The organism is Nonomuraea sp. NPDC059007 (assembly GCF_042740555.1).
Lineage (GTDB): Bacteria > Actinomycetota > Actinomycetes > Streptosporangiales > Streptosporangiaceae > Nonomuraea.
On sequence record NZ_JBHYJD010000002.1, the window covers coordinates 1 to 54781 of the forward strand.

Here is a 54781-nt window from a genome sequence, read left to right on the forward strand (position 1 = left end):
ATCAGAAGGGCGTCTAAGTCTGTCTTCACACACCGACCATGGACGCCCTTCGTCATGCCCGCAGCCGATCACGGAATTTCACATCAGCGATCTAGCGCGCCAGCGGCTCCTGCGCAGGCGGCCGACAACACGCAGCCTCCCGGGACGCCTACCCCGGCCCACCCGTCCCCGGCGGTCTCTGGCCCCGACTCCGTGGCGGTCCCACACGCCTCAAGCGCTGACCCGCCACCCACCCCTGCGGCCGCACCCGACACGCAGCCTCCCGGGGCATCGAACCCCGTGGACAGGCCGGAGCCCGAGGGCAGGGCCGAGGGGTTCGCTGCCCGGCTGTTTCTCTACCGCTACCGGGACCTGGCCGGTCTGGTGGTCCTGGCCGCCGATGGGCACCCGGTCCACCACCTCCCAGGCCCCTGGTCACCCGAGCACGTCAACCTGTTCGCCGCCCGCCACAACCTCCCCCTGGAGATCCGCACCCTCACCCACGACGGATATCTGGCCCTGACCACGGAGTCCGCCGACGCCACCACGTAACCCGCTCACACCACCACAAGCACCAGGTCAGTGCACGATCGCCAGCATCACGTCAGACGCCGACGGCCGCTCATCGGGCTTCTTGTTCAGGCACGACCCGATGACCCCGCGCAACGCGGGCGGCAGCGGCGACAGATCCGGATGAACCGTGAGCACCCTGTTGAACACCGCCGGAACCGTGTCCTCGCCGAACGCCGGACGCCCCGTGGCGGCGAACACCATCGTCACCGCCCAGCTGAACACGTCGGAAGCCGGGCCCACCGCCTCACCCGTCAGCTGCTCGGGCGACATGTACGGCGGCGTACCGACCATCTTCCCCTGCGTCACCGTGACCTGATCCAGCGCCCTGGCGATGCCGAAGTCGATCACCCGGGGGCCGTCCGAGCCGATCAGGACGTTGCTCGGTTTGAAGTCCCTGTGGACGACGCCCGCCTTGTGGATGGCCGCCAATGCACCGGCTGTGGATAACGCGAGCCGTACCAGACTGTCCTGATCGCGCGGACCGTGCTTCTTGACCAGCTGTTCCAGGGACGGTCCCTCGACGTACTCACTCACGATGTAGGCGTGCTGGCCGGTGATGTTGACGTCGAGCAGTCTGGCTGTGGAGAAGGTCGCCACCCTGCGCGCCGAGTCGACCTCGCGGGCGAACCGCGCGCGGGCCGTCTCGTCCACCAGATCGTGCAGGACCTTGACCGCGACCCGGTTGCCGTTGGGCGCGGTCGCCAGATACACCGCGCCCTGGCCACCGCGGCCCAGCAGGTGGAGGACACGGTACGGCCCGATCCAGCCGGGATGTCCTGGCTGGCTCTGGAAGCCGGTGTGGCCGGGCGGCGGATGGTAGGTGGGGGTCGTGACCCGCTGGTGAAGGTCCATCGGGGGCTTGACGCGGGCCTTGGCCATGAAGGGGACCAGGATGCCGCTGTGGATCACGCCGCCCAGCCAGCTGATGCCGAAGCCGATGGTGATCAGTGAACGCATCGGGTCGGGTATCTGCTCGAACTCCTCGTATCCCACGATGGTGATCAGGAACGAACCCACGAACACCGTGTAGACGACGGCGGCGATCGCGTGGAAGGTGCTGCGCAGCCAGAAGGCGGCGAAGCCGATGGTGAGCGGAGTGGCCAGGCCGCAACTGATGAAGGGGAGGATCGCCCAACCCACGAAGGCAGCCCAGATCCCGGCGCTGGGGCGGGCGGGGTGGGGGTGTGGCATGCCGGAACACTATCGGTCGGGGGTGACAGGGCGAGGTGGGGCGGCTCTCCTGTGGATAACTCGGGGACAGCCTGTGGATGACTGTGGAAAAACTGGGGACAACAGTCTGGCTCATTCACCTCAGACGCATAGTGCGTCATGATGTTGAACCATGGTGCGGATACCGGGAGTAGGGCTGGCAAAAGGGCTGTCCATCACCCTGCGCCACATGCTGCGCAGATCCGTGACGCGGCAATACCCCGAGGTCAAACCCGCCCTCCCGCCCCGCAGCCGCGGCGTCATCGCGCTGGTCGAGGAAAACTGCACCTCCTGCATGCTGTGCGCCCGCGAATGTCCCGACTGGTGCATCTACATCGACTCCCACAAGGAGACGCTCCCCGCACCGGAAGGCGGCCGCCCCCGCCAGCGCAACGTCCTCGACCGATTCGCGATCGACTTCGCCCTCTGCATGTATTGCGGCATCTGCATTGAGGTGTGCCCGTTCGACGCGTTGTTCTGGTCACCCGAGTTCGAATACGCGGAGGGCGACATCCGCAACCTTCTCCACGAGAAGGAGCAGCTCGGGACATGGGTCGAGACCGTCCCGCCGCCGCCCGCCCACGACGCGGGCGCGGAGCCTCCCAAGGAACTGACCGCGGCTCCACGCCGCCCATCCGGTACGGCAGGCCCCTCCGCCAGACCGGCGCCCTCCGACACCCCCACACCCCGCCGGACCCGCGACACCCCAGCCGGAAAACCTCCCCCAGAGGCCGCCAGCGGAGAAACGCCCGCAGAAGGCTCGTCCACCGCGGAAAAGCCCGCTGAGCGGACACCCAAAGCCGCAACGCCCACAGTCGCAACGCCCACAGAGGGCCCGGCCCCAGAGGCAACGCCCGCAGAGGGTTCACTCCCCAAGGCAACGCCCACGGAGGCTTCGCCCACCGAGGCAACGTCCACAGACGCGAAGCCCACCGGGGAACCACCCGCAGGCACGCCCGAGCCACCTCCCGGCGGAGCGTCCACCGGCGCGAAGGCCAAAGACAAGACACCCGAGACACCTCCGGCCGATGCGTCCACAGGCGCCGCACCGGAGCCCGAGGGCGGGAAGTTGTCCACAGGCGAGCAATCCGGCGACGAGTTGTCCACAGGTTCGGGCGAGTCGTCGCGGCCGTCCGATTCGGGAGAGCAGACTTCTGCCGCGAGCCCGCGCAGGCGGCGGATGGCCGACCCACGGTCCATCCGTCCGCCTGGGCAGCTGCGACCCGACGAGACACAGGAGTCCGAGGAGGATTCGTGACCGAGGCGGCGCCCTTCCTGCCACCCACCACGCAAGAAGTCGTGTTCTTGCTCCTGGGCGCGGTGGCCGTCGGATCGGCGCTGCTCGTCGTCACCACCAAGCAGCTCGTCCACGCCGCCCTCTGGCTCGTGGTCTGCTTCGGCGCGCTGGCCGGCGGATATCTGGTGCTGACCGCGGAGTTCGTCGCCTGGGTGCAGGTGCTGATCTATGTGGGCGCCGTGGTGGTGCTGCTGCTGTTCGGCATCATGCTGACGCGCGCCCCCATCGGACGCTCGGCCGACCTCGACAGCGGCAACCGCGTCGTGGCCGCCGTCGTCGCGCTGGCGACGGCCGCGATCCTGGTCACGGTCGTGATCGACGGCTTCCGTACGGCCTACGCGCCGCTGAAGCCGGGTGAGGGCGCGGCGGGCGAGCTGGGCGCGAGCGTGTTCAGCACGTGGGTGCTGCCGTTCGAGGCGCTGTCCGTGCTCCTGCTCGCGGCGCTGATCGGCGCCATCGTCCTGTCCCGCACCGACATCCGCGGCGCCCCGCCGTCCGCGGGCGAGGCCGGCGGGGATCAGGCTCCGGCTGAAGGTCCCGGGGGGCCCTAGTGCACATCGTGTACCCCGCGGTCGTCTCCGCGTTGCTCTTCTCCATCGGCGTCTACGGCGTGCTGGCCAGACGCAACACGATCCTCGTGCTGATGTCGGTCGAGCTCATGCTCAACGCCGTCAACATCAACCTGGTCGCGTTCGACATGTGGCTGGCCGACGTGCTCCACAGCGGTCAGGTGCTCACGCTGTTCATCATCGTGATCGCGGCGGCCGAGCTGGGTCTCGGCCTGGCGATCGTGCTCGCGCTCTTCCGCAACCGCCAGAGCGTCGACCTCGACCGCCTGCGCGACCTCGCCGAACCCGCCGACCCGGCCACCACCGCCGACGGCGACAACGGCGCGGGCGGCGACAACGGCGGGCGCGCCGACGACCACCAGCCCGCCGAACTCGGCACCGTCACCTCACCCCAGCTCACCGCACGCGGCAACGGCGCCTCCGACCAGGGCGACGGCGCAGGCCGCCCCGGTCACCCCGCCAGGCGAGGAGGCAACGCATGAGCACGATGTCCTCGCCGTTCCCCCTGCTGATCGTGGCGCTGCCGTTCCTCGCGGCCTTCGCGGGCCTGCTCCTTTCCCGCTGGCCGGGAAGGCCGCAACCAGGCCGACCCGCCGAAGCGGGGCGGCCACACCGGGGCGGCAACCGGCGCGCGGCCTGGATCGCCGTCCTTCCCACCGCGGTCTCGGCCGCTCTGGCGCTCTGGCTCGCGGCCGCTCAGGGCTTCGCCTTCTTCGCCGAACGCGCGGCCGAACCCGTCGGCGCCGACTACGGCACGATCGTCACCGGTACGGTCCCCATCGAGCTGACCCTCCAGGTCGACGCCCTGTCCGGTGTCCTCGGCGTCCTGGTGACCCTGGTGGCGCTGGCCGTACAGGTCTATTCGGTGGGTTATCTCCACGACGACCGGCGCTACCCGTCCTACAGCGCCTTCATCAGCCTGTTCACCAGCGCCATGCTGCTCGTCGTCTACTCCGGCGACCTGCTGGTCCTGTACGTGGGCTGGGAGGTCATGGGCCTGTGCTCCTACCTGCTCATCGGCCACTGGTGGGAAGACCGGGCCAACTCCAGGGCCGCCGTGAAGGCCTTCCTGGTCACGCGCCTCGGCGACGTCGGCTTCCTGTTCGGCATCTTCGTGCTGGGCATCTCGGCGGACAGCTTCCGCATCGCCGTCGTGCTCGCCAAGGTGCCCGAGATGTCCACGGCCACGCTGGTCACGGCGACCATGCTGCTGCTGGCCGGGGTGGCGGGCAAGAGCGCCCAGGTGCCGCTGCACACCTGGCTGCCCGACGCCATGGCCGGTCCGACGCCGATCAGCGCGCTGATCCACGCCGCCACCATGGTCGCCGCCGGCATCTTCATCGTGGCCAGGCTCTTCCCCGCGTTCCTCGGGGCCAGGCCCACGCTCGACGTGCTGGCCGTCATCGCGGCGCTCGGCATGCTGGGCGCCGCCCTGGCCGCGCTGGCCCAGGACGACCTCAAACGCGTGCTCGCCTATTCGACGATCAGCCAGCTGTCCTACATGGCCGGCGGCCTGGCCGCGGGCTCCGACCACGCGGCCATCTTCCACCTGCTCACGCACGGCGCGTTCAAGGCGCTGCTGTTCCTGTGCGCGGGCGCGGTCATCCACCACGTCGGCTCCAACCTCATGAGCCGGATGGGCGGCCTGCGCCGTGAGCTACCGGTCACGTTCGCCGCGACCACGATCGGCTTCGCCGCCCTCATGGGCCTGCCGCCGGTCAGCGGATTCTTCAGCAAGGACAGCCTCCTGCTGGCCATGGACGGGGCGGTCGGCGGCGCCGCCCTCACCGACGCCGCCGCGCTCCTGCTCTACGCCTGCGCCCTGGCCACCGTCGTCGCCACCGGCGCCTATTCGGCCCGCGCCTGGCTGCGTACCTTCTTCGGGCCCGCGCGGACCGTCGCCCTGCCCGAGCCGCAACCCGGCACGGCGCACGTGGTCGACACCCGCGAGGCGCCGCCGACGATGCTGATCCCCATCGTCCTGCTCGCGGTCCCCGCCCTCCTGCTGGGCTTCGCCGGCGGCCTCCACCTCGACGCCGGCGTGGCCACCATCAGCGTGGTGCTCGCGCTGCTCGGCGCCGGCGTCGTCTACGCCTTCTGGCGCGGCGATCCGGTCGCCGACCCCGCGCGTATCCTCGGGCCGTTCCGCGTCCCGTGCGAGCGCGCCTTCTACGTCGACTCCGTCTACGCGGCCCTGTTCGTCCGCCCGATCCTCGCGCTGTCCCGGCTGGTGGTCAGCACCGACGACCGGGTCGTGGACGGCGCGGTGCGCGGCTCCGGCCGCACGGCCCGTGGCCTGTCGGGGGTCCTGCGCCTCGCGCAGAACGGCAACGTGCAACTCTACGTCAGCGGCGTACTCGCCGGTGTGCTCCTGATCGTCGTCGGGGCGGTGATGTTCGCATGAGCGGGCTCAGCTGGCTGCCTGTCGCACTGCTGGCCGTACCCCTGCTGGGTGCTCTTGTGCTGCTCGCACCCCCGCCCGCGCTGCGGCGGGCGCTGCGCCTCTACGGCCTCGCGGTCTCGGGCGCGGTCCTGGTGCTGGCCGCGATCATGGTCGCGACCTTCGAGTACGGCCAGGCCGCCCGCATGCAGTTCACCCTCGACCTGCCGTGGATCCCCGGCCTGGGACTCAGGTTCCACCTGGGAGTCGACGGGATCTCGCTGCCGCTGGTCGCGCTGACCGCCCTGCTGACGTTCCTGTGCTTCGTCTACCTGGGTGTCGGCGACGGCCGCGGCCAGGGCCAGTTGCTCCGCCCCAGAGCGGGCGGCAGCCGGCCGAGGGCGCTGGTGTTCACGCTGCTGGTGCTCGAAGTCGGCATGATCGGCACCTTCCTGGCCCTGGACCTGCTGCTGTTCTTCGTGTTCTTCGAGATCGTGCTGATCCCGATGTACTTCCTGATCGCCGTCTGGGGCGGCAAGGCCCGCCGGGCGGCGGCGATCAAGTTCATCCTGTACACCCTGCTCGGCTCCGTCGTCATGCTGCTGGGCCTGCTGCTCATCTGGGCGCAGGCGGGCACGCTCGACATGGTGGAGCTGGCCGCCGGGCACGGCGCGGGAATGTCCAGGGCGGTCCAGGTGGTCGCGTTCCTGGCGGTCGGCAGCGGCCTGGCGGTGAAGACCCCGATGTGGCCTTTGCACACCTGGCTGCCCGACGCCCACACCGAGGCGCCGACCGTCGGCTCGGTGCTGCTGGCCGGCGTACTACTCAAGATGGGCACCTACGGCTTCGCCAGAATCGCCATCCCGGTCCTGCCCGAGGGCGCCGCCGCCCTGGCGCCGTGGCTGGGCGCGCTGGCCGTGGTCGGCATCATCTACGGCTCCCTGGCCTGCCTGGCCCAGCGCGACCTGAAACGGATGATCGCCTACTCCTCCGTCGGCCACATGGGCTTCGTCCTGCTCGGCTTCGCCACGCTGACCACCGTGGGCATCAACGGCGCCCTGTTCGCCAACGTCGCCCACGGCCTCATCACCGGCCTGCTCTTCTTCCTGGCCGGAGCGATCAAGGAGCGCTACTCCACCGCCGACATGCCCTCGATCACCGGCATGCTGGCCACCCTCCCGCACCTGGGCTCGGTGCTGACGTTCGCGGCCATCGCCTCGCTCGGGCTGCCGGGCCTGGCCGGGTTCTGGGGCGAGATGCTCGCGCTGCTGGGCGCCTTCGATCCGGCCGAGGCGCTCTCCCGGCCGCTGTTCCTGACGTTCATGGTCATCGGCGGCCTCGGCGCGGTGCTGACCGCGGCGTACTTCCTGGTCATGCTCTCCCGCGTGACCCACGGACTGCCGGGCGGCAAGGCCACGCCCGCACCCGCACCCGGCCCGTCCGACGAGCTCGCGGACACGCGCCTGGAGAAGTCCGGTGAGCGGATCGGCCTCCTGTCCCGCATGCCCGACATCCGCGGCTACGAGATGGCCGCCTGGGCGCCGCTGATCGTGCTGGTCCTGCTGTTCGGCCTCTGGCCCGGCCTCCTGCTCTCGCTCACCACACCCGCCGTCGAGGCGCTGCTGGGGGTCGTGTCGTGATCCAGTCGATCGACTACTTCGCCATCGCCGCCCCGCTGATCCTGGCGCTGGTGGCGGGCCTGGTGCTGCTGCTCGACGCCTTCCTGCCCGCGACCCGCCGGGTACGCGCCGCGCTCGGCCTCATCACCATGACCGGCCTGCTCGCCGCCCTGGCGTTCGTGGTGGCCCAGGCCCCGGCGGCGGCCCAAGGCCTGTCCACGTTCTGCGTCCCGGAGGCCCTGAACACCGGCCCCACCCCCATGTGCTCCTTCGTCGTCGACCACTTCACCGTGGTCTTCGCCGGTCTGGCGCTGGTGGCCGGGGTCGTCGTGGTGCTGCTGTCGATGACCGAACTCGCGGGCGGTGGCATCCCGGTCGGCGAGTGGTACTTCCTGCTCCTCTGCACCCTCGTGGGCGCCGTCGCCCTCCCCGCCTCCCGCGACCTGATCATGCTCGTGGTCGCGCTCGAACTGGTCTCCCTGCCGGTCTTCGCCCTGACGGCGCTGAAACGCTACGACGGCCGCGGTTCGGAGGCGGCGGTGAAGCTGTTCGTGGTGTCCGTGGTCTCGACCGCCATCATGCTCTTCGGCGTCTCCCTGCTCTATGGCATCACCGGCACCGTCTACCTCAACCGCCTGGCCGCGACCCTGAGCGGCCAGCTCCCGGCCCCGGGCGCCCCCGGCGCGCTGCCCGCGGTCGTCGCGGTCGGCGTGGTCCTGGTGACGGCGGGCTTCGCGTTCAAGATCGCCGCCGTCCCGTTCCACTCCTGGGCGGCCGACGTCTACCAGGGCGCGCCCATCCCCGTCGCCGCCCTCCTGTCGGTCATCTCCAAGGCCGCCGGGTTCGCCGGCCTCATCCTCGTCCTCGTGGCCGCCCTGCGGGGCCAGGCGGCGACCTGGTCCCCGTTGATCGCGATCCTCTCCGCCCTGACCATGACCGCGGGCAACCTGCTGGCAATGCGCCAGCGCTCCGCCGTACGCCTGCTCGCCTGGTCCTCGGTGGCGCAGTCCGGCTACATCCTCGCCCCGCTGGCCATCGCCGCGGGGTCGGGCGCCGCCATCACCGCGTCGATGGCCTATCTGGTCCTGTACGCCGCCATGAACCTGGGCGCCTTCGCCGTGGTCATGCTCGTCTCCCGGAGCGCCCCGAGCAACGAACTGGACGACTACCGGGGCCTGGCCTTCCGTACCCCGGTCGCGGGCATCGCCCTGGCCTTCTGCCTGATCTGCCTGGCGGGCCTGCCGCCCGGCCTGGCGGGGCTGTTCGCCAAGGTCGTGGTCTTCCGCGAGATCGTCGAGGGCGGCCTGGGCTGGCTGGCGGTGGTCATGGCCGTCAACACGGTCATCGGCCTGTACTACTACGTGGCCTGGACGGCCCGCATCGTCACCCCGGCCTCCGCTCCCGCCCACAAGCTCGCCCGCACCCACCCGGCCACCTGGGTCGCCGTCGCCGCAACGCTGGCAATCGCGGTCCTGTTCTCCGCGGCCCCGCAACTGGTTCTCACCCTGACCACGCTGACGGGCTGACACGCGAGCACAGGGCCGAATGGCCGACCGAAACCAAGGATCGCCGCGTGACAGGCCGACCATGATGATCACTCCGCGGCCGCCACGTCACGCCTGCTCAACTCGGTCGGCACGGGACCGCTCCATCGTCCGCGGTCTCACATGATGAGAAAGCGCGCCACGCCGGAAGGTATTTTTGAACGCGCCTCCCTTTTTCGGCGGGGTTTGCAAATGTGGCCGAACGGTTAATGGAAGTTTCAATTTGAAGTGAATTTCCCGCGGCTCCGCCTTCGGCCTGAATTTTGTGTCTTTCCAGGTGCTTGCTCGCCTGTTAACTTCGCTGTGGAATCCACGATCGCGGAGGAGAGGCAATGCTCCACATCGAACTCGACGTCTTTTCTGGACGTCCGAATCCGCACTGGAAGCTCACGGCGCGCGAAGAACGCGAACTCATCGAACGCCTCAAGGCGAATCGTTCCGGGTTACGCTCGGTCAACGACGTCGAGTCCAAGCTGGGTTATCGCGGAATGGTCGTGACCGCCGATCGCTCAAGCCGGGAACGCCTCGCCGCATCCGGCCTGCCACCGAGCTTCCGCCTCAGAGAAGCCACCGGCCTGCGGGTGTCGGACGTCACGGAACGCTGGCTGTTACACACCCCCGGCGCACAGGCCACCATCTCGCCCGAGGTCGGCGACGTATCCGACCTCACCATAGGCACCCCGTCGGCACACCTGGAGTCGGGGGCCGCAGGCCAGATCGCGGCCTGCGCGACCTGGTCGTCCACCTGGGCGGACCTCAACACCTTCTGGAACGGCGCCCGCCGCCCCACCAACAACTGCTACAACTTCGCCTCCAGCCTCGCCACCGGCACCTTCGCGCAGCCCGGCCGCGGCACCGGCAGCGTCTTCACCTCGCTGACCATCGCCAACATCAAGGCGGCGGTGTTCCGCGACGGCTACACCAGCGCCTGCAACGACGACAGGTTCGTCAGCTATCTCTGCATCTGGCCGGGGGAGGACTTTCACTTCTACCACCGGATCGCCGATTACTCCGGCAGCCTCCAACGCTGGGCGCACAAACCAGGAAGCACACCGGCGACGAACGTCGACAATTCCGGGCTGGCCATTACCAATCCGGTGACATGCAACCGGGGTCCGTATACAGTGGACGGATCTCCGTACATCTATCCCCGGGTAAATCCGCGCTCCACTATCAACTAGTCAGGGAGTTCCAGTGGCTGTCCGGCTTGTTCTCGCGGTGCTCGGAGTTTCGCTGTCCATGTTCGCCTGCGGCAATTCCGGCGCCCAGGGCGGCTCGCCGAGCGTGGCGACAGTCGATATTTACTCCGGTCGGCCGAATCCAAGCTGGACCCTCGACAAGTCCGCACGCTCCGCAGTGGTGACGGCAGTGGACGGCCTGCGGGTCGACGAGGGACTCAAGCCACCGGACGAGGGCAGGCTCGGCTTCCGCTGGATCGAGGTGACCGGCCTGGACACCTCGCACGGCCGCGTAGCACGGGCCAAGGTGGCCCCGCGCGTCGTCGCGCTGGAAATGTCGGCCGATCGGCGTACGGTCCTGCTGGCCGACCCCGAATCGCGCACACTCCAGGAACTCCTGCGGCACGCCGCGGGCCATGTTGACGCCGACGTGCTCAATCTCATCCGTCAACAGATCCGCTAACGGAGGACACCCATGTCCGAATCAGTCTCACGTCGTACGATCATCGCCGGCATCCTCGTGGGCGGCGCCGCCGCGTTCGCCCTGCAGTCGGAGGCACTCGCGGGAGCCCCCGACGGCACCGTCGAGTCCTGGCTGCTGACCACGGCCAAATTCTGACCAACAAGCGACACCCAATGGATCCATGGCCAGGAGGGCGCCGCCCGGCAAGGCCATGACTCCGCCGAAAGCGAAGGGCCCCTGGTGCGCGTAGGCGCAGACCAGAGGCCCTTCGTACTGCGTGTGGCAGGTCCAGGGTTCGAACCTGGGTAGGCTAAGCCGACGGATTTACAGGGGACCGACGATTCAGTTCACCACAAGCGTCTGACCACGAGGGCCGGCCCCGAGCGCTCACCCGTTCAGAAAGATCATCCCGCGCATATCCCGGATCATGGGCGATGCAACTTCGAACAGCGTCCGGTAGCGTGCTGCGATGGCTTGTGCAGATGACGCCGTCACGCTCTGCCCCACATGTGCCCAGCCAATGACGGTTGGTGCCTTCTATCTGATGCACCGTGAGGACGATGGCAGGCGTACTTGCCGCGTTGGGTGGAGTTGTCCGACTGATCACCACTGGTGGCACTGGGCCGATCGACCTGACAGCCCTCTTGAAGCACTTCCTCGCGAAGTCTTGTAGAGCTTGAGGCCAGGCGCTGTCAGCTTGGGAATTGCAGGGATCTTGCCTTGTAGAGGTGTTGACCTGGTCTGAGGCCGGTCGTGAGTGACCGTGGTTGACCCCTCGCCACCGGGGTTAATGGCACGACGATCACCAGAAGCTCCTGCAATGGCGGCTGCGCAGGCGGTGCCCGGCGAATGCCTGGGGGTCCCACCGGGCGGGATGACCAGGCTTCCACCTCAGCTACCTACGAGCCTCAGGTCCCCGCAGTAATCATCCCGGAGCCGGAGATCCCCGCCGGAGGCTTATTCTCGCTTGGGCCTACCGCCCTGGTGCCAGAGGTGGTCCTTGTGTCGAAGGGCGTCAATCAGAGTCCGGCTGTAGCCGCTTGCTTGCACGACCTCGTCTATCTTCTCGGCGCGGGCCTGCGGGGGAAGAAGCTGCTGGATGAGGCTGGCAATCTGGGCGCGGGTCCGCTGGAGCTCGACCGTCATGTATCGCTCTTCTTCGCCCAGTGCGCGAAGCTCGGCATATCGGCCGTCGGACGGGATGCTCTCGGACATGTCGATACTTTAAGGCTTGGCGACCTTGCGGTCTCGGCGCGCGGTTCCCCGCGCGGGACCGGCCCCCAGGCCGCATGCCCGCGCGGGGAAGGCCGCGCGCGGCGGCGCAGCCGCCGCCTTGATTCCTATAGGGGCAATTCGGCAGTTGCGCCTATGGATTCGTGAGTCTGTTCAGCTCCTTGAGTGCCAAGGCCCATGGGTAGCTGTCGAGGATGCTTCCTCCTGTGCCGGCTGGATGGGGTTCGAACTGGCCGGGGCCGAGGAGGACGGGGATGCCTTCGGCGCGGAGTTGTTCAACACTCCGGAGCAGAGGTGCACGGCTGGCGAAGGCGCTGTTGATGAAGGGCAGGACGACCACGGGGATGCCGAGGCCGGGCGCTTCGGCGAGGACGTCCTGCTTCGGGTCTATGCGAAGTGCCTCGACGGCCACCAGAAGATCGCGAACAAGCGGATCGAGGACGCACTGGCAGCATGAGACGAACGAGAGCCCCGGCGGCGCACCGGGGCTCTTCGGCGTTCCTGGGGCCGATTTGATCCCGCAGAAGGGCCGAAATCCGGCCGCCGAGCAGGGAAAACGCGCCAAGATTCATCCCGCGCATATCCCGCGACCACCGACATTCGGCTGCTTCCGGTGGCCTGCGGCTGCCTGCCCCGGAAACGCAAAGAGGCCCCCGAAAGGGCCTCTGAGCTGCTTGTACTGCGTGTGGCAGGTCCAGGGTTCGAACCTGGGTAGGCTAAGCCGACGGATTTACAGTCCGCTCCCATTGGCCACTCGGGCAACCTGCCTTGTCAGACCCGCTTGCGCGGCGACAGGTAGAAGAATAGCGGACTTTCGAGGTGGACGTGACATCAGAATGTCCTGCTTGTGGTCGGGGGTCAGCGGCGCTTCGCGACGGTGAGGAGGACGGCTGAGTCCTCCACGGCCTCGACCGCGTGTACGGCCTGCGGAATGATCAGCAGGTCCCCGGTCATCCCGTCCCAGGAGACGCCGTCGGACAGGAGCCTGACCCGGCCGGACACGACGTACAGGGTGGCTTCGCCGGGATTGTTGTGGTCGTCCATGCGGGATCCGGCAGCCAGGGCGATCATGGTTTGGCGTAGGACCTGTTCGTGCCCGCCGTACAGGGTGGTGGCGGATCGGCCGCTTGAGGCGACACGCGCGGTTTCGAGCTGGTTGCGGGCTACCGCGGTCAATGACTGCTTGTTCAAAGGTTCCACCTCTCACCATCCTGGTCGTGGGTATTCCCGCAGCTCACCCCCATCTCCCCGGCCAAGGCTCGGGTAAACGACATTTGACCGGCAGAGCGCCGCGCGCGGATGCTGGCTAGGCTTGTCAGGCTTATCAAGGACTATCGGGCCGCGGCGCCCGTGCGGGCTATCGAGAGTGAAGAAGGCCGAGTCCGCCGTGACTTGGCCCGTCTGAGAGGTTTCGGGCATTGGCAGACTCGTCATTCGACATCGTCAGCAAGATCGACCATCAGGAGGTCGACAACGCGCTGAACCAGACAGTCAAGGAGATCGGGCACCGCTTCGACTTCAAGAACACCGGCGCTTCGATCAGCTGGTCCGGCCAGCAGAACATCGAGATCAAGGCGAACAGCGAGGAGCGCGCCAACGCCGCCCTCGACGTGTTCAAGGAGAAGATCATCAAGCGGGGTCTCTCCCTGAAGATCCTTGACTCCGGCGAGCCGAAGCTGTCGGGCAAGGAGTACCGCATGATGATCGCCCTCAAGGAGGGCATCGACCAGGAGAACGCCAAGAAGATCTCCAAGCTGATCCGCGACGAGGGCCCCAAGGGCATCAAGGCGCAGATCCAGGGCGAGGAGCTTCGGGTCAGCTCCAAGAAGAAGGACGACCTGCAGGACGTCATCACCCTGCTCAAGGGTAAGGACCTCGACGTCGCCCTGCAGTTCGTGAACTACCGCTAGCGACGCTCGGGGCACGCCGTGCCCCGAGCCGCTCACCACCACCTTCAGAGGTACGGCGGGCACGTCCGCCAACTCGCACCCCGCGAGATCCCCGGGCTCCTGCGGTCCACCCAAGCACCACTCCCCGAGAAGCCGTGCCGCGCTGGGCGGAACCCGCCTGTCACGCGCGCTGCGCCGCTCCGGCCAAGACCTCGCCCTTGCGCCGGGCCATCGCGCAGCCGCGCCCGCCCCGCGCCGATTCAGGTCACCTCTGCCAAGCCGCCTCGCCTCACCTCGCGCCGAGCCGCGCCGCCTCGTGTGGTGTCGCGCCGAGCCGCGCCTGGTGAGGCAACGGGCCGCGCCGCTTCGGGTGCGGATCGCGTTGTGCTGCTCTGGCCGAGGCACGTCCCCGCGGCTCCGGCCAGCGATGCCCCTGTTGACAGGCCCCTTGACTGCTCGCCGTACCCCTGACTGGGGGTTGGGTGCTTGTGGGGGTTGCGGGTTTGCGCAGGTCAGCGTCCTTAATGTCCGGTCAAGTCCGGGAACGGGAGATTTCCGGAACGGCGTGCGGGATGGTGGGGCGGGAACGTTGGGGTGGGGGATGGACGTTGGAGCTGGTGAACCCAGACCACGGAAGGGGGAGCCTTGCGTCGCAATGGTGTGCGCACAGCCGTGCTACTTGGCGGATTGTCGGCAGGGATCCTCGTCGTGGGCACCTGGGTGGGTGGCAGGGTCGGGCTGCAGGTCGCGTTGCTGATGGCGCTGGGAAGCTCCGGGATCGCGTACTTCTTCTCCGACCGGATCGCGCTGTCGGCCATGCGGGCCCGGCCGGTCAGCGAGGTCGAGCAGCCGACGCTCTACAAGATCGTGCGCGAGCTGTCCACGGAGGCGCGGCAGCCGATGCCGAGGCTGTACATCTCGCCTACGGCCCAGCCGAACGCCTTCGCCACCGGCAGGAGCCCCAGGCGGGCGGCGATCTGCGTGACGTGGGGGCTGACGCGGCTGCTGGACGAGCGGGAGCTGCGCGGGGTCATCGGGCATGAGCTGTCACACGTGTACAACCGCGACATCCTCCTCTCGTCCGTTACGGCGGCGCTGGCCACGATGATCACGTGGGTCAGCTATGTCGCGGTGTTCTTCGGCGGCTCGGACGACGATGAGGGCCCCGGATTTCTCGGGGCGCTGCTGATGATGGTGCTGGGCCCGGTGGCGGCCGGCATGGTGCAGATGGCGATTTCCCGGACACGCGAGTTCCAGGCGGACGAGTCGGCCGCCCGGCTGACCGGCGACCCGCTGGCTCTGGCCTCCGCGTTGCGGAAGATCGAGATGGGCGCCCGGCGGCTGCCGTTGCCGGAGAACAGCCGGCTGACCTCGGCCTCGCACCTGATGATCGCCAACCCGTTCAGCGGATCGGGACTCGGCCGGATGTTCTCCAGCCACCCGCCCACCTCGCAGCGCGTGGCGAGGCTGGAGCGAATGGCGGGATATCGGCGCTGAGGTTCCAACCCGGTGGTGCACAATTGGATCATGGGGTTACGTATGCGGCTCAACGCGGCCGAGCAGCGTGTCTGGAAGGCCTTCGAAACGGGCGCCTGGACCGAGTTCGCCGACCCCATCACCGGCCCCGGCCGCATCGCCGGCGAGAACGCGCCCACGGACGGCGAGACGTGGGGCCCCGAGCGCACCGTGCGCGGCGAGGTGATCTCGGCCCTGCTCCTCGGCGCCCACGAACCCGCCGCGGGCACCGCCCCCGCCGTACGGCTGCGCGGCGCCCGCATCACCGGCCAGATCGCCCTCAGAGGGGCGAACACCGCATACGAGCTCGCGATCAGCGGCTGCCACCTGGACGAACCGGTCGACTGCGCGGGAGCGACGACCAAGACGCTGCGGTTCACCGACTGCCACCTGCCCGGCCTGCGGGGCAGCGGCATGCGGGTGGCCGGGCACCTGAGCTTGTCGGGTTCGGTCGTGACCGGCTCGGTCCGGGTGGCGCGGGCGGTGTTCGAGAGCGGTCTCTGGCTCGGCGGCACGAAGATCACCACCACGGAGGAGTGGGCGTTGTGGTCGGGCGCGATGGTGGTCGACGCCGGCCTCTACCTCAACAACGCCGACATCACCGGCGGCCTGCGCCTGGTCGGGGCGCGGCTCAACGGCGGCCTGTTCATGAGCAACGCCACCATCCGCAACCCCGGCAAGGACGCGCTGGCCGCCGACAACATCACGGTCGAAGACATCTTCGAGGGCGATTTCCAGGCCTTCGGGGTCGTACGGCTGCGCGGCGCCCGCGTCAACGGCACCCTGTCGATCACCGGCGCCATCCACAGCCCCGACACGCCGTACGCGCTGCACGCCAGCCACATGGAGGTCCGCGAACTCGTCCTGAAGCCCGCCGAGCCCATCGAGGGCGTCGTCAGCCTCGCCCACTCCCGCGTCGGCACGCTCCGCGACGACCCTGACACCTGGCCGGAGAAGCTCCGCCTGAACGGCCTGGTCTACGAAGCACTGCGCGGCAGCGGTGTCACCCGGCGCATCGACTGGGTCGGCCGGGATCCGGCGGGTTTCCGGCCGCAGCCGTACGAGCAGCTCGCCGCGTGGTGCCTGCGCGACGGGAACGAGCATCTGGCCCGCCGCACCCAACTGGCCAAGTTGCGGGCGCGACGCCGTACCTTCCCGCTCAGTGGCCGTATCTGGGGCAATCTCCTCGACATCACCGTCGGGTACGGCTACCGCCCCTGGCTGGCCTCGATCTGGTTCGTCCTGCTGCTGGTCGTGGGCACGGTCGTCTTCGCCATGAACCCACCCAGAGCGCTCAAGCCCTCGGAAGCTCCGGCGTTCGACGCGTTCGCCTACACCTTTGACCTGTTGCTGCCGATCGCGACATTCGGGCAGCGGGAGTTGTTCGATCCGGCCGGTTGGACCCAGGGGCTGGCGTACGGCCTGATCGCCGCCGGGTGGATCCTGGCCACCGCGCTGATCGCCGGAGCTACCCGGATTCTCCGTCCAGTGTGATCTTGCGAAGAATGGCCGGAAGGTCCGCGGGGAAGAAGGCCTCGTCGGTCGTCTCGAGTTCCTCCACGCTCCACCAGCGGTGTCCCAGCGTGGTGTCCTTCTCGATGTCCTCCATGTGATCGAACGAGACTTCCGCGCCGGTCACCCGGACCGCGAAGAACGTCTGGTCCTGCGTGATCGCGTACTCGCCGAAGTTGAACGAGATCGTCCCGGTCGCCAGCGGCCCGGTGAACTCTCCGGCGGGCGCCGTGATCCCGACCTCCTCGAACAGCTCCCGGACCGCCGCGTCCAGCAGCGTCTCGTCGTGCTCGGCCGCGCCGCCGATCGTGAACCAGAACGGCTGCTCCGGCACGGCCGGATCGAACCCGTGCAGCAGCAGGACCCGGCCTTCGTCATTGATGGGGAGCGCGCGTCCGGTGAACCGGCGCAGCGGGATCTTCGTCACGACCGACAGCTTAAGCCGCATTTCCCGCATAAGCCCTTCAAGGTCGGCGAACCGGGCGTCGCTGGGCGTGGGCAACTAGCCTGGCCTGGTGAAGGTCCTCTACGTCATCGTCTGCGCCGCCGCGCCCGCCTCGGACGTCGGCCGCCTGGTCGAACTGGCCCAGGACACCGGATGGGACGTCCAGATCGTCGCCACCCCGCAGGCCCTGGACTTCATCGACGTGCCCGCGCTGGAACTCCAGACCGGCCGGGCCGTACGCAGCCGCTACCGCAAACCCCACGAACCCAAGCCGCCCAGGCCCGACGCGATCATCGTCGCTCCGGCCACCTTCAACACCGTGAACAAGTTCGCCCAGGGGATGACCGACTCGTACGCGCTCGGCCTGCTCGCCGAGGCGCCTGGGCTGGGGATCCCGGTCGTGGTGCTGACCTTCGTCAACGCGGCGTTGTCGGCGCGGGCGCCGTTCATTCGGAGCGTGGAGAGCTTGCGGGCCGAGGGGGTCGTGGTGGTGGCGGGATCGGACGGCGAACAGCAGACCCAGCCCTGGGACCTGGCCCTGAGAGAACTCAACCAACCCCTATGACCCGGTACGGCCCGCCGCCCCAACGCGATGAGCCCAACGAACGGGCCGGTGCCCGGGGTGGTCACGACGTGCTTCCATGACGCCCGACAGCGGGGATCCGCGGGCCAGGGCCCGGATGGCCGCAGGGAGTTTGCGAGCGGGGCCGGGATGCCGGGTGGGGCTGGAGGAGGGGGAGGCGTTGAGCCCGGAGGGTGCCGCGTGGTTGGGGTGGAAATGCGACAAACCGGCGCCTCCGTGGAGGTGCCGGTTCGTGCGGTGTGGTGCAGGAGTGTCTGCCCTGCGGAGAACCCGGGCCGCGTGTGGAATCGCGGCTGAGGCGCGGTCGGCCGGATCGGGAGGTGGCCTGGCCGCGGCCGAGTGCTAGCGGGTCTCGCGGTGCGCGCGGTGGGTGCGGCAGTTGGGGCAGTACTTCTTCAGCTCAAGCCGATCCGGGTCGTTGCGCCGGTTCTTCCGCGTGATGTAGTTGCGGTGCTTGCACTCCTGGCAGGCCAGCGTGATCTTCGGCCTAACGTCGGTGGCAGCCACGTGGGAGTGCCTTTCTACGTTCGGGACATGGACATACCCGTGCCCAGGCCTGGTGACCTGAGAAGGGCCGTAGCGGAGGCCGGACTTGAACCGGCGACACAACGATTATGAGCCGTTTGCTCTGCCTGACTGAGCTACTCCGCCTGGAGCCGGGCGAAACAACCCGGACCCGTAGAGGATACCCGACCTCAGGAGCACATACGTACATCACCTGGTCAGGTGCGTTGACCTCATCTATGCTTCACCGCTGAACTCATAACAAAAGCCTCGACCGAAAACTTCCGGTGAGGCCTGGTGAAGCTGGAGCCCCCAAACGGAATCGAACCGTTGACCTTCTCCTTACCATGGAGACGCTCTGCCGACTGAGCTATAGGGGCCTGTCCGCAGGCGCTGTCTGCGTTGCGGACAGGTGTAACCATACACGGCAGTCAGCGATGATGCGAACTGGTTCCAGGCAATCTCAGGGTCACCTCGGCACCCGTGTCCGTGTTGCCGAACTCCAGGTCAGCACCCAGCATCCGGGCCTGCCCGGCGGCGATCGTCAACCCCAGCCCGACCCCCGTCCCGCGGGCGCTCGCACCGCTGGCGAACCGCTGAGGACCATGTTCTCGCAGTACGGCCAGCATGTCCGCGGGGAACCCCTGCCCATGGTCCGCCACCCGCACCGTCGTGCCGTCCACCGTGACCGTGACCGGCGGACGCCCATGACGTACGGCATTGGCCACGAGATTGGCCAGAACGCGCTCGACCCGCCGCGGATCGGTCTCCACCTCGACATCCCGCACCACCACCAGCCGCACCCCGTCCCCGGCGCCGCCACCCGGCGGGAGATCGTCGTCAAGGGAGTGGGCGGCGGTGATGGCCCGGCGGGTCAGGGCGCTCAGCAGGCGGCGCTCCAGGGCTGGCCGCTCCGTGTGGGCGTCCAGGCGGGCCACTTCCAGGATGTCTTCGACCAGCCTCCCGAGTACGGCGGCGCGGTCGCGGACCAACTCGGTGGGACGTCCGGGAGGCAGCAGCTCGGCGGCGGTCATCAGTCCGGTGACCGGGGTACGCAGCTCGTGCGCGATGTCGGCCGTCACGCGGCGCTCCGCCTCCAGCCTGGCCTGGAGCGCGTCGGCCATCCGGTCCAGCGCCCTGCCCACCGCCACGACCTCGTCCCCCCGCCGAGCGCCCCCTGCAACGGAAGACGGTCGCGCCACAGGCGGGGGCGGGAAGACGCGGGCGGTCAGGTCGCCGGACGCGATGGTGGCGGCGGTCCTGGAGACGTGGCGGATGCGGCGGCTCAAACCCGTCGCCACCGCGATCCCCGCCAGGCATGCCACCACCGTGGCCAGCGCGCCCGAGGTGAGCAGGGTGCGGTCGAGGGCGGCGAGCTGGGCCCGTTCGGGGTGGTAGGGGCGGGTGAGGGAGACGGTCTTGCCGCCCAGGGTGGTGGCGGCCCACAGGGTGCCGCCGTCCAGGTACGTGGCGCGCACGGGGCGGGTGGTGATCTCGCGGGACAGCGGCCCGGGGACGGGCCCGACGGTCAGGCCGGCGTCCTGACCCTCCGCCTGGCGGGCGAGGAGCGACTGGAACTGGGCGTCGAGCGTACGGCGCGCGGTGTCGAGCTGGGTGTCGGCGGTGCGCAGGTGAACGAGGAGCCCGATGGCCGTGGCCACCGCCACCGCGGTCAGTGCCAGCGACAGGGCGATCTTCAGGCGCAGGCTCATGAGCGCCTCAGCTTGTAGCCGAACCCGCGGACGGTCTCGACCCGGTCGTTGCCGATCTTGTAGCGCAGGCGTTGCACGTGTACGTCGACGACGCGGGTGTCGCCGTCCCAGGCGTAGTCCCAGACGTTCTGCAGCAGTGTGTCCCGGGACAGGACGATCCCGGCGTTCGCCGCGAACTCCAGCAGCAGCTTCAGCTCGGTCGGGGTCAGGGACAGGAGGGCGCCGTCCCGCCGTACCTCCATGGACTGGGTGTCGACCGTCAGGTCGCCGAACGTGAGGACGGCGGGGGCGCTCGCGGCGGCGGCGCGGCGCAGGACGGCGCGGATGCGGGCGTGCAGGACGCCCAGTTCGAAGGGTTTGGTGACGTAGTCGTCGGCGCCGGCCTCCAGGGCGTTGATCACGTCGATGGCGTCGGACCTGGCCGAGATCATGATGATGGGGACGTCGCCCTCCTGCCTGATGCGCCTGGCCAGGCTGACGCCGTCGAGGTGGGGGAGCATCACGTCGAGCAGGGCCACGTCGGGAGCCTGGCGCTGGAAGGCGGACAGGCCGGACAGACCATCCGATGCCGTGCGTACGGCCAGGCCGTGGCGTTCGAGGGCCAGCTGGGTGGCCTCGCGGATCACGGCGTCGTCCTCGACGAGCAGGACGTCGGTCATCGGGGCGGCACCTCCAGCTTCTGGTCGGTCAGGTCGTCCTCGATCTTGTGGCCGGAGGTGACGGTGAAGCGGGCGTAGTAGCCGGTGCGCTCCAGCCGCGTCAGGCCGCTGAGGGTGATCGTGGCCGGGTAGCCCTTGGTCGCGCAGCCGGGCAGGCACCAGGTGCCGCTCAGCTCGCCGGTGCCCACGGCGCGCTCACCGCCCCACGACTGCCAGCGCACGCCGTTCATGCTGCTGAACTCGGTGAGCGCGAAGTCCGACGGGCGTTGCAGGGCGTCGCCCATGTAGGCGACGACGTAGACGGGACCGCGGGACTCCGACGGCGGCGCCGGGCCCTCGACCCGGACTCCACCGGCGGTGCCGCAGGCCGCGGTCAGGGCGAGCGCGAGGAACGTCAGAGCCTGTTTTCGCATGTCAACGAGGGTAAGGCGGCGCCTGTGTCGGTTATCCTGCGGCTTTGTAACGGCGGTTCATCGGTAGCGCGATCACTTCGCACAGGTCGGCCAGATCCACATGCTTGGCGACGTCGGCCACGGACAGGCAGTCGGCGATCAGCCAGCCGTTGCGCCGGATCCGGAGCACCTGGCGGCCGGCCCGCGTGGCGGGGACGACCTCGTAGCCGCGGGGGCCCACCCATCGCCTGTCCATAGCGGCACAGAGTAGACCTCAGGACTCTCAATTTTCACGCAGCGACTCATGCCTCCTGGGCATCGTGCGTTCAGAACCGGTAGTAGCCGGCGAAGCCCTTCTTGTCGGCGATGTCGTCGATGCGGACCTCGGCGCCGGTCTCGGGGGCGTTCATCATCTTCCCGTTGCCGAGGAAGATCCCGACGTGGTGCGTCTTAACGCGCTTTTTCGTGATTTTTCCGAAGTAGACGAGGTCGCCGGGCTGCGGGTTCTTCACCCGGTACATGCGCCGCACGTGGTCGTCGGTGTTACCGGGACCGAGTACGTCGGAGCCGTGCGCCAGCGCGTACACCCACCTCGTGAACCCCGAGCAGTCCAGCCCCTTGGTCCTGGCGGCGGGACAGGGCCGGATCTTGCCCTTGTAGCCGAGGCAGGTGCCCTTGGACGGGCCCGGCTCGTCAGCGTGCCCGCCGCCCCAGGAGTAGGTGATGTCCTTGCGCTCGATCTCGTAGGCGAGCCTGACGATGTCCGGCGCCACCCACTCCCTGATGGGCGCGGAGGCGGTGGCCAGCAGCAGTACCAGGGCAAGGGCGGGCAGTAGTCCCCGCCGCAGCCGCCCCGACACCCGCCCACGCCTCCGTATTAATAGGGAAAGTCGGGATACATCCTCATGCAAAAGCCGCAAGATCGCGCGGCTCAGCGGGCCTTCAGGTCCAGTTCCACCGTTCCGACCGTGAACCGCATCCCCACGCTTCCCTTGGCCGGCGCCTTGGTGGTGAACGTCAGCCGCACCTTCTGTCCCCGGTTCAGCTTCGCCACCGTGCACTTCACGGCCGTGCCGCTGAACTTGCAGCCGGGCGCCTTGACGACCTTCTGCCCGCCGTACGCACGACCGGAGATCTTGATCGTGCCCGCGGGGTGCGGGCCGGTGTTGGCGATCGTGATCGTGTACGAGCGGCGGCCCTTCGCCTGGCCGGACACCGTCAGCTCGACCGCGGCGATGGCCAGCTCTCTGAGCTCGGACTCGCTGCCGTTGAAGGAGTTCTGCCCGCCGGCCAGCGTGCCCTTGTCGGCCGACTGCCAGAACGTGTGCCGCTCCCAGCTCTTCGGCAACTCGCCCGGATCGGCGCCCCAGCGGGCCAGCCAGAGCGGGTTGGCCTTGAACTTGGCGGAGTCGCCGGTGCACGTCTTCCACCAGCTCGTCGTGGTGTAGATGATCGCCTGGCGGCCGGTGCGCTGGTGGTAGCGCTTCGTGAAGTCCTTGACCCACGTGACCATGTCCTTGGGGGACAGGCCGTAGCAGTTGTCCTTGCCGTTGCGGTCCTTGTAGGGGTTGTCCTCCAGGTCGAGCACGCCCGGCAGCGTGACGCCGTCGCCGGTCCAGCGGCCGCCGTTCTGCACGAAGTACTCGGCCTGGGCGGCGCCGTCCGACTCGTGCGGCTGGGCGAAGTGGTACGCGCCCCGGACCAGCCCCGCGTCGGCGGCGCCCTCGAACTGGGCGGAGAACGTGGGGCTGACGAAGTCGCCGCCCTCACTGGCCATCACGAACGCGAACTTCGCGCCGCCCGCCGCGACACTCGCCCAGTCGACCTCGCCGGTCCAATTGCTGACGTCGACACCGGGCACGCCGTCGACGGCCTGGGCGGGTAACGCGTTCGCGCCGTAACCGACCGCGGCCAGCGCCGCGGCCACCAGAACACGCTTCACGAGAGGCCCCCTTTTCACCGATGAGGGCAAGATTTTCGCGGAGTACGGAAGGGCCCGCAACCGCTCTTCGCGGCATAGTCGAAAATTTCTTGAAATCCCAGGTCGGAGCGCTATTTCGAACGGCGGCTTACATAGCGTTTCCGCAGGTCAGCGCCGTATGTGAATGTAGTGTTCGCGTTTGCCTAAACCTCGCTGACCTGCGCAAGCTTGGGGAAATCCGCCCGCCTCCCAAGCAAGGGGCTGTTTGCCATGCCCATCATCAGCGCCCGGGGACTCACCCGGAGCTTCACACTGAAACGAAAAGAGATCGTCGACGCCGTACGCGGGATCGACCTCGACATCGAGGACGGCCAGCTGGTCGCCTTCCTGGGCCCGAACGGCGCGGGGAAATCGACCACCCTGCGTATGCTCACCACGCTGCTGCCGCCCACGAAGGGCAGCGCCACGGTGGCCGGGCACGACATCGCCACCGACCCGTCCGGCGTACGCGCCCGCATCGGCTACGTCGGCCAGAAGAACAGCGCGGGCGAGAACTACCGCGTCCGCGACGAACTCGTCGCGCAGGGCCGCTGCTACGGCCTGCACATCTCGCAGGCGCGCCGCCGCGCCGACGAGGTGCTCGACATGCTCGACCTCACCCATATGGCCAAGCGCCAGCCGGGCACGCTCTCCGGCGGCCAGCGCCGGCGCCTCGACCTCGCGATCGGCCTGGTGCACGAGCCCAAGCTGCTCTTCCTGGACGAGCCGTCCACCGGCCTCGACCCGACCAGCCGCGCCGAGGTCTGGTCGCACATCCTGCGCCTGCGCGAGGCGATCGGGATGACCATCTTCATGACCACCCACTATCTCGAGGAGGCCGACGCCATGGCCGAGCGGGTGATCATCATCGACAACGGCCGGATCATCGCCGACGGCACCGCCGAGCAGCTCAAGAACGACCTGGCCGGCGACCACATCATCCTGACCACCCCGGACGCCGCCCGCGCCGCCGAGCTGACCGGCGGCGAAGCGGACGGTGGCACCGTGAAGCTGCGCGTCGCCAACGCCCCGGCCGCGCTGCCCGAATGCCTCAGAACCCTCGACGCGCACGAGATCAAGGTCACCGCCGCCGAGACGAAGCGCCCGACCCTCGACGACGTCTTCCTCGCGCTGACCGGAAGGAGCCTGGCCGATGATGACGTTCCTGCGTGACACCGCGACGGTCTTCACCAGGGAGTTCACCCCGTCGCTTCGGCAGCCGACGAACCTGGTCTTCGAGATGTTGCAGCCGCTGCTGTTCCTGTTCCTGTTCGGATCGCTGCTGAAGGGGGCGACGGACACCACGTGGCAGTGGTTCGTGCCCGGCATCCTGGTCATGATGTGCCTGACCGGGCCGATGGGCTCCGGCTACAACCTGCTCACCGAGGCGATCGGCGGCTCGCTGGAGCGCCTCATGGTCTCGCCGCTGAACCGCACCGCCATGCTGGTCGGCCGGACGCTGAAGGAGATGGCCGTCCTGTTCCTCCAGGCCGTGCTGATCATCCTGCTGGCGCTGCCGCTCGGCTTCGAGCTGCACCTGGCCGGGGTGATCCTGGGGATCGCGCTGCTCATCGTGCTGGGGGTGGGGCTCGGGTCGCTGTCGTTCGTGCTGGCGCTCAAGTCGGCGCCGGACGGCACGATGTTCTATCTGGTCACGCAGTGGGCGTTGTTCCCGCTGCTCCTTCTGTCGGGAGTGCTGCTGCCCGTGGACTCCGGCCCGACGTGGTTGCGGATCGTCGGGTACGTGAACCCCGTCAAATATCTCGTCGACGCCCAACGTTCCCTCTTCTCCGGCCAGCTGGGTGATATCTCTGTCTTGTACGGCGCAGCGGCCGCCGGCCTGGTAGCCCTGATCGGCCTCTATGCCGGAAACAGGGCGATGCGCAAGGGCATCTAGACCCCGGAAGGGGTGACGACATGTCGAGCGAGCGCGACGACCTCGTCCAGACGCTGGACAAGCACCGCGGGTTCCTGCGCCACACGGTCCAGGGGCTCACCGATGAGCAGGCGGCCCGCACGCCCACGGCCAGCGCGTTGTGCCTGGGCGGCCTCGTCAAGCACGTCGCGAACGTCGAGGAGCGCTGGGCGCGCTTCGCCGTCGGCGGTGCCGAGCACATGGAGAGCGTGCCCGTCGACTGGGAGGGGCAGTTCAGAATGGACGCGGGCGACACGCTCGACGCCCTGCTCAAGCACTACGAGTCGGTGGCTCAGGCCACGAACGAGCTCGCCCGCACGCTCGACCTCGACACCTCGCACGCGCTGCCCACGGCACCGTGGTTCGAGCAGGGGGCGCGCTGGTCGGTCCGCCGCGTGATGCTCCACATCATCGCCGAAACCGCCCAGCACGCCGGCCACGCCGACATCATCCGCGAGTCCATCGACGGCCAGAAATCGATGGGATAAGCCTTAAGAGCGCACTATCCGTTACGGCTCCGCCACCCCTGCGGATAACCCCCTAAAGGCGGACTATCCGTTACGGCTCCGCCGCCCCACCCCCACCCGCCGCCGTGGGCGGGCGCCGATCGTGGGGATCGCTTCTCACGCCGGACGTGGCGCCCGCCGCAACGGCGCCACGTCAACCGGCCAAGTGGTCAACCCCCTCCAAACCGCCCTGGTGGTTGAAGCCTCCCAAGGTCGGTCAGGTCGTCGAGAAGGTCAAGGGCTGACTGCGAGGAACAGGAATGCGGCGAACAGCACCAGGTGAACGCCGCTCTGCAGCAAGGTGGCCCGCCCCGGCACCACGGTGAGGGTGGAGACGCCGACGGTCAGGGCGAGCAGGACCATGTGGGTGCCGCCGAGCCCGAGCACCAGCGGCCCGTCCAGCCAGATGGACGCCAGCGCGATGGCCGGGATCGTCAGGCCGATGCTGGCCATCGCCGAGCCGAGCGACAGGTTGAGGCTGATCTGGAGCTGGTCGCGCCTGGCCGCCCGTACCGCGGCGATGGTCTCGGGCAGCAGGACCAGCAGCGCGATCACCACGCCGACGACGGCGTGCGGCAGCCCGGCCTCGGAGACGGCGCTCTCGATGATCGGCGACTCGACCTTGGCCAGGCCGACGACGGCGACGAGGGCGATCAGGAGGAGGCCGAGGCTGGCGGTCGCGGTTCTGGTGGTCGGCCTGGGCGCGTGGGCGTCCGGGGGCATGGCCTGGCCGTCGTGGGTGACGGGGAGGAAGTAGTCGCGGTGCCGTACCGTCTGGGTGAGGACGAACAGGCCGTAGAGCGCGAGCGAGGCCACGGCGGCGAAGGCGAGCTGGCCGGGGGAGAACTCCGGGCCCTGGGCGCTGGTCGTGAACGTCGGCAGCACGAGGCTGAGCGTGGCGAGCGTGGCCACGGTGGCGAGCGCGCCGCCGGTGCCCTCGGCGTGGAAGGCCACGACCCGCCGCCGGAGCGTGGCGCTGAGCAGCGACAGTCCGACGATGCCGTTGCAGGTGATCATGACGGCGGCGAAGACGGTGTCGCGGGCGAGCGTCGCGGTCTTCTCGCCGCCGCTGATCATCAGGCTGACGATCAGCGCGACCTCGATCACCGTGACCGCGACCGCGAGCACCAGTGAGCCGAACGGCTCGCCGACGCGGTGCGCGATGACCTCGGCGTGGTGCACCGCCGCCAGCACCGCCGCGGCCAGCAGCACCGCGACGATGATCGCGACGGCCATCGGCGGTTCCCGTCCCCATGTCAGAGCCAGCGCCAGAAGTGCGAGGAGAGGGACGGCGGTGGTCCAGTTGAGGAAACGGCGCATGGTATAGATCATGCCCTAAGTGGAGTGTCTGTTCACTTCTGTCCGGTTGGGCAATCGGGCATCATCCGTGCTCAGGGTCATCGTGCGGCAATGCCGGGGCCGTCGTGGGTCCGGGCGGTTCATGATGGAGTCGAGACGGCGACAGCCGAACCTTGTTCTGTTACGGTCGGGTCAAAAGCTCAGGAACGCGTGAAGGGGCACGAATGGCCTTGAACCGTGATTTCGTGGGGCGGTCGTATGCGTCCGCCGCGCCGTACGAGGTCAGCCGGGTGAAGATCCGCGAGTTCGCGGCGGCGATCGGCGACCACAACCCGATCTACCGCGACCGGGACGCGGCGCAGGCCGCGGGACATCCGGACGTGGTGGCGCCGCCCACCTTCCCCATCGTGTTCAGCCTGCAGAGCGGCGGTGAGGCGCTGGCCGACCCCGAGCTGGGGCTGAACTTCGCGATGGTGGTCCACGGCGAGCAGCGGTTCGAGTACGCGCGGCCGATATATCCGGGCGACGAGCTGGTCACCCGGTCGACGATCACCGACATCCGCAGCGCCGGGCGCAACGAGCTGCTCACGATCAGGAGCGAGGTCAGCACCGTCGCCGGCGAGCCCGTCTGCACCACCTACAACACCATCGTCGAGCGTGGAGGGGCGGCCTGAGATGACGGCGACGGTCAAGTACGACGAGGTCGAGGTCGGCCAGCAGATCCCCGCGGCCGACTACCCCGTGCGCCGGCTCAACCTGGTCATGTACGCGGGCGCCTCCGGCGACTTCAACCAGATCCACTGGAACGAGCGGTTCGCCAAGACCGTCGGCCTGCCCGACGTCATCGCGCACGGCATGTTCACGATGGCGCAGGCGGGGCGGTTCGTCACCGACTGGGCCGGCGATCCCGGCGCGGTGGTCGACTACGGGGTGCGGTTCTCCTCGATGGTGGTCGTGCCCGACGACGACGAGGGCGCGACGATCACCGTCAGCGGCGTCGTGGAGGAGAAGCTGGAGGACAAGCGGGTCGTCATCGCTCTGGTGGCCAAGTCCGCGGACGCCAATGTGCTGTCCAAGGCGCGCGCGGTGGTTCAGCTGTCCTGATAGAGGCGGCCTGTCCTGGGGTAGGGCGGTCGGTATGAGTGAAGTGCCGCACCACGTCATCGAGCTGGCGGAGCAGCGCGTGAAGGCGAGGGCGGAGCGCGACTACGCGCTCGCCGACGAGCTGCGCGCGCGGATCGAGCGCGCGGGGTGGCTGGTCAAGGACGCCCCCGACGGCTACACGCTGAGCGAGAAGCCGCCCTACACCATCTGGCCGACCGTCCGCTCGATCCCGATCAGCGCCGTCACCGACGCCCGCCCGCCCCGCCACCTCAACCCGCGGGCCGTCGCCCCCACCTCGGGCACCGGCCGCGACACGACCGGCGGCGACACGGGCTCCCACGCGGGCTCCGGAGCAGGCGCGGGGGCCCAGGAGGATCCCGCCGCCGAGCTGGGCTTCTCCGGCGACCCCGGGCCGAGCGGGACGCCAGAGGACGACATGCTCCACGCGCAGCGGATCTGGGACGCCAGCCTGGCCGCCAACCGGCTCGACGACGCCGGGGTGAACCAGGAGCGGCAACGCGCCGAGATCGCCGACGTCACCGTCTCGGCGGGGCTGATCGCCGACGGCCGGCCGGACGACGTGCGCGCGTGTGTGGAGGCGTTGCTGGAATACACCGACGCCGCCGTGCTCGCCCTCGACCTGGGCAACCGGGACGGCGTGGGCGACGTCCTGCACGAGTTCGCCGCCCGGCGGCCCGAGCGGGTGACCGTCTGGCACGTGGCCGAGCTGCCTCACTGGTTCGGGGGGTCGGCGGGGTGGGGCGCCTGCCGTACGGCATTGATGCGGTTGGACACCTCGGACGTGCACGTCCTGATGGAGACCTCCACGATCCTCACGGGCGACGCGCTCGCGCCGCTGACGGCGGCGATCCAGCACGGCGCGGTCGCGGCCGGGTGGAAGGGCGCCGACCCCGACGCGGACGGCCACACGTGGCACGAGGCCGGTCCGGGACGGGTCCGCGCGCTCATGGGCTACCTGATGGCGGTACGGCGGGCAGAGGCGCTGGCCGCCATGCCGCAGGACGCCCGCTACTACCGCAACGCGGACCTGGAGCTCTCGCTCGGCCTGGACGGCGAGCTCGTGGTGCCGCAGGAGACGCTTCCCGTGCACGGCCTGCGCCACCACGGCTACCACGACGTCGACCAGGACTACCGCGAACGCGAGTCCCGCCGCACCTACGACCGGGTCCTGCGCCTGCTGCGCTCCTCCTGACGCGGGCGCCGGGTGCCGCGCATCGCGGGGGGCTCATAAGCTAGGGCCCCATGGAGATGCTGGCGCCGTACACCACGCTGGGCCTGGGCGGCCCGGCCCGCGAGTTCGTCGAGGCCGGTACGGCGGAGCAGCTCGTCTCCTTCGTGGCCGAGGCCGACCGGGACGGGGTTCCCACGCTGGTGCTGGGCGGCGGCAGCAACCTGGTGGTGCCCGACGAGGGCTTCGACGGGCTGGTGGTCAAGGTCGCCTCGACCGGGGTGCGGGCCGAGCGCGACGGCGGGCAGGTGCTGCTCACGGTCGAGGCGGGCGAGGACTGGGACGCGCTCGTGGCCCGCGCGGTCGCCGAGGGCTGGTCCGGCATCGAGTGCATGTCCGGCGTTCCTGGCCTGGTGGGGTCCACGCCGATCCAGAACGTGGGCGCCTACGGGCAGGACGTGTCGCAGACCGTCCGTTGCGTGCGGGCCTACGACCGCAAGACCCGGCAGGTGGTGGACATCGAGGCGCGCCGGTGCGGGTTCTCCTACCGCGACAGCGCGTTCAAGCGGGACCTGTCGCGGCACGTGGTGCTGGGTGTCACCTACGTCCTGGACATCTCCGACCTGTCGGGCGAGGTGGCCTACAAGGAGCTGGCCGCGCGCCTCGGGGTGCCGATGGGCGAGCGGGTAGGACTCGCGGACGCCCGCGCGGCCGTCTTGGCCCTGCGCAGGAGCAAGGGCATGGTGCTCGACCCGGAAGACCCCGACACCCGCAGCGCCGGGTCGTTCTTCACCAACCCGATTCTGACCCCCGGCCAGGCCGCCGAGCTGGAGCTGCGCGCGCCCGGCCATCCTCGCTGGGACCTGCCCGACGGCACGGTCAAGGTGCCGGCGGCGTGGCTGATCGAGCAGGCCGGCTTCCCCAAGGGGTACCGCCGCGGGCCCGCCCGCATCTCCACCAAGCACACGCTCGCCCTCACCAACCCCGACGGCTCGGCCACCGCGGCCGACCTGCTGGCGCTGGCCAGGGAGGTGCGCGACGGGGTCGTGGAGAAGTTCGGGGTGCGGCTGGTCAACGAGCCGGTGATGGTCGGCTGTGAGCTCTGACACCCTCGCCCGAGGAACATTCGCCGGGTTCCGCCTGTTAAAGTTGCCGAGATATTCCGAAGGGGAGTAGTCCCGAATCACGTGATCGACACACTGGCGTCTCGACGCCCGGTCACGTGGGCCTTCACAGGCGGACGAGACCTTCGGCCTGGCTGTCATGCCGGGCCGAAGAGTCGTGCCCCTGCAGGCGCTCCGGTCCGGTTCGTAGGAATGAGGACCGTTGGAAGCGTTCTGGATCAGTCTTGTGGCCATTTTCGTGGCGGAGCTGGGTGACAAGAGCCAGCTGATGGCGATGACGTTCGCCACCCGATTCAAGGCCTGGCCGGTATTGGTCGGCATCACCATCGCCACGACCGTCGTGCACCTGTTCAGCGTGGCCGTCGGCGGGCTCATCGGCGACGCCCTGCCCACCACCGCGATCTCCGTCGCCGCGGGTATCGCCTTCCTCGGCTTCGCGTTGTGGACGCTGCGCGGCGACGAGCTGACCGACGAGGAGTCGAAGAAGGCCCAGCGCACCACCAGGAACGCGATCATCGCGGTGACGGTCGCGTTCTTCCTGAGCGAGCTGGGCGACAAGACGATGCTGGCCACGATCGTCCTGGCCACGCAGCACGGCTGGCTCGGCACCTGGATCGGCTCCACCGTCGGCATGGTCGCCGCGGACGCCCTGGCCATCGTGGTCGGGCGGATCCTCGGCAAGCACCTGCCGGAGAAGGCCATCCGCTACGGCGCCGCCGCGGCGTTCGCCGTCTTCGGCATCGTCCTGCTGGCCGACGCCATCTGGTAGCTCAGGACGACAACAGCGACAGCCGGTACGCGGCCGCGGCGGCCTCGCCCCGGCTGGAGACACCGAGCTTGGCCAGGATGTTGGAGACGTGCACGCTGACCGTCTTCGCCGAGATGAACAGCTCGGCCGCGATGTCGCGGTTGCTGCGCCCCAGCGCCACCAGCCGGAGCACTTCCAGCTCCCGGGGCGTCAGCAGCTCCGACGTCGCCGACGGCGCGGAGGCGCCGCCCACCCGCCGGCTGAGCATCTCGATCTCCTCCAGCAACGGGCTGGCCCGCAGCGCCTCGGCCAGCGGCTGCGCGACCCGCAGCCGCGTGGCGGCGCCCTCGCGGTCGCCCGACTGGGCGGCGATGGTCGCGGCGTGCAGGAGCGCCTTGGCCTGGGCGTGCGGGCGGCGCAGCCGTTCCCACGCGGCCGCGGCGGCGTCGAAGTCGCCGGTGTAGGTCAGGCGGTAGGCCTCGGCGGGCGGGCCCGAGATGCGTAGCGTGGCGGCGACCTCGGCGGCGTGGCCGCGTACGTGCTCGGACAGCGTAGGGTCGAGGGCCTCGGCCTGGTCGCAGACGTGGCTGATGAGGGAGAGCAGCCGCCAGCCGAGCGCCGACTTGCTGGACTGCGACGGCCGCGACAGCACCCGGTGGGCGACCTCCAGCGCCGACTCGGGCTCGCCCTTCAGCAGGTGCCAGCCCATGTGCAGGCGGGAGCTTGACGTGATGTCCTGGACGAAGTCCTCGGGACGTTCCTTGAGCACGCCCAGCTCGGACAGGTTGCTCTCCAGCGTCGACAGGTCGCCGCGCGACAGCGCGATGTCGGCCTGGACGCGCAGGATGTGGTGGCGGGTGCGCAGGCTGGGGCCGAACCTCAGCGAGCGTTCCGCGGTCTCCAGCGCCTCGTCCCAGCGGCCGAGAAGTTCGAGCGCCTCGGCACGGTTGTTGAGGATGAAGACGCCGATGGTCCTGATCAGGCCGTACTTCTTGGCCATGCGCTCGCCCTCGTAGGAGAGTTCGAGCGCCTCTTCCGAGCGGCCGAGGTCGTTGAGCGCGTCGATGTTGTTGCCGACGGAGCGCAGGATGAGGCGGGGCGAGTCGATGCGCTCGCCTATCGCGCGGGCGAGCTGGTTGGTCTCGTACTGCGCGATGCTGCCGCCGGCCATGGCCTGGCCGAGGGCGAGGTTCATGAGGAGCTCGCCCTCCAGGTGCTCGTCGCCGATGTCCCTGGCGATGAGCAGGCCCTCCTCGCACCTGGCGGTGCCCTCCTCGACCTCGCCCTGCAGCATCAGGTGCTGGCTGAGCTTCGTCAGCACCTCGGCGCGCGGGTGGCTGTGGTCGGGAACCAGCTCCAGGGCCTTGTGGAAGTCCTCGACGACGCCCATCTTGCCTTTGGCGATCTTGAACCCGGCCCAGCGCACCATGAGCATGGCCACGCGGTCGGGCTGGGTGACCTCGTCGAGCCCGGCGAGCGCCGCCCGCACGAACTTCACGCCGCGATCCACCTCGGCGCTGTTGGCCGCGGCCAGCGCGGCCTTCTCCAGCACGTAGGAGTGGTCGGCGTCGATGCGCCCGGCCGCGCCCGGCACCTTGTCCCAGAGCATGAGCACGCGTTCGAGCAGCGGGATCGCCTCGGCGTAGGCGAAGGCCTTCATCGACTTGCGGGCCGCCTCCCAGGCGGAGATGAGGGCCCATTCGTCGTCGCGCGCGCCGTACCAGTGGTGGGCCAGTTCGACGGCGGCGCGACCGGGCGGGACGAGCTTGCGGTCGCGGGAGATCTCCTCGGCGTAGCGCGCGTGCAGCCGCTGGTGCTCGCCGGGCAGAAGCTCCTCGTGTACGGCTTCGCGGATCAGCGCGTGCCGGAAGACGTAGGCCCGGTTGTCGGCGATCTGCAGCACGTTCCCCGCGATGGCGGGGCGCAGCGCGGACTCCAGTTCCAGGTCGGACAGGCCGCTGACGGCGGCGAGCAGGGCGTGGCCGATCCGGATGCCGCCGGCCGCGGCCACCCGCAGGACGCGCTGGGTCTCCTCGGGCAGGCGCTCGACGGCGCTGAGGATGAGGTCCTGCATGGAGTCGGGAAAGACGCAGTCGCCGTCGGGGTCGTCGAGCAGCGCCTCGACGAACAGCGGGATGCCCTCGCTGCGCTCGAAGACCTTCTCGACCCTGGCGTACTCGGGGGTCCGGCCCAGGATGCCGGTCATCTGCTCGGCCACCTCGTCCTGCGACAGGCGGGGCAGGTCGAGCCTGAGCACGCCCCTGACCCGGCTCAGCTCGGCCAGGACGGGGCGTAGCGGGTGCTGGCGGTGCAGGTCGTCGGATCGGTAGGTGAGCACGATCAGGACCTGGGCGGCGGCGAGGTTGCGGCTGAGGAAGGCGATGAGGTCGCGGCTGGAGCGGTCGGCCCAGTGGATGTCCTCGATGAACAGGACCGTGGGGCGGGACTCGGCGAGGCGCTCCAGCAGGGTGAGGAACTGCTCGAACAGCCGGGCGCGGCCGGTGTCGGTGTCACCGTCGACGGTGGGCTCGCCGAACTCCGGCAGGAGCCTGGCCAGGTCGCGTTCGGCGCCCTCCGGCAGGAGACGGGCGATCCTGGCGGTGCCCATCTCCCTGACGAGTTGCCTGAGCGCGGCGGTGAACGGCGCGTAGGCGAGGCCGTCGGTGGACAGTTCCACGCAGCCCCCGAAGAGCACGTGGGCGCCGTCCTGGGCGGCCCGATCGGCGAACTTCTGCACCAGCCGGGTCTTGCCCACACCGGCTTCGCCGCCGAGCAGCACGGCCGTGGCGGTGCCCTGCCTGGCCGCGTCCATGGCGTCGGCGAGGTGGGCGAGTTCCGCTTCCCGCCCGACGAAGACGGGACTCACCATACGTCCCAGCATGTCATCCAGCATGTCATGCCTTACCTGTAGCTTTCGCCGCATTTATGGAGGCGCTGACCAGAGGCGGAAGGGCTCTCGCGTCGTCCAGGCTTCGGCCGGAGGCGGCGGGGTTCGGGGGTGGTTTGGGAGACGTTCCCGTGGGGTCAAGGGGGGTGTGAGGCCCGGCCGCGAGGGAGGGTGCGGCCGGGCACTCTTGCGGGGGTCATGACGCGCGGTGCTTGCCGAAGACCGAGCGGCGCTCGGACTTGTTGCGGCGCTCCGCCTCACGTACCCTGCGGTGCTCGGCGGCGGCCCGCCGAAGCTCACTGGCCTGGCTCTTCATCAGCTGGAAGTCGAGCTCGGGGTTCATTTCCTTCTCCTTTGTCGTCTGCACCCCTAACACTCCTCCTAAGGCCCACCCAGCCACATCGGTCGGATGCCTTATCTCTTGCCGAACCATCGGCTTACCCCTACCTAGGACATGCCTGCCACCCGCCTAAGGCAGGCCACGATGATGGCCCATGAGACGCATCGCGATCGCCGCGCTGGCGCTGTTCTCGCTGGTGGCGGCGGCGCCCGCCGCGGCTCGGGAAACGGGCTGGCGGGTCTCCAGGACGGACGGGTCCCTGGGCGGCTATCAGGACGTGGGCGCCACCGGCGGCGACGACGCCTGGGTGGTCAGAACCGGGCAACCCCTGCTGCGATGGAACGGCAAAGCCTGGCGGAACACGGCGGGCGGGGCGGTGCCGTACCTGGTGACGGCGGCGGGACGGGATACGGCCTGGCAGTTCGTGCAGAGCCCGGCCCGGGTGGATGCCCGCCAGCTGACCGGCGGCAAGTGGTACGCGCGCCCGATCGAGGCCGAGGGCGCGCACGCGACGGCGGCGCTGGCCACGGGGCCGTCGGAGTGCTGGGCGGCGGGGCTGCGGCTCGGCCCGCGCGGGCTGCGCGACGTGGTGTGGCACTGGACGGGCAGGCGCTGGACGGAGGTGGCCGCCCCGCTGCCGATCACCGACTTCGCCGCCTCCTCCCCGAAGGACGTGTGGGCGCTCAGCAGCCTGGGGGCCGAGTCGCCCGCGCACGCCGCGTCGGTCCTGCGGCTGACGGACTCGGGGTGGCGGCGCTCGCCGGTGCCGTCGATCTCCCTGCCCAGCCGGTCGCGGGTCGGCGACGCCTACGCGGAACTGCACGACATCGTGGCGCTCGGGCCGGACGAGGCGTACGCCGTGGGCGGAATCTCCTTCATCATCGGCGAGGAACGGGTCATGCGTGAGGCCGTGGTGCTGCGCTGGAACGGCACCTCCTGGGTCCGGCTGGCCCACCGCCCGGCCGGGACCTCCTATACGAAGGTCGCGCCGGACGGCGCCGGAGGGTTGTGGCTGGCCACGAGGCGCCAGGACCTGCCGGACGTGCTCACCCATTACCAGGGCGGACGCTGGACGCGGACCCCGGTCGGCAAGGTCACGCTCAACGGCCTGGCCAACGTGCCGGGAACCAGGACGATGTGGGCCACGGCCGAAGCGCGTGAGGCTGGAGTGACGCGTCAGCTGATCCTCAGCTATCGGTGACCTGATCCGGTTTGGAGGTAGCCTGCCCGGTCGGCGATGCTGTGGGGGTGTCAACTGTGACTACCTCGCTCGCGGACGTGGCGGCATCCGCCACCACCCTGCGGGCCTTCCTGCACGGCCTGCCCGGTGTCGACCGGGTCGGCGCGGACCAGCGAGCGGCGATGCTCGGCACCCGATCCATCAAGACGACCGCGAAGGCGCAGGCCATCGACCTGGCCATCTCCATGGTCGACCTCACCACGCTGGAAGGCGCGGACACGCATGGCAAGGTGCGGGCGATGTGCACCAAGGCGATGCGTCCTGGTGGCGGCGCGCCTCGTGTCGCGGCGGTCTGCGTCTACCCCGACCTGGTGGCCGTCGCCGCCGAGACCGTCAAGGGCTCGGGGGTGAAGGTCGCCTCGGTGGCGACCGCCTTCCCGAGCGGGCGCTCCAGCCTGGAGGTCAAGGTCAGCGACACCGCGCTGGCCGTGGCGGCGGGCGCCGACGAGATCGACATGGTGATCGACCGCGGCGCCTTCCTGGAGGGCGACTACCTCAAGGTCTTCGAGGAGATCGTCGCGGTGAAGGCCGCCTGCGGCCAGGCGCACCTGAAGGTGATCCTGGAGACGGGCGAGCTGGCGACCTATGACAACGTACGGCGCGCGTCCTGGCTGGCCATGATCGCCGGCGCCGACTTCATCAAGACCTCCACCGGCAAGGTGGCCCCGGCGGCCACGCTCCCGGTGACGCTGATCATGCTGGAGGCCGTGCGCGACTTCCGCGACGCCACCGGCCGCCAGGTGGGCGTGAAGCCCGCGGGCGGGATCCGCACCACGAAGGACGCCATCAAGAACCTGGTCCTGGTCAACGAGACCGCGGGCGCGGACTGGCTGACGCCCGAGTGGTTCCGGCTGGGCGCCTCCTCGCTGCTCAACGACCTGCTGATGCAGCGAGAGAAGCTGGCCACCGGCCGCTACGCGGGCCCCGACTACTTCACCTTGGACTGACGATGGCCTTCGAATACGCGCCCGCGCCCGAGTCGCGCGATGTCGTCGACATCAAGCCGTCCTACGGGCTGTTCATCAACGGCGAGTTCGCCGAGGGGTCCGGCGCCCCCTTCAAGACGATCAACCCGGCCAGCGAGGAGAAGCTCGCCGAGATCGCCACCGCCACCTCCGACGACGTGGACCGCGCGGTCCAGGCCGCGCGCAAGGCGTTCGGCGTCTGGAGCGCGCTGCCCGGCTCCGAACGGGCCAAGTACATCTTCCGCATCGCCCGCATCATCCAGGAGCGGGCCCGCGAGCTGGCCGTGCTGGAGTCGCTCGACAACGGCAAGCCCATCCGCGAGTCGCGGGACGTGGACGTGCCGCTGGTCGCGGCACACTTCTTCTACTACGCGGGCTGGGCCGACAAGCTGGAGCACGCCGGGTTCGGCACCAAGCCGCTGGGCGTGGCCGGTCAGGTCATCCCCTGGAACTTCCCGCTGCTCATGCTGGCCTGGAAGATCGCTCCGGCGCTGGCCTGCGGCAACACCGTCGTACTCAAGCCGGCCGAGACGACCCCGCTGACCGCGTTGCTGTTCGCGGAGATCTGCCAGCAGGCGGACCTGCCGCCGGGCGTGGTCAACATCGTCACCGGCGCGGGCGAGACCGGCGCCGCCGTCGTGGCACACTCCGACGTCGACAAGGTCGCCTTCACCGGCTCCACCGAGGTCGGCCGGATCATCGCCCGCACCGTCGCGGGCACCGACAAGAAGCTCACGCTGGAACTCGGCGGCAAGGCCGCGAACATCGTGTTCGAGGACGCCGCCATCGACCAGGCCGTCGAGGGCATCGTCAACGGCATCTTCTTCAACCAGGGCCACGTGTGCTGCGCCGGCTCGCGGCTGCTGGTGCAGGAGTCGATCCAGGACGAGCTGCTGGCCGCGCTCAAGCGCCGCCTCGGCACGCTGCGGCTCGGCGACCCGCTCGACAAGAACACCGACATCGGCGCCATCAACTCCGCCGAGCAGCTGGCGAAGATTCGTGAAATGTCGGAAATCGGGGACTCGGAAGGCGCGGAGCGCTGGTCGCCGCCGTGCGAGCTTCCGGCCAAGGGGTTCTGGTTCCCGCCGACCCTCTTCACCGGCGTCGCCCAGTCCCACCGCATCGCCCGCGAGGAGATCTTCGGGCCGGTGCTGTCCGTGCTCACCTTCCGCACCCCGGCCGAGGCCGTGGAGAAGGCCAACAACACCCCGTACGGGCTGTCGGCCGGCGTCTGGACCGAGAAGGGCTCGCGCATCCTGTGGATGGCCGACCGGCTGCGCGCCGGAGTGGTGTGGGCCAACACCTTCAACAAGTTCGACCCCACCTCGCCGTTCGGCGGGTACAAGGAGTCGGGCTACGGCAGGGAAGGCGGGCTCGCCGGGCTGGAGGCCTACCTCGATGTGTGAGCACAAGCGTGGCAAACGCAGGGCCCGCCGCGGGCAGGCCACCCGGGGACACGCCTTCGCCAGGGCCGGGCGGCCCGGCCGTACCGGGTGGTTCGCGCACCGCTGCGGCGTCAGCAGGTGCGGTCAGATCTTCGCTCCTGTGCAACTGACCCAGGAGATCACGTGGAGGGGGCGCGGCGATGAGTAGGTTGGCCGTTCGCAAGACCTACAAGCTGTTCATCGGCGGGGCGTTCCCGCGCTCCGAGAGTGGAAGGTCCTACGTCGTGACCTCGGCCAAGGGCGAGTTCGTGGCCAACGCGGCACGTGCCTCGCGCAAGGACGCCCGTGACGCCGTGGTGGCCGCCCGCAAGGCCTTCCCCGGATGGTCGGGGGCCACGCCGTACAACCGGGGGCAGATCCTCTACCGCGTCGCGGAGATGCTGGAGGGGCGGCGGGCGCAGTTCGCCGAGGAGCTGGGCGGGCCCAAGAAGGCCGCGGCCGAGCGGGTGGACGCGGCCGTGGACCGGCTGGTCTGGTACGCCGGTTGGTCGGACAAGATCGCCTCGGTGCGCGGGGCGGCGAATCCGGTGGCGGGGCCGTACTTCAACCTCTCGACGCCGGAGCCGACCGGGGTGGTCGCGGTCGTCGCGCCCGCCGACCCGCTGCTCGGGCTGATCTCGGTGATCGCGCCCGTCATCGTCACCGGGAACACGTGCGTGGTGGTGGCCGCGGAGAACGCGCCGCTGCCCGCGATCACGCTGGCCGAGGTGCTGGCCACCTCCGACCTGCCCGGCGGGGTGGTCAACCTCCTCACCGGCCACCAGTCGGAACTGGCCCCGTGGCTGGCCGCGCACATGGACGTCAACGGCCTGGACCTCGGCGGGGTCGAAGATCCCGACCTGGCGCTGAAGTGCGAGCAGGAGGCCGCCGAGAACCTCAAACGCGTCTTCCGCCCGGCTTCCGAGGACTGGTCCGCCGACCCGGCGCTCACTCGCATGACCCGCTTCCTCGAAACCAAAACCGTCTGGCATCCCGTCGGGATCTGACTCTGCCTTAGAGCCTCCATCCGTTGTTTCAGGGCCTCCATCCGTTACGGCGAGCCCCCCGCCCACGCCACCCGCCGGCGTGGGCGGGCGCCGATCGTGGGGGTCGCTTCTCACGTCGGACGTGGTGCCCGCCGTCACGGCCCTTCGCTCGCCCCCTCGACCGGCCTACCGGGGAGGGATGTGGTGAGTGTGCCGGAACAGGTCGTTCGGGTCGTAGGTCGTCTTGAGATCCCTGAGGCGTTCGTATGCCTCTGGCTCGAAGGCCTTTTTCACGTTTTCTTCCGTCGCGTGGGCGGCGAACAGGAAGTTCAGCGCCTTTCCACCGGTCGACCAGGGGCGTAGGGCGGCTTCGGTCTGAGCGTGTTCCGGGGTTACCTCGTTGCCTCTGGAGACGATTCCGTAGAGAAACGACGCGTTCCGGTTGCCTATGGCGTTCGGTGTCGTCGGTGGGCGGGACAGGGCTCCGCCCAGGTGGCGGATCTCCACGATGGTGGTGGTCAGGGACCTTGCCGCCTCCACGGCCTGGGGTGGCAGTTCCCTCAGGAGGCTGTGGGAGGACTGGGAGGCCACCGGGTCGGTCGGGTCGTTGTGGATGACGCCCGATCGGGTGTAGGGGATCTCCTCCACCTTGTCCATCAGGCGCGGGCCGTACGCGCGCAGGGGTTCTATCAGGCGCTCGCCCTCCTTCGCGGACCCGAGATAGGCGATGCGGATGTGGGTTGCCCGGCGGGCGCGCAGGGGTTCGGGGACGAACGGGGCGTCGGGGAACGGGATGACGGCCACGGACGAGGTCATCTCCTCCGGGACGTTCGCCACCCATTCGCGCCAGGCGTGCACCGCTTCGAAGCCGTCGAAGAACATCGCGCCGCCGTACAACGTCTTCACCGGGAACAGGGCGATTTCCATGCCCGTGGCCACGCCGAGGTTGCCCCTGCCGCCGAGCAGGGCCCAGAACAGGTCGGGCTCCTTGTCGGGAGTGGCCAGGACGAGTTCGGCGTCGGCGGTCACCACCTCTATCGCCTTGACGTGGTCGGCGGCGTAGCCGTGCTTGCGGGCCATGAGGCCGATGCCGCCGCCGAGCGTGTAGGAGAGCGCGCCCACCGCCGGGGCGGCGCCGGACAGCGGGGCCAGGCCGTGCGGGGCGGCGGCTTCGATCACCTTCGACCACGGGGTGCCCGCCTCGATCCAGGCGGTCCTGGCCGCCGGGTCTACGCGGACGCCGTTCATCCTTCCCGTGGTGATGAGGACGCCGCCCTCACTCGCGCTCGCCAGTCCGTGGCCGGTGGCCTGGACGGCCACTCGCAGGTTGTGCGCGGAGGCGTGGGACACGGCGGCGCGGATGTCGGCGGCGTTCTCCGCGGCGAAGATCACGTCGGGGCGATGGCTCGCGGAGAGCTGGAAACCGGTCCGCTCGCTGTCGTACTGGTCGGAGTCTGCGGTGATGGTGTGAGCCATACGGCCATCCTGCCGAGGGGCTTTCCATAAGTCCAAGAGCTGGTTCTGCTCGTAGCTATAATCCACAGTTATGGAACTGCGGCAGCTCGAGTACTTCGTGTCGGTGGTCGAGGAGGGCGGCTTCACCAAGGCCGCGGCCAAGCTGCACGTGGCGCAGCCCGGTGTGAGCGCGCAGGTCAAGCAGCTGGAACGGGAGCTGGGGCAGCCGTTGTTCGACCGGTCGGGGCGCAGCGTGACGCTGACCGAGGTGGGACGGGCGGTGCTGCCCTACGCGCGGGCCGCGCTGTGGGCGGTGACCGGGATGCGTGACGTCGTCGACGAGTTCACCGGGCTGCTGCGGGGGCGGGTGGTCATGGCCGTGGTGACCGCGCCCTGGGCGCTGGATCTGGCCGGGCTCCTGGCGGGCTTCCACGCCAAGCATCCGGCTGTGGAGATCACGCTCAACGAGATGGATCCGGTCACGCTCGCCGAGGCGCTGGCGGCCGGGCAGGTGGACCTGGCCCTGCTCGGGCTCGGGGCGCCGCTGCCCGCCGGGGTGGAGACCCAGGTGGTCATCGACCAGGACGTCGTGGCGGCGGTCGGGCATGGGCACCCGCTTGACGGGCGAGACTCGGTCACGGTTTCGGAGCTGCGGGACCACACGTTGATCACGCTGCCGTCGGGGACCGGGTTGCGGTCCATCCTCGAGTCGGCCTGTGCCGGTGCGGGCTTCCGGCCCCGGGTGGCGTTCGAGGCAAGTGAGCCGTACTTCCTCGCCAAGCTGGCCGGGCACGGGCTGGGGGTGGCGATCCTGCCGCGGTCGGCCACTTCGCGGCGTCGCGGCCTGCATGTGCTGGAGATCCGGGAGCCCGCCATGCGGGGGCAGATGGGGCTGGCCTGGCGTACCGACCAGCCCGCTGGGCCGGCGGCCCGTGCGCTGGTCGAGCACGCCAGGGCGATGATGGGCGGGCCTGGTCAGCTCTGGGTCAGGTAGTCGCCTGTGCCACGGCCGCCGGTGCGCGGCGGTAGGTGGCCAGGGTGAACAGCACCGCTGCCACGCCCAGTCCGGTGGAGAGGATGATCACGCCGGCTCTGCCGTACCACTCCAAGGCCAGGCCGCCCGTGAGGCCCGCCACGAACAGGCCCGCGTACTGGGCCGACGAGAGCAGTCCCAGTCCGATCGGCACGCTGCCGGGGACCGCGGCGACCGTCCGGTACTGCTGCGCGGGGGCCATCAGCCAGCCCACCGTTCCCCAGAGGAAGGCCCAGACCAGGGCGATCGGCAGTGACAGGTTCGCGACCGGGATCAGGGCGAGGAAGACGGTCGCGGCGACGAGGCTCAGGAAGACCATCCGGCGCGGGCCGTACGCGTCGGTGAGGCGGCCACCGAGCTGGTTGCCGATGATCCCGCCCAGCCCCCACGCCCACAACACCGCGGGGAGCGACAGGTCGAAGAGCGAACCGATGTAGGTGTAGGCGGTGAATCCCGCGGAGAACATCAGCAACTGGGTCATCAGCACCGCCGCTACGCCTCGGTCGGCCAGCGGGGCGAAGCGGTCGCGCAGCCGTCCGGAGGAGGGGATCACCACTTCTGGCACCAGTACGGCCACGCCGACCAGGCCCACGACGCCGAGCGCCACCACCAGCCAGATCGTCGAACGCCAGCCGCCGGCCCCGCCGAGCCAGGTACCGAGCGGCACCCCGATCGCCGAGGAGACGCTCAGCCCGCCCATCACCAGCGCCAGCGCGCGGCCCCGGCGTTCCGGCGAGGTCAGCGCGTTGGCGACGCCGGACGCGGTCGGCGTGAACATGGCCGCCCCGGCCGCGGCGATCACCCGCGTGGCGAGGATCAAGGGGTAGGTGGGGGCGATGGCGGTCAAGGCGTTGCCCAGGATGAAGACGGCGAGCGCGATCACCAGCAGGCGTTTGCGCGGCACCCTGGCCGTGAGCGCCGCCAGCACGGGCGAGAGGATGGCGTAGGCCAGCGCGAACACCGTCGCCAACTGCCCGGCCGCCGCCACGGAGATGTGCAGGTCACGGGAGATCGGAGGGAGAAGTCCCGCCGTGACGAACATGCCCGTCCCAACAGCGAAATTTCCCACAGCAAGTGGATAAAGCCTGGAATTCACTCCCACTACGCTGGCTTATAGTTGGATGGTTGTCAAACAATGGAACTGAAGTAGAGTGGCACCATGCGCCAGCTTCCGCACCCGGACGCCAAGGACATCCAGCTCACGGAGGTGCTGAGGGTTCTGGGGGACCCCGTGCGGCTGGAACTGGTCGTCAAGCTCGCCGACGGCCGCGAGCTGTCGTGCTCCAGCGCCGGGGACGACCTCGACATCCACAAGTCGACGCTGTCGCACCACTACCGCGCGCTGCGTGAGGCCGGCGTCACCAGGACCCGGCTGAACGGTCGTGAACGCATGCTCAGCCTGCGCAGGGACGACCTCGACGCCCGCTTCCCCGGCCTGATCTCCTCCATCCTCACCGCCGCCCACCCCGCCTGAACCCGTGCCCACCCCACCCCACAACCCCACCCCACCGACGAGCGCCACGCCGCCCGAGCCAGGGCCTACACCCGGCCTGCCCACCCCCGTGACACCTGGGTCGGCGACATCTGCGCCGGGGGACGCCTCGGGCTCTCCGGCCACCGGTGTGTCGTCGGGGATGTCGGGCGCACCCGGCTTGCCTGTCGCGGCGGCGCCTGGGTCGGGCGACGCCTCGGGCTCTCCGGCCTCGGGCTCTCCGACCTCGGGCTCTCCGGTCTCCGGTGTGTCGTCCGGGTTGTCGGGCGTACCCGGCTCGGCGGGGGTGGGGGATGGTTCTGGGTCTTTGGCCGTCGGTTGGGGTGGGTTGCCGATTGCTGGGGTGTTGGGGGAGTTGTCGGGGGTGCTCGGACGGCACGGCTGTGCGGTGCTCACCGCGCCCCCCGGCACCGGCAAGACCACGGTGGTTCCCCTCGCGCTGGCCGAGGAAGGGCTGCGGGTGCTGGTGGCCGAGCCGCGGCGGCTGGCCGTACGGGCGGCCGCGCACAGGATGGGTGTCAGCTACACGATCAGGGGCGAGCGCAAGGTCGGGCGCAACCCCATGGTCGAGGTCGTGACGACGGGCGTGCTGCTGCAACGCCTCCAGCGCGACCAGGAACTCCCCGGCGTGGACGTCGTCATCCTCGACGAGTGCCACGAACGCCACCTCGACGCCGACACCGCCCTCGCCTTCCTGCTCGACGTCCGCGAGACGCTCCGCCCGGACCTGCGCCTGCTGGCCACCTCCGCGACCGCCGACGCCGCGCCCCTGGCCCGCCTGCTCGGCGACGCGCCGATCGTGGCCGCGACCGGCGCCCTGCACCCCGTCGAGACCGTGTGGGCGCCGCCGCCCCGCCCGCTCGCGCCGCCGCACGGGCTGCGGGTCGATCCCACGCTGCTGTCCCACGTCGCCTCGACGGTACGGCGGGCGCTGGCCGAACGGCAGGGCGACGTGCTGTGCTTCCTGCCCGGCGTCGCCGAGATCGGCAAGGTCGCCAGGATGCTCGCCGACGAGGACGTGCAGGTGCTCCAGGTACACGGCCAGGCCCCCGCCCACGTCCAGGACGCCGTGCTCGCCCCCGCCACCGCCCGCCGGGTCGTGCTGGCCACGTCGGTGGCCGAGTCGAGCCTGACCGTGCCCGGGGTACGCGTGGTCGTGGACTCGGGGCTGGCCCGCGAACCGCGTACCGACCACGCGAGGGGGCTCGGCTCGCTCACCACGGTCCGCGCGTCGAAGGCGGCGGCGGTGCAGCGGGCGGGACGGGCGGGCCGTGAGGCGCCCGGCGCCGTCTACCGCTGCTGGACCGAGGCCGAACACCAGCGCCTGCCCGACCACCCGCAACCCGAGATCGCCCTGGCCGACCTGACCGGTTTCGCCCTCCAGGCCGCCTGCTGGGGCACTCCGGACGCCACTGGCCTGCGCCTCCTGACCTCGCCGCCGCCGGCCGCGATGTCCGCCGCCGCGCGTACCCTCGAAACGCTTGGAGCCCTTGAATCCGGAACCTCGCGGGTGACCGGTCGTGGGCGGCGGATGGCGCAGGTGGGCGTGCACCCGCGCCTGGCCAGGGCGCTCCTGGACGCGGGACCGGGCGCCGCGGAGGTGGTCGCCCTGCTGTCCGACCAGCTCCCCAGGGACGCCTCCGACGACCTGGCCGAGGTCTGGCGCTCGGCCCGCCGCGGCGCGCTGCCCCGCTGGCGCAAGGAGGTCGAACGCCTGACCCGCGCCGCCGCGGCGACGGGCGGGCGGCGGGGCTCCGTCGACGCGGTGGCCGGGGTGACGGTGGCGCTGGCGTTTCCCGAGCGGGTGGCGCGGCGCAGGGGCGGGGCCTATCTCATGGCGTCCGGTACGCAGGCGCAGCTCGGCGAGGGGTCGCGGCTGGGAGAGGCCGAGTGGCTGGCCATCGCGGTGGCCGACCGGCCGGCGGGGTCGGCGACCGCGCGGATCCGGCAGGCCGTGGTGATCGACGCGGACACGGCCAGGCTGGCCTGCGAGGTCACGGTCGAGGACGAGGTGGCCTGGAAGGTGCCGCCCGGGGAGCGGCGCGGTGACGTGGTGGCGCGGCGGGTCGAGCGGATGGGCGCGATCGAGCTGGGGTCCAAGCCGCTGCGGGGCGCCGAGGTGCGGGAGGCTCTGCTGTACGGCCTGCGTACCGAGGACGTGCTCACCTGGACCCCCGAGGCCGTGGCCCTGCGCGAACGCATGGCCTTCTGCCATCGGGCGGCCGGCGACCCGTGGCCGGACATGGACGCGCTGCCCGACCTGGCCGAGCAGTGGCTGGAGCCGGAGCTGTCGCGGGCGCGCCGCCGTTCCGACCTGGAACGCATCGACGTGGCCACGGCGCTGCGCAGGCTGATTCCGTGGAGCCGGCGGCTTGAGGAGGTCGCCCCGGAGCGGATCGAGGTGCCGAGCGGGTCGCGGATCCGCGTCGACTACTCGGGCGGGCAGCCGGTGCTGGCGGTCAAGCTGCAGGAGCTGTTCGGCTGGGACGACGCCCCGAAGATCGCGGGAGTGCCGCTGCTCATCCACCTGCTGTCCCCGGCGGGCCGGCCGGCGGCGGTTACGGCGGACCTGGCCTCGTTCTGGCGTGAGGGCTACCGGGCGGTACGGGCCGAGCTGCGCGGGCGCTATCCCAAACATCCCTGGCCGGAGGACCCTTTGACGGCGAAGGCCACACGCCACACCAATGCCCGGATAATGGGGAAATGACCGACGAGAGGGTGCTGGCGGCGGCGCGCAACAACGCCGAGTGGTGCGACCTGATGTCACGGGCGCACGGCATCACCGGGCACTTCGGCCCCGCGGTGTGGAGCAGCGACCGCAGGACGCCGCCCTACTACCCCGACGCCGTCACCCTCGATCCCGCGGCCACCGCCGCCGACGTGCTGGACGGCATCGACGCGGGCCCGTGGGCCTCGGTGAAGGACAGCTTCGCAGCGCTGGAGCTGGACGGCGGGTTCGAGGTGCTGTTCGAGGCGAGCTGGATCCACCGGGAGCCGCCCGTGGACGTGGCCGTGCCGGGCGAGGTGACCTGGGAGCGTGTCGAGGACGCCGCCGTCCTGCGCGCATGGGAGCGGGCCTGGAGCGGCGGGCACGACAACGAGCTGTTCCTGCCCGCGATCCTGGACGGGGCCCGGGTGCTGGCCGGCCGGGCCGAAGGCGAGATCGTCTGCGGCGCGGTGCTCAGCGGCGATGAGCGGGTGGTGGGCGTCTCGAACGTGTTCGCCGCCGGTCGCGACGTGGACGAGGCCTGGGCGGGTGTGCTCGCGATGGCCGCCCGGCTGTTCCCCGGGCGGGCGCTCGTCGGGTACGAGAGCGATGTCGCGGCCGCGGCCCGCCACGGGTTCACCGCGATCGGGCCGCTGCGCGTCTGGCTGCGCGAGGGCTCGTAGCGGCCCGCCGTACCGCTAAGAAACGTTCGTTAGAGGGCGTCGCGCCAGGTGGGGTCGGCGAGGACCTCGGCCGGGCGGGCGCCCACGCCGAGGTCCTTGAAGCCGCTGGACGTCCCGACGCACACCACAGGCCCGTCGAAGGTACGGCCAAGCGCGCGGAAGGCGGCCAGGCCCGCGGCGCCGGAGAGCTCCTGCCAGATGCCCCGGTCGGCCAGCTCCCGCTGGGCGGCGCGCATCGCGTCGTCGCCCAGCGGCACCGCCCGGCCGCCGCTGTCGCGGACCGCGCGCACGCCGCGGTGCCCGCCGACCGCGCACAGGATGGCGTAGGCGTCGGAAGGGCCAGCCTCGACGATCGCGGCGGGTTCGCCGTCGGCCAGCGCCCGCGCGGTCGGGGCGCCGGCGGCCGGTTCGCCGGCGAACATGAGCGGCACGTCCGTCGTCGCGCCCGTGCGGCGCAGCTCGGTGAAGCCCTTCCAGACGCCGTAGAGGAGCTCGCCGTAGCCGGTCGGCGTGAACACCGCCGCCGGGACCCGGCCGAGCTGCGCGAACAGCTCGTAGGCGATGGTCTTGTAGCCCTCGGGGCCGTAGGGGTGGCCGGTGTGGGTGACGGTCTGGTTGCTGACCGGGTGGTAGCCGAGCTCGTCGACGATGTCGCGCAGCAGCGGCCAGCGTCTGTCCGCGTCCACGGTCAGGACCTTCGCCCCGTACGCGCGCACGAACGACTGCACGGCGGGCGGCGAGTCGGCGGAGGCGAGCACGACGGCCTTGAGCCCGGCGCGGGCGGCGTAGGCGGCGGCCGAGGCGCCGTGGTTGCCGGAGGAGGCGACGACCACGCCGGGGGCGCCGGCGGCGAGGGCGGCGCTGACGGTGACGCGGTTGAGCCGGTCCTTGTGCGACCAGGTGGGGTTGCGGGACTCGTCCTTGAGGTGGACGCCGCCGCCGAGGTCCAGCAGCGGGGTGCCGCCTTCGCCCAGGGTGGGCGCGTGGAGCGGCGGCAGCAGCGGCGACCACCGCGCGATGTCGGGCAGCGGCGCCTGCTCGAACAGCCCGGCGGGCACCCGGTCGTAGTCGTAGTCGACGTCGAGCGGGTAGGCCAGGGCGTCGGTGCTGGTCTTGGGGCAGCCGCGGGTGAGCGGGGGGACGAGGGGATAGCCGATCGAGGGGTCGCCCAGTGAGCGCTGGGCGACGGCAAGCGATGGAGCGGTCACGCGTTCGAGCCTAGTGGGCTATCATCGTGATATCACTTCGATAGCAAGGAGTCGCGATGGAACGACGTGCCTTCCGCCTCAACGGGTTCCTGGTCCTGATCGTGGCGATCGCGCTGGCCGTGGTGGCGGGGCTGACCCTGCTCAACAGCGGCCTGTCCGGGCTGGTGCTCGCGATCGTCCTCGGGCTGGTCGTGCTGCTCATCCTCACCGGGTTCGCCGTGATCAACCCGAACGAGGCCAATGTCGTGCAGTTCATGGGCCGTTACGTCGGCACGGTCACCGACACCGGCCTGCAGTGGGTGTTCCCGCTCACCACGAAGCGCAAGGTCACGCTCCGGGTCCGCAACTTCGAGACGGCCAGGCTGAAGGTGAACGACGCCGACGGCAGCCCGGTGGAGATCGCCGCCGTCGTCGTCTACAAGGTCACCGACGCCGCGCGGGCCGTGTTCTCGGTCGACGACTACGAGGAGTACGTCTCCATCCAGTCGGAGGCCGCCGTGCGCCACCTGGCCACCACCCATCCGTACGACTCGCACGAGGAGGCCCGCACCAGCCTGCGCGACGGCACCACCGTCGCCGAGGAGCTCACCACCGAGCTGCGCGAGCGCACCGAGCTGGCCGGGGTCGAGGTGCTGGAGGCGCGCATCACCCACCTGGCCTACGCGCCCGAGATCGCCCAGGCGATGCTGGTCCGCCAGCAGGCCGCCCAGGTGGTCGCGGCGCGGACGCGCATCGTCGAGGGCGCGGTGGGGATGGTCCAGCTCGCGCTGAACCGGCTCGCCGCCGAGGGCGTGGTCGACCTCGACGAGGAGCGCAAGGCGCAGATGGTCTCCAACCTGCTGGTCGTGCTGTGCGGCGACCGCGCGACCCAGCCGGTGGTGAACGCCGGCAGCCTCTATGCCTGACAAGAAGAAGCTCCTGCTGCGCCTGGATCCGGCCGTCTACGACGCCATCGCCAAGTGGGCGGCCGACGACCTGCGCAGCGTGAACGGGCAAATCGAGTTCGCGTTGCGCCTGGCCTTGAAGGAAGCCGGTCGGGAGCCTCGCACCGAACGCTAGAAACCTGCAGACTCTATGCATGTTGTGGGCAGGAAGGTCCGCCGTGGAGATCGCGGCAGCCGTACGGCATGGGGACGTCGCGCCGGAGATCGTCGTCGAGGAGCATCTCCAGGTGATCGCCGAGCGCGATCCACGGCTCGGGGCCTTCCGCCTGGTCAGGGCGCGCGCGGTCGAAGAGGCGCGGGCGGTGCGCAAGCGCCGCGACCTGGCCGACCTACCGCTGGCCGGGGTGCCCGTGGCGGTCAAGGACAACCTGGAGGTGGCGGGCGAGGCGTGCCGCCACGGCTCGGCCGCCACGTCCGACGCCCCCGCGCGCGAGGACCATCCCGCCGTCGCCCGCCTGCGCGCGGCGGGCGCGGTCGTGGTGGGCCTGACCAACCTGCCCGAGCTGGGCCTGGTGGGCTTCGGCGACAGCGCCTACGGCACCGTCAGAAACCCCTGGGACCTGTCCCGTACGGCCGGCGGCTCCTCATCCGGCGCCGCCGCCGCGGTGTCGGCCGGCATGGTCCCGATCGCCCTCGGCAACGACGGCATGGGCTCCCTGCGCATCCCCGCGGCCTGCTGCGGGGTGCTGGCGTTGAAGCCGGGTCCTGGCGTGGTCCCGCCGCCGGTCAACGACTGGCGGGGCCTGACCGAGAACGGGCCGCTGGCGTGGAGCGTGGCCGACCTGTCGCTGGCGTTGTCGGTGCTGGCCGCAGACCCGGGCCTGGCCGAGTCGTGGCGGACCGGCTCCCGGACGGAGCCGACGCGCCCGATGCTCCGCTCGGTCTGGGCCGACGACGGCGACGACCAGACCTGGGAGCACCGCCCGATCCGGCCGGACGCGAACGGCCCCTTCGACCTGCGCGTGGCCTACGCGCCGCAGCCGCTTCCCGCGGGCCTGTCCATGGACAGGGAGTTCCGGGCGGCGGTGGAGGCGGCGGCCGAGACGCTGCGGGTGGCCGGGCACACGATCGTGGAGCACGAGGAGCGCCTGCCCGCCTGGCTCGGACCCGCCACGATCGCCGCCTGGCTGGTCCGCTCCGGCGAGGCCGCCGACGGCCTGGACCGCGGCCGCCTGGAGCGCCGCAGCCGTGCGCTCGGCCGGGCCGGGCGGGTGCTGGCCAGGCTCTCGCTCGACGGCACGAAGGGCAGGGAACGCTGGAGTGGCTACGGCGCCGACCGCTGGTTCGGTGACGCGGACGTGCTCATCACCCCGACGCTGGCCGCGGTGCCGCCCCGCGCCGACGGGTGGGCACAGCGGGGCCTGCTCAGCAACGTGCTGGCCAACGCCAGGTACGCGCCGGCGACGGGCCCGTGGAACATGTGCGGCTGGCCGGCGCTGTCGGTGCCGATCGCCACCCACTCGACGGGCCTGCCGATCGCCGTGCAGCTCATCGCGCCACCCGGCGGCGAACCCCACCTGCTCGGCCTCGCCGCCCAGCTGACCACCGCGCATCCTGCGGTGCGCCCGCCGGGCTACTCGCTCTAGCTGTTCCAGCTGTTCTAGCTGGGCATGGGCGAGATCCAGCCCAGCGCGATGCACAGGAAGATGAACGCCCCGAGCGCGATCCGGTAGATGACGAAGCCGGTGAAGCGGTGGGTGCTGATGTAGCGCAGGAACCAGGCCACGGCCGCGTAGCCGACCACGAACGAGATGATCGTGGCCAGGATCGTCGGGCCCCACGCGGGCGCCTGGCCCTCGCCGATCTCGGTCAGCTCCAGCAGGCCGGACGACAGCACCGCAGGGATGGCCAGCAGGAAGGAGTACTTGGCCGCGTCCTCGCGCCGGTAGTCGAGCAGGAGGCCGGCGGTGATGGTCCCGCCGGAGCGGGAGACGCCGGGGATCAGGGCGAGCGACTGGGCGAAGCCGTACACGATGGCGTGGGTGAAGCTGAGGTGCTTCTCCAGCGTGAGCTTGTTGCGGGCGGTGCGGTCGGCGAACCACAGGATGATCGCGAAGACGATGAGCGTGGTGGCGATGATGCGCAGGTCGCGGAAGACGGTCTCGATCTCGGTCTTGAACAGCAGGCCGAGCGCGCCGATGGGGAGCGAGCCGACGATGATGAACCAGCCCATCCGGGCGTGGAACTCGGCCCGCAGCGCGGGGGTCCACAGGGAGCGGGTCCAGGTGGAGATGATCTGCCAGAGTTCCTTGCGGAAGTAGATCAGGACCGCGGTCTCGGTGCCGAGCTGGATCACCGCGGTGAAGGCGGCGCCCGGGTCCTGCCAGCCGACGAGTTCGGAGACGACGCGGATGTGCGCGCTGGAGGAGATCGGGAGGAACTCCGTCAGGCCCTGGATCAGGCCCAGGACAACAGCTTCGAGCCAGCCGATCACGCGTATACCCTCCCACGCCCGTCTCTTTGACGAAGCGAGGTTATCGGTCGTTGGGGTTGGGTGGTGACAGCGTTGCTCATGGGGAGCAGGGATGGATCCGGAAATTTCTGGAAACGGGGGTCATCCGGTTGGGGTGGTCCAGACCGTAGTACCGGTGATGGACACTTTCGCCGAGTACGTGATGACGCGGTCAGCGCGGCTGCGCCGTACCGCCTATGCGCTCACCGGCGACTGGGACACCGCGGACGACCTCGTCCAGACCGCCCTGGCCAAGGCGTGGACGGCCTGGCGGCGGATCGACGGCGACCCGGATCCGTACGTCTACCGCATCCTCACCCACACCCACGCCTCCTGGTGGCGGCGGAGGTGGCGGGGCGAGGTGCCGACCGAGCGGCTGCCCGAGATCCCGGGCGGCGACTTCTCGGCCGAGGCGGAGGAGAAGGCCGCGGTGTGGTCGGCGATCCGGGAGCTGTCGGGACGGCAGCGCGCGGTGATCGTCCTGCACTACTTCGAGGAGCTGACGCTCCCGCAGTGCGCCCAGGTGCTGGGTTGTTCGCTCGGCACCGTGAAGACGCAGCTCGGCAGGGCGCTGGCCAAGCTGCGCGTACATCCGGGCATCCGGTCGGAGGAGGCGGCGCGATGACGTTCACCGAGGACGACCTGCGGGCGCTGCTGGACGAGCGCACCGCACCCGCACCAGAAAGGCCGACAGACGTGACCCAGATCGTACGGCGGGGCCGCCGGATGCTGATGATCCGGTGGGGGATGAGCGCGGTGCTGGCGGGGGCCGCCGCGCTGGTCGCGTTCCTGCTGATCCCCGGGCAGAGCCCGGACCCGGATCCGGCCCCGGTGGCCGCCGCGACCCCCTCGGGGACGCCGTCACGGACGGTCGAGCGGGAGCCTTCCCCCACTCTCGGCGGCAAGAACCGCTCCGACGGGCTCTACTCCGACACCTCGGCCGTCGGCTACGACCTGAAGCTCACCCCCAAGTCCGCCACCGTCGTGGTGCGGTGCGAGGAACCGGGCGCCTGGGTGGTCCTGTCGTTCAAGGACGGGGCCGCCCGGGATGGGGCCACGGCCCCGTGCGCCGGCCACGGGACCCGGTTCGAGCTGGCCGGGAAGGCCACGAGCGTGCGCGTCTGGGTGTTCCCGGCCAGCGCCCCGGTGGTGGACCGGCCGCTCAAGGACTGCGTGCTGGTCGACAAGGAGAAGGGGCTCTGCGACGGCAGGTACGCCGCCGCCGAGCTCGTCCGCTATGACGTCGCCCTCTCGCTCGCCGCCGACCTGGGCGTACAGCCCGGGGGCTGGTCGGCCGGGGTCTACGACCGGCCCTAGACCTTCCACGCCTGAGCCGCCTGCTTGGCGTACTCGGTGAAGTCGCGGGCCGGTCGGCCGAGGGCCTGCCGTACCCCGTCGGCGAGGCTTTCGTTACGGCCGTCGAGGACCTCGGCGAACAGCGCGTTGAGACCGTGGGCCTCGTCCTCGGGCACGCCGGCCGCGATGGCGCCGGCGGCGAACTCCTCCGGCGTGACCGAGACGTAGGCGACCTCGCGCCCGGTCGCGGCGCTGATCGTGGCGGCGGCCTCGGCGAAGCTGATCAGGCGGGGGCCGGTCAGCTCGTAGACCTTGCCGCCGTGGCCGTCCTGGGTCAGCGCAGCGGCGGCGACGTCGGCGATGTCCTCCACGTCGACGAAGGGCTCGGTGACCTCGCCGGCGGGCAGCGCGATGGTGCCGCTCAGCACCGGGTCCAGGAGCCAGCCCTCGTCGAAGTTCTGCATGAACCAGGAGCAGCGCACGACCGTCGCCTCGACGCCGGCGCCGAGGACGACCTGCTCGGCCTCCTGGGCGAGTTCCTCGTTGCGGCCGGACAGCAGGACCAGCCTGCGCACGCCCGCCGCGACGGCGATCTCGGTGAAGGTGCGGATCCGGTCGAGCGCGCCGGGGAAGGCGAGGTCGGGGTAGTAGGTGATGTAGACGGCGTGGACGTCGCGGACGATGGGCGCCCAGGTGGAGTCGTCCTCCCAGTCGAACGCCGGGCGCGAGCCCCTGCGCACGTCGAGGCCCATCGCCTCAAGCCGCTCGACCACGCGGCGGCCGGTCTTGCCGTTGGAACCGAGAACCAGTGTCGTGTTGTTCGTCATGCCTCATAGTTAAGCGGCCGCGAATGAGACTGGACATGGTTGAAACGCGCCATTCCATATGCGATCGTCTCAAGCATGGACCAGCTTGCCGCACTCCTCGACGGGCCGCGTGCCCGGGGCGCCTTTCTGCTGCGTGCCCTCCTGGATCCGCCCTGGTCGATGCGGGTGGAGGACCAGGCGCCGCTCACCGTGGTGGGGGTGGTCAAGGGGGAGGCGTGGGTGGTGCCGCGGGGCGGCGCGCCCGTCCGGATCAGCCCCGGTGAGGTGGCGATCGTGCGCGGGCCGGACGAGTACGTCGTGGCCGACCAGCCGGACACCACACCCCAGATCATCATCGGGGCCGACCAGCACTGCACCACGCTGGACGGCGAATCGCTCTACCAGTCCATGGACCTGGGCGTGCGTACCTGGGGAAACAGCGCCGACGGCGACACCATCATGATCGTCGGGACGTACGCGATGGAGACCGAGGTCGGCAGGCGGCTGCTGGAGGCATTGCCGAAGCTCCTCGTGCTCCCGGGCGGCCCGCTGATCGGCCTGCTCGGCGCCGAGATGGTCCGCGACGAACCCGGCCAGGAAGCCGTACTCGACCGGCTGCTCGACCTACTGCTGATCTCCACGCTGCGCTCCTGGTTCGCCGACCACGAGGCGCCCGCCTGGTACCGCGCCCAGAGCGACCCGATCGTCGGCAAGGCCATGCGCATGCTCCACAACAACCCCGCCCACCCCTGGACCGTCGCCTCCCTGGCCGCCGAGGTCGGCGTCTCGCGGGCCTCGCTGGCCAGGCGCTTCACCGAACTCGTGGGCGAGCCGCCGATGGCGTTCCTCACCGACTGGCGCCTCGCCCTCGCCGCCGACCTGCTGCGCGAGCCCGGCGCCACCATCGGCTCCGTCGCCAGGAAGGTCGGCTACGGCAGCCCGTTCGCCCTCAGCACCGCCTTCAAACGGGTACGCGGCGTCAGTCCCCAGGAATACAAGGTCGGATGAAACCCCTGGTGCTCGTCGACATCGACGGCGTGCTCAACCCGCTCGGCCGGCCGTCCGCGGACTTCCGGCGCTACCGGTGCGTGCTCGAAGGCGAGACCTACACGGTCCACCTCAACCCGCGGCACGGCACCTGGCTGCTCGAACTGGCCGTGCGGGCCGGCGCCGAACTCGTGTGGGCGACCACCTGGGAACACCACGCCAACGAATGGATCGCCCCCCGCCTCGGGCTGCCCACTTTGCCGGTCATCCGGGTGGCCCAGGATCGGCCCAGCGAGGTGGGGGAGATGTTCAAGACGCCGCACGTGGCCGCGTACGTGCGGGGGCGGCCGTTCGTGTGGTTCGACGACCTGCTGTTCTCCGCCGACGAGCACTATCTCAGGGACCACCCGGACGTCGGCGACTTCTTCCTCGTCCAGGTCGACCCGAAAAGGGGACTGACCAGGCAACATTTCGACCTCGCCGCCGAATGGCTCACCCTGTCAGGGTTTTCTCAGGGTCCATAGTGGAACGCGAATCACCTGGTTGTCCGTTTTACCAGGTGAGTTCGCAACCAACGGAGGAGCGAGATGTACCGCTCGAAGGAGCACAGGATTCTGGCCGGCGTCTGCGGCGGCATCGCGGACAAGCTCGGCTGGTCGCCCACTGTCGTGCGGGCGCTGTGGCTGCTGCTGTCGCTGCTGCCCGGCCCCATGTGGGTGCTTTACATCATTCTCTGGATCGTCCTGCCCAACGGCCCGCGGAGCTACGCTCACTAG

Annotated in this window: 57 protein-coding genes, 3 tRNA genes and 1 pseudogene; 39 read left to right on the top strand and 22 right to left on the bottom strand. The window is 70.2% G+C overall.

What is annotated here, in order from left to right; all coding sequences use genetic code 11:
• Positions 1–279 precede the first annotated feature (279 nt).
• Positions 280–531 (top strand): hypothetical protein, encoded by a 252-nt coding sequence (locus ACFWY5_RS02565; protein ID WP_379630360.1) that lies wholly within the window; start codon positions 280–282, stop codon positions 529–531.
• Positions 532–558: 27 nt separating this feature from the next.
• On the opposite strand, the gene ACFWY5_RS02570 is transcribed toward ACFWY5_RS02565, so the two are convergent.
• Positions 559–1743 carry a serine/threonine-protein kinase gene (locus ACFWY5_RS02570; protein WP_379630361.1) on the bottom strand — a complete coding sequence of 395 codons (1185 nt, stop codon included), beginning with the start codon at positions 1741–1743 and terminating at the stop codon, positions 559–561.
• A gap of 151 nt (positions 1744–1894) precedes the next feature.
• Here ACFWY5_RS02570 and ACFWY5_RS02575 point away from each other — a divergent pair, with 151 nt between their 5' ends.
• From ACFWY5_RS02575 to ACFWY5_RS02615, 9 genes and pseudogenes are all read left to right on the top strand, one after another.
• Positions 1895–3019: a 4Fe-4S binding protein gene (locus ACFWY5_RS02575; RefSeq protein WP_379630362.1), complete on the top strand. Its 1125-nt coding sequence runs from the start codon at positions 1895–1897 to the stop codon at positions 3017–3019.
• Positions 3016–3609 carry an NADH-quinone oxidoreductase subunit J gene (locus tag ACFWY5_RS02580; protein WP_379615330.1) on the top strand — a complete coding sequence of 198 codons (594 nt, stop codon included), beginning with the start codon at positions 3016–3018 and terminating at the stop codon, positions 3607–3609. The genes ACFWY5_RS02575 and ACFWY5_RS02580 overlap by 4 nt, the downstream gene beginning before the upstream one ends.
• Positions 3609–3893, top strand: a pseudogene (gene nuoK, locus ACFWY5_RS02585) (NADH-quinone oxidoreductase subunit NuoK); the annotation flags it as partial. The gene ACFWY5_RS02580 and the pseudogene nuoK, both read left to right, overlap by 1 nt.
• A gap of 212 nt (positions 3894–4105) precedes the next feature.
• The gene (locus tag ACFWY5_RS02590; protein ID WP_379630363.1) at positions 4106–6031 is read left to right on the top strand and encodes an NADH-quinone oxidoreductase subunit L; all 1926 of its coding nucleotides are present in this window, start codon (positions 4106–4108) and stop codon (positions 6029–6031) included.
• Positions 6028–7647 (top strand): NuoM family protein, encoded by a 1620-nt coding sequence (locus ACFWY5_RS02595; protein ID WP_379630364.1) that lies wholly within the window; start codon positions 6028–6030, stop codon positions 7645–7647. The genes ACFWY5_RS02590 and ACFWY5_RS02595 overlap by 4 nt, the downstream gene beginning before the upstream one ends.
• Positions 7644–9152: an NADH-quinone oxidoreductase subunit N gene (locus ACFWY5_RS02600; RefSeq protein ID WP_379615324.1), complete on the top strand. Its 1509-nt coding sequence runs from the start codon at positions 7644–7646 to the stop codon at positions 9150–9152. Before ACFWY5_RS02595 ends, ACFWY5_RS02600 begins: the two co-directional genes overlap by 4 nt.
• Positions 9153–9502: 350 nt before the next feature.
• Positions 9503–10351, top strand: a complete 849-nt coding sequence (locus tag ACFWY5_RS02605) for a hypothetical protein (protein WP_379615322.1) — start codon at positions 9503–9505, stop codon at positions 10349–10351.
• A 13-nt stretch (positions 10352–10364) separates the two neighbouring features.
• Positions 10365–10811, top strand: a complete 447-nt coding sequence (locus ACFWY5_RS02610; protein ID WP_379630365.1) for a hypothetical protein — start codon at positions 10365–10367, stop codon at positions 10809–10811.
• 12 nt (positions 10812–10823) lie between these two features.
• A complete protein-coding gene (locus tag ACFWY5_RS02615; RefSeq protein ID WP_379615318.1) occupies positions 10824–10967 on the top strand; it encodes a hypothetical protein in 144 nt (47 codons plus the stop codon).
• A gap of 801 nt (positions 10968–11768) precedes the next feature.
• Here the strand turns inward: ACFWY5_RS02615 and ACFWY5_RS02620 are convergent.
• Positions 11769–12026 carry a hypothetical protein gene (locus ACFWY5_RS02620; protein ID WP_379630366.1) on the bottom strand — a complete coding sequence of 86 codons (258 nt, stop codon included), beginning with the start codon at positions 12024–12026 and terminating at the stop codon, positions 11769–11771.
• 235 nt (positions 12027–12261) lie between these two features.
• Here ACFWY5_RS02620 and ACFWY5_RS02625 point away from each other — a divergent pair, with 235 nt between their 5' ends.
• The gene (locus tag ACFWY5_RS02625; RefSeq protein WP_379630367.1) at positions 12262–12501 is read left to right on the top strand and encodes a hypothetical protein; all 240 of its coding nucleotides are present in this window, start codon (positions 12262–12264) and stop codon (positions 12499–12501) included.
• 229 nt (positions 12502–12730) lie between these two features.
• Here the strand turns inward: ACFWY5_RS02625 and ACFWY5_RS02630 are convergent.
• Together ACFWY5_RS02630 and ACFWY5_RS02635 are read right to left on the bottom strand one after the other, a co-directional pair.
• Positions 12731–12812, bottom strand: a tRNA-Tyr gene (locus ACFWY5_RS02630).
• 90 nt (positions 12813–12902) lie between these two features.
• Positions 12903–13235 carry a cupin domain-containing protein gene (locus ACFWY5_RS02635; RefSeq protein WP_379630368.1) on the bottom strand — a complete coding sequence of 111 codons (333 nt, stop codon included), beginning with the start codon at positions 13233–13235 and terminating at the stop codon, positions 12903–12905.
• Positions 13236–13462: 227 nt separating this feature from the next.
• Here ACFWY5_RS02635 and ACFWY5_RS02640 point away from each other — a divergent pair, with 227 nt between their 5' ends.
• The 3 genes from ACFWY5_RS02640 (at position 13463) to ACFWY5_RS02650 (ending at position 16942) form a co-directional block, all read left to right on the top strand.
• Positions 13463–13954, top strand: a complete 492-nt coding sequence (locus tag ACFWY5_RS02640) for a YajQ family cyclic di-GMP-binding protein (protein WP_184958497.1) — start codon at positions 13463–13465, stop codon at positions 13952–13954.
• 624 nt (positions 13955–14578) lie between these two features.
• Entirely contained in the window at positions 14579–15430 is an 852-nt protein-coding gene (htpX, locus tag ACFWY5_RS02645; protein WP_379615309.1) for a zinc metalloprotease HtpX, read from the top strand.
• Positions 15431–15460: 30 nt separating this feature from the next.
• Positions 15461–16942, top strand: coding sequence for a hypothetical protein (locus tag ACFWY5_RS02650; protein ID WP_379615307.1), 1482 nt, complete (start codon positions 15461–15463; stop codon positions 16940–16942).
• Here ACFWY5_RS02650 and ACFWY5_RS02655 read toward each other — a convergent pair.
• Positions 16917–17387: an NUDIX hydrolase gene (locus ACFWY5_RS02655; protein ID WP_379615305.1), complete on the bottom strand. Its 471-nt coding sequence runs from the start codon at positions 17385–17387 to the stop codon at positions 16917–16919. The genes ACFWY5_RS02650 and ACFWY5_RS02655 overlap by 26 nt on opposite strands.
• An 88-nt stretch (positions 17388–17475) precedes the next feature.
• Here ACFWY5_RS02655 and ACFWY5_RS02660 point away from each other — a divergent pair, with 88 nt between their 5' ends.
• Entirely contained in the window at positions 17476–17970 is a 495-nt protein-coding gene (locus ACFWY5_RS02660) for a flavoprotein (protein ID WP_379630369.1), read from the top strand.
• Positions 17971–18330: 360 nt separating this feature from the next.
• Here ACFWY5_RS02660 and rpmG read toward each other — a convergent pair whose 3' ends face one another.
• The 9 genes from rpmG to ACFWY5_RS02705 form a co-directional block, all read right to left on the bottom strand.
• Positions 18331–18495 (bottom strand): 50S ribosomal protein L33, encoded by a 165-nt coding sequence (gene rpmG / locus ACFWY5_RS02665; protein WP_101786011.1) that lies wholly within the window; start codon positions 18493–18495, stop codon positions 18331–18333.
• Positions 18496–18565: 70 nt separating this feature from the next.
• Positions 18566–18639: transfer RNA gene (locus ACFWY5_RS02670), tRNA-Met, on the bottom strand.
• Positions 18640–18796: 157 nt separating this feature from the next.
• Positions 18797–18872: transfer RNA gene (locus ACFWY5_RS02675), tRNA-Thr, on the bottom strand.
• 51 nt (positions 18873–18923) lie between these two features.
• Positions 18924–20204 (bottom strand): ATP-binding protein, encoded by a 1281-nt coding sequence (locus ACFWY5_RS02680; RefSeq protein WP_379615300.1) that lies wholly within the window; start codon positions 20202–20204, stop codon positions 18924–18926.
• The gene (cseB, locus tag ACFWY5_RS02685; protein WP_379615298.1) at positions 20201–20863 is read right to left on the bottom strand and encodes a two-component system response regulator CseB; all 663 of its coding nucleotides are present in this window, start codon (positions 20861–20863) and stop codon (positions 20201–20203) included. Before cseB ends, ACFWY5_RS02680 begins: the two co-directional genes overlap by 4 nt.
• The gene (locus tag ACFWY5_RS02690; RefSeq protein ID WP_379615295.1) at positions 20860–21276 is read right to left on the bottom strand and encodes a hypothetical protein; all 417 of its coding nucleotides are present in this window, start codon (positions 21274–21276) and stop codon (positions 20860–20862) included. Before ACFWY5_RS02690 ends, cseB begins: the two co-directional genes overlap by 4 nt.
• 31 nt (positions 21277–21307) lie before the next feature.
• On the bottom strand, positions 21308–21511 hold the full coding sequence (locus ACFWY5_RS02695) for a transposase (RefSeq protein WP_379615293.1): 204 nt from the start codon (positions 21509–21511) through the stop codon (positions 21308–21310).
• Between the two features lie 70 nt (positions 21512–21581).
• Positions 21582–22115, bottom strand: coding sequence for a C40 family peptidase (locus ACFWY5_RS02700; RefSeq protein WP_379615291.1), 534 nt, complete (start codon positions 22113–22115; stop codon positions 21582–21584).
• A gap of 71 nt (positions 22116–22186) precedes the next feature.
• On the bottom strand, positions 22187–23197 hold the full coding sequence (locus ACFWY5_RS02705) for a GH25 family lysozyme (RefSeq protein ID WP_379615289.1): 1011 nt from the start codon (positions 23195–23197) through the stop codon (positions 22187–22189).
• Positions 23198–23452: 255 nt separating this feature from the next.
• Here ACFWY5_RS02705 and ACFWY5_RS02710 point away from each other — a divergent pair, with 255 nt between their 5' ends.
• From ACFWY5_RS02710 to ACFWY5_RS02720, 3 genes are read left to right on the top strand one after another with little or no spacing between them, the layout of a single operon-like run.
• A complete protein-coding gene (locus ACFWY5_RS02710; protein ID WP_379615453.1) occupies positions 23453–24388 on the top strand; it encodes an ATP-binding cassette domain-containing protein in 936 nt (311 codons plus the stop codon).
• A complete protein-coding gene (locus ACFWY5_RS02715; RefSeq protein ID WP_379615287.1) occupies positions 24369–25112 on the top strand; it encodes an ABC transporter permease in 744 nt (247 codons plus the stop codon). Before ACFWY5_RS02710 ends, ACFWY5_RS02715 begins: the two co-directional genes overlap by 20 nt.
• A gap of 20 nt (positions 25113–25132) precedes the next feature.
• Positions 25133–25618: a DinB family protein gene (locus tag ACFWY5_RS02720; protein ID WP_379615285.1), complete on the top strand. Its 486-nt coding sequence runs from the start codon at positions 25133–25135 to the stop codon at positions 25616–25618.
• Between the two features lie 252 nt (positions 25619–25870).
• On the opposite strand, the gene ACFWY5_RS02725 is transcribed toward ACFWY5_RS02720, so the two are convergent.
• Positions 25871–26956 carry a calcium:proton antiporter gene (locus ACFWY5_RS02725; protein WP_379615283.1) on the bottom strand — a complete coding sequence of 362 codons (1086 nt, stop codon included), beginning with the start codon at positions 26954–26956 and terminating at the stop codon, positions 25871–25873.
• A gap of 203 nt (positions 26957–27159) precedes the next feature.
• Here ACFWY5_RS02725 and ACFWY5_RS02730 point away from each other — a divergent pair, with 203 nt between their 5' ends.
• From ACFWY5_RS02730 to ACFWY5_RS02750, 5 genes are all read left to right on the top strand, one after another.
• Positions 27160–27609, top strand: a complete 450-nt coding sequence (locus ACFWY5_RS02730) for a MaoC family dehydratase N-terminal domain-containing protein (protein ID WP_379630370.1) — start codon at positions 27160–27162, stop codon at positions 27607–27609.
• A 1-nt stretch (position 27610) separates the two neighbouring features.
• Positions 27611–28039 carry a MaoC family dehydratase gene (locus ACFWY5_RS02735; RefSeq protein ID WP_379615279.1) on the top strand — a complete coding sequence of 143 codons (429 nt, stop codon included), beginning with the start codon at positions 27611–27613 and terminating at the stop codon, positions 28037–28039.
• Positions 28040–28073: 34 nt separating this feature from the next.
• The gene (locus tag ACFWY5_RS02740) at positions 28074–29252 is read left to right on the top strand and encodes a hypothetical protein (protein WP_379630371.1); all 1179 of its coding nucleotides are present in this window, start codon (positions 28074–28076) and stop codon (positions 29250–29252) included.
• 50 nt (positions 29253–29302) lie between these two features.
• A complete protein-coding gene (locus ACFWY5_RS02745) occupies positions 29303–30334 on the top strand; it encodes a UDP-N-acetylmuramate dehydrogenase (protein ID WP_379615275.1) in 1032 nt (343 codons plus the stop codon).
• A 220-nt stretch (positions 30335–30554) separates the two neighbouring features.
• Positions 30555–31121, top strand: a complete 567-nt coding sequence (locus ACFWY5_RS02750) for a TMEM165/GDT1 family protein (RefSeq protein ID WP_379615273.1) — start codon at positions 30555–30557, stop codon at positions 31119–31121.
• A 1-nt stretch (position 31122) separates the two neighbouring features.
• Here ACFWY5_RS02750 and ACFWY5_RS02755 read toward each other — a convergent pair whose 3' ends face one another.
• Both ACFWY5_RS02755 and ACFWY5_RS02760 read right to left on the bottom strand, forming a co-directional pair.
• Positions 31123–33981, bottom strand: coding sequence for an AAA family ATPase (locus tag ACFWY5_RS02755; RefSeq protein WP_379615271.1), 2859 nt, complete (start codon positions 33979–33981; stop codon positions 31123–31125).
• Between the two features lie 202 nt (positions 33982–34183).
• On the bottom strand, positions 34184–34330 hold the full coding sequence (locus ACFWY5_RS02760) for a hypothetical protein (RefSeq protein WP_379615269.1): 147 nt from the start codon (positions 34328–34330) through the stop codon (positions 34184–34186).
• 151 nt (positions 34331–34481) lie between these two features.
• On the opposite strand from ACFWY5_RS02760, the gene ACFWY5_RS02765 reads away from it, so the two are divergent.
• The 4 genes from ACFWY5_RS02765 (at position 34482) to ACFWY5_RS02780 (ending at position 38963) form a co-directional block, all read left to right on the top strand.
• On the top strand, positions 34482–35528 hold the full coding sequence (locus ACFWY5_RS02765) for a hypothetical protein (protein WP_379630372.1): 1047 nt from the start codon (positions 34482–34484) through the stop codon (positions 35526–35528).
• Between the two features lie 56 nt (positions 35529–35584).
• On the top strand, positions 35585–36514 hold the full coding sequence (gene deoC / locus ACFWY5_RS02770; protein WP_379615265.1) for a deoxyribose-phosphate aldolase: 930 nt from the start codon (positions 35585–35587) through the stop codon (positions 36512–36514).
• 2 nt (positions 36515–36516) lie between these two features.
• Positions 36517–37938 (top strand): aldehyde dehydrogenase family protein, encoded by a 1422-nt coding sequence (locus tag ACFWY5_RS02775; protein ID WP_379630373.1) that lies wholly within the window; start codon positions 36517–36519, stop codon positions 37936–37938.
• A 179-nt stretch (positions 37939–38117) separates the two neighbouring features.
• A complete protein-coding gene (locus ACFWY5_RS02780) occupies positions 38118–38963 on the top strand; it encodes an aldehyde dehydrogenase family protein (protein ID WP_379615261.1) in 846 nt (281 codons plus the stop codon).
• Between the two features lie 165 nt (positions 38964–39128).
• Here ACFWY5_RS02780 and ACFWY5_RS02785 read toward each other — a convergent pair whose 3' ends face one another.
• Positions 39129–40418 (bottom strand): FAD-binding oxidoreductase, encoded by a 1290-nt coding sequence (locus ACFWY5_RS02785; protein WP_379615259.1) that lies wholly within the window; start codon positions 40416–40418, stop codon positions 39129–39131.
• Positions 40419–40488: 70 nt separating this feature from the next.
• Between ACFWY5_RS02785 and ACFWY5_RS02790 the strand changes: the two genes are divergently transcribed.
• The gene (locus ACFWY5_RS02790) at positions 40489–41391 is read left to right on the top strand and encodes a LysR family transcriptional regulator (protein WP_379630374.1); all 903 of its coding nucleotides are present in this window, start codon (positions 40489–40491) and stop codon (positions 41389–41391) included.
• Here ACFWY5_RS02790 and ACFWY5_RS02795 read toward each other — a convergent pair.
• Complete coding sequence (locus tag ACFWY5_RS02795; protein ID WP_379630375.1) at positions 41384–42532, bottom strand: MFS transporter; 1149 nt, start codon at positions 42530–42532, stop codon at positions 41384–41386. The two genes, ACFWY5_RS02790 and ACFWY5_RS02795, sit on opposite strands and share 8 nt — an antisense overlap.
• Positions 42533–42589: 57 nt before the next feature.
• Between ACFWY5_RS02795 and ACFWY5_RS02800 the strand changes: the two genes are divergently transcribed.
• The 3 genes from ACFWY5_RS02800 (at position 42590) to ACFWY5_RS02810 (ending at position 46312) form a co-directional block, all read left to right on the top strand.
• A complete protein-coding gene (locus ACFWY5_RS02800) occupies positions 42590–42904 on the top strand; it encodes an ArsR/SmtB family transcription factor (protein ID WP_379615253.1) in 315 nt (104 codons plus the stop codon).
• A 304-nt stretch (positions 42905–43208) separates the two neighbouring features.
• Positions 43209–45629: an ATP-dependent helicase HrpB gene (hrpB, locus tag ACFWY5_RS02805; RefSeq protein WP_379630592.1), complete on the top strand. Its 2421-nt coding sequence runs from the start codon at positions 43209–43211 to the stop codon at positions 45627–45629.
• Positions 45626–46312, top strand: coding sequence for a hypothetical protein (locus ACFWY5_RS02810; protein ID WP_379615249.1), 687 nt, complete (start codon positions 45626–45628; stop codon positions 46310–46312). Before hrpB ends, ACFWY5_RS02810 begins: the two co-directional genes overlap by 4 nt.
• Before the next feature lie 29 nt (positions 46313–46341).
• Here ACFWY5_RS02810 and ACFWY5_RS02815 read toward each other — a convergent pair whose 3' ends face one another.
• On the bottom strand, positions 46342–47520 hold the full coding sequence (locus ACFWY5_RS02815; protein WP_379630376.1) for a pyridoxal-phosphate dependent enzyme: 1179 nt from the start codon (positions 47518–47520) through the stop codon (positions 46342–46344).
• 56 nt (positions 47521–47576) lie between these two features.
• On the opposite strand from ACFWY5_RS02815, the gene ACFWY5_RS02820 reads away from it, so the two are divergent.
• The 3 genes from ACFWY5_RS02820 to ACFWY5_RS02830 are packed head-to-tail and all read left to right on the top strand — an operon-like array spanning position 47577 to position 50050.
• Positions 47577–48425 carry an SPFH domain-containing protein gene (locus ACFWY5_RS02820; RefSeq protein WP_379615245.1) on the top strand — a complete coding sequence of 283 codons (849 nt, stop codon included), beginning with the start codon at positions 47577–47579 and terminating at the stop codon, positions 48423–48425.
• Positions 48418–48579 carry a hypothetical protein gene (locus ACFWY5_RS02825; protein ID WP_184958437.1) on the top strand — a complete coding sequence of 54 codons (162 nt, stop codon included), beginning with the start codon at positions 48418–48420 and terminating at the stop codon, positions 48577–48579. The genes ACFWY5_RS02820 and ACFWY5_RS02825 overlap by 8 nt, the downstream gene beginning before the upstream one ends.
• 43 nt (positions 48580–48622) lie before the next feature.
• A complete protein-coding gene (locus ACFWY5_RS02830) occupies positions 48623–50050 on the top strand; it encodes an amidase (RefSeq protein WP_379630377.1) in 1428 nt (475 codons plus the stop codon).
• A 14-nt stretch (positions 50051–50064) separates the two neighbouring features.
• Here ACFWY5_RS02830 and ACFWY5_RS02835 read toward each other — a convergent pair whose 3' ends face one another.
• Positions 50065–50898: an undecaprenyl-diphosphate phosphatase gene (locus ACFWY5_RS02835; RefSeq protein ID WP_379615241.1), complete on the bottom strand. Its 834-nt coding sequence runs from the start codon at positions 50896–50898 to the stop codon at positions 50065–50067.
• Positions 50899–51055: 157 nt separating this feature from the next.
• Here ACFWY5_RS02835 and ACFWY5_RS02840 point away from each other — a divergent pair, with 157 nt between their 5' ends.
• Together ACFWY5_RS02840 and ACFWY5_RS02845 are read left to right on the top strand one after the other, a co-directional pair.
• On the top strand, positions 51056–51541 hold the full coding sequence (locus ACFWY5_RS02840) for a SigE family RNA polymerase sigma factor (protein WP_379615451.1): 486 nt from the start codon (positions 51056–51058) through the stop codon (positions 51539–51541).
• A complete protein-coding gene (locus ACFWY5_RS02845; protein ID WP_379615239.1) occupies positions 51538–52233 on the top strand; it encodes a hypothetical protein in 696 nt (231 codons plus the stop codon). The genes ACFWY5_RS02840 and ACFWY5_RS02845 overlap by 4 nt, the downstream gene beginning before the upstream one ends.
• Here the strand turns inward: ACFWY5_RS02845 and ACFWY5_RS02850 are convergent.
• A complete protein-coding gene (locus tag ACFWY5_RS02850; protein ID WP_379615237.1) occupies positions 52230–53039 on the bottom strand; it encodes an NmrA family transcriptional regulator in 810 nt (269 codons plus the stop codon). The two genes, ACFWY5_RS02845 and ACFWY5_RS02850, sit on opposite strands and share 4 nt — an antisense overlap.
• Before the next feature lie 75 nt (positions 53040–53114).
• Between ACFWY5_RS02850 and ACFWY5_RS02855 the strand changes: the two genes are divergently transcribed.
• From ACFWY5_RS02855 to ACFWY5_RS02865, 3 genes are all read left to right on the top strand, one after another.
• Entirely contained in the window at positions 53115–54026 is a 912-nt protein-coding gene (locus tag ACFWY5_RS02855; RefSeq protein WP_379630378.1) for an AraC family transcriptional regulator, read from the top strand.
• Complete coding sequence (locus ACFWY5_RS02860; RefSeq protein ID WP_379615233.1) at positions 54023–54529, top strand: HAD domain-containing protein; 507 nt, start codon at positions 54023–54025, stop codon at positions 54527–54529. The genes ACFWY5_RS02855 and ACFWY5_RS02860 overlap by 4 nt, the downstream gene beginning before the upstream one ends.
• A gap of 63 nt (positions 54530–54592) precedes the next feature.
• On the top strand, positions 54593–54781 hold the full coding sequence (locus ACFWY5_RS02865; RefSeq protein ID WP_379615231.1) for a PspC domain-containing protein: 189 nt from the start codon (positions 54593–54595) through the stop codon (positions 54779–54781).

Excerpts from the sequence above, each read along its gene's own strand:
- ACFWY5_RS02570 (WP_379630361.1), bottom strand. The coding sequence starts at position 1,743 with ATGCCACACCCCCACCCCGCCCGCCCCAGCGCCGGGATCTGGGCTGCC.
- ACFWY5_RS02575 (WP_379630362.1), top strand. The coding sequence starts at position 1,895 with ATGGTGCGGATACCGGGAGTAGGGCTGGCAAAAGGGCTGTCCATCACC.
- ACFWY5_RS02590 (WP_379630363.1), top strand. The coding sequence starts at position 4,106 with ATGAGCACGATGTCCTCGCCGTTCCCCCTGCTGATCGTGGCGCTGCCG.
- ACFWY5_RS02595 (WP_379630364.1), top strand. The coding sequence starts at position 6,028 with ATGAGCGGGCTCAGCTGGCTGCCTGTCGCACTGCTGGCCGTACCCCTG.
- ACFWY5_RS02605 (WP_379615322.1), top strand. The coding sequence starts at position 9,503 with ATGCTCCACATCGAACTCGACGTCTTTTCTGGACGTCCGAATCCGCAC.
- ACFWY5_RS02615 (WP_379615318.1), top strand. The coding sequence starts at position 10,824 with ATGTCCGAATCAGTCTCACGTCGTACGATCATCGCCGGCATCCTCGTG.
- ACFWY5_RS02620 (WP_379630366.1), bottom strand. The coding sequence starts at position 12,026 with ATGTCCGAGAGCATCCCGTCCGACGGCCGATATGCCGAGCTTCGCGCA.
- ACFWY5_RS02625 (WP_379630367.1), top strand. The coding sequence starts at position 12,262 with ATGGGGTTCGAACTGGCCGGGGCCGAGGAGGACGGGGATGCCTTCGGC.
- ACFWY5_RS02650 (WP_379615307.1), top strand. The coding sequence starts at position 15,461 with ATGGGGTTACGTATGCGGCTCAACGCGGCCGAGCAGCGTGTCTGGAAG.
- ACFWY5_RS02680 (WP_379615300.1), bottom strand. The coding sequence starts at position 20,204 with ATGAGCCTGCGCCTGAAGATCGCCCTGTCGCTGGCACTGACCGCGGTG.
- cseB (WP_379615298.1), bottom strand. The coding sequence starts at position 20,863 with ATGACCGACGTCCTGCTCGTCGAGGACGACGCCGTGATCCGCGAGGCC.
- ACFWY5_RS02690 (WP_379615295.1), bottom strand. The coding sequence starts at position 21,276 with ATGCGAAAACAGGCTCTGACGTTCCTCGCGCTCGCCCTGACCGCGGCC.
- ACFWY5_RS02695 (WP_379615293.1), bottom strand. The coding sequence starts at position 21,511 with ATGGACAGGCGATGGGTGGGCCCCCGCGGCTACGAGGTCGTCCCCGCC.
- ACFWY5_RS02715 (WP_379615287.1), top strand. The coding sequence starts at position 24,369 with ATGATGACGTTCCTGCGTGACACCGCGACGGTCTTCACCAGGGAGTTC.
- ACFWY5_RS02720 (WP_379615285.1), top strand. The coding sequence starts at position 25,133 with ATGTCGAGCGAGCGCGACGACCTCGTCCAGACGCTGGACAAGCACCGC.
- ACFWY5_RS02725 (WP_379615283.1), bottom strand. The coding sequence starts at position 26,956 with ATGCGCCGTTTCCTCAACTGGACCACCGCCGTCCCTCTCCTCGCACTT.
- ACFWY5_RS02730 (WP_379630370.1), top strand. The coding sequence starts at position 27,160 with ATGGCCTTGAACCGTGATTTCGTGGGGCGGTCGTATGCGTCCGCCGCG.
- ACFWY5_RS02735 (WP_379615279.1), top strand. The coding sequence starts at position 27,611 with ATGACGGCGACGGTCAAGTACGACGAGGTCGAGGTCGGCCAGCAGATC.
- ACFWY5_RS02740 (WP_379630371.1), top strand. The coding sequence starts at position 28,074 with ATGAGTGAAGTGCCGCACCACGTCATCGAGCTGGCGGAGCAGCGCGTG.
- ACFWY5_RS02745 (WP_379615275.1), top strand. The coding sequence starts at position 29,303 with ATGGAGATGCTGGCGCCGTACACCACGCTGGGCCTGGGCGGCCCGGCC.
- ACFWY5_RS02755 (WP_379615271.1), bottom strand. The coding sequence starts at position 33,981 with ATGCTGGGACGTATGGTGAGTCCCGTCTTCGTCGGGCGGGAAGCGGAA.
- ACFWY5_RS02760 (WP_379615269.1), bottom strand. The coding sequence starts at position 34,330 with ATGAACCCCGAGCTCGACTTCCAGCTGATGAAGAGCCAGGCCAGTGAG.
- ACFWY5_RS02765 (WP_379630372.1), top strand. The coding sequence starts at position 34,482 with ATGAGACGCATCGCGATCGCCGCGCTGGCGCTGTTCTCGCTGGTGGCG.
- ACFWY5_RS02775 (WP_379630373.1), top strand. The coding sequence starts at position 36,517 with ATGGCCTTCGAATACGCGCCCGCGCCCGAGTCGCGCGATGTCGTCGAC.
- ACFWY5_RS02780 (WP_379615261.1), top strand. The coding sequence starts at position 38,118 with ATGAGTAGGTTGGCCGTTCGCAAGACCTACAAGCTGTTCATCGGCGGG.
- ACFWY5_RS02785 (WP_379615259.1), bottom strand. The coding sequence starts at position 40,418 with ATGGCTCACACCATCACCGCAGACTCCGACCAGTACGACAGCGAGCGG.
- ACFWY5_RS02790 (WP_379630374.1), top strand. The coding sequence starts at position 40,489 with ATGGAACTGCGGCAGCTCGAGTACTTCGTGTCGGTGGTCGAGGAGGGC.
- ACFWY5_RS02800 (WP_379615253.1), top strand. The coding sequence starts at position 42,590 with ATGCGCCAGCTTCCGCACCCGGACGCCAAGGACATCCAGCTCACGGAG.
- ACFWY5_RS02810 (WP_379615249.1), top strand. The coding sequence starts at position 45,626 with ATGACCGACGAGAGGGTGCTGGCGGCGGCGCGCAACAACGCCGAGTGG.
- ACFWY5_RS02820 (WP_379615245.1), top strand. The coding sequence starts at position 47,577 with ATGGAACGACGTGCCTTCCGCCTCAACGGGTTCCTGGTCCTGATCGTG.
- ACFWY5_RS02825 (WP_184958437.1), top strand. The coding sequence starts at position 48,418 with ATGCCTGACAAGAAGAAGCTCCTGCTGCGCCTGGATCCGGCCGTCTAC.
- ACFWY5_RS02840 (WP_379615451.1), top strand. The coding sequence starts at position 51,056 with ATGGACACTTTCGCCGAGTACGTGATGACGCGGTCAGCGCGGCTGCGC.
- ACFWY5_RS02845 (WP_379615239.1), top strand. The coding sequence starts at position 51,538 with ATGACGTTCACCGAGGACGACCTGCGGGCGCTGCTGGACGAGCGCACC.
- ACFWY5_RS02850 (WP_379615237.1), bottom strand. The coding sequence starts at position 53,039 with ATGACGAACAACACGACACTGGTTCTCGGTTCCAACGGCAAGACCGGC.
- ACFWY5_RS02855 (WP_379630378.1), top strand. The coding sequence starts at position 53,115 with ATGGACCAGCTTGCCGCACTCCTCGACGGGCCGCGTGCCCGGGGCGCC.
- ACFWY5_RS02860 (WP_379615233.1), top strand. The coding sequence starts at position 54,023 with ATGAAACCCCTGGTGCTCGTCGACATCGACGGCGTGCTCAACCCGCTC.
- ACFWY5_RS02865 (WP_379615231.1), top strand. The coding sequence starts at position 54,593 with ATGTACCGCTCGAAGGAGCACAGGATTCTGGCCGGCGTCTGCGGCGGC.